We start from the raw sequence: 57,148 nt of genomic DNA, 5'->3' as shown, positions 1-57,148 counted from the left end.
CCTGCATGCTGCCGCCGATACCGCGGAGGTGCACGCCGCCGGTCACCGCCCGGTCCAGTTCGAACACGCCGAGGCCGTACGTGGCGTGGGGCATCCAGTTGCCGCCCTCGGTGGACAGCATGGTCCACATCTCGCGGTGCTGGGCCGGCGGGAGCAGGCTGCCGGAGGCGAAGGCGTTGAACACCCGGAGCATCTCGCCCGTCGTGGAGATGACGTTGCCGGCCGCGTAGGCCCAGGAGCTGTTGTACTCGGTGACGTCGAGGGGCGGGAGGCCGGGCTCCTCGAACATCGACTCCCAGTTGTCGGCGGTGACGGCCGCGGGGTCGGCGCCGTCCTTCAGGAACAGGCTCGAATACCCCTTCGGGTGCGGTTCCGGGTAGCCGGTCTCGTCGGCGGGGCGCACGTAGGTGTGGGTCAGGCCGAGGGGCTGGACGATGGTGCGCGCCACCTCCTCGGCGTAGGTGTTGCCGGTGACCTTCTCGATGATCATGCCGGCCAGGTAGAAGCCGCCGTTGGAGTAGGCGAAGGCCGTGCCCGGCTCGTGGATCGGCGGCTGGGACACCGTGAGCTCCAGCAGTTCGTCCAGGGTCCAGGTGTCGAAGCGGTGCTCGGCGAACGTGGAGCGGGTGGCGTAGCGGCTCGACAGTTCCGGCGCCAGTCCGGTGACGAACAGGCCGCTGGTGTTGCTGAGCAGGTGCCGGATGGTGATCTTGTTGCCGTCGTAGCCGTTGACGTTCAGCGCGCCGGGCAGCCACCGCTCGACCGTGTCCTCGATGCTCAGCCGTCCCTCGGCCTCCAGTTGCAGCACCGTGGCCGCCGTGAACGCCTTGCCGGCGCTGCCGACGTGCACGTGTTCGCCCTCCTGGCGCGGGAGGCCGGACACCAGGTCGGCGGCGCCCGCGGAGCCGAACCACGTCCCGTCCGCGTCCCGGACCTCGGCGACGATGCCGGGCACGGCCACCTCGGCCACCGCCCAGTCGAGCGCCTGCTGGATCTGCTCGCGGTTGCTGCTCGCGGAGTTCGTCATGTCGGTCTCCTCCCGGCGGGCGCCGCGGGCCCCCTGGTGGGACCCGGCTGTCCGCCCGCTGCTGCGGTACGGACACGACAGTGCCGACCGGCGATGACAGCGCTCTGATCGTGCGCTGACAGGCCGGGTGCGCTGCTGTCAGCGGCCGTCGGCCGACCGGCGCAGGTGGTCGATCGCCTCCTGCCGTGGCATGGCGGCGCCCCGCCCGTACGCCGTGCCGTACGCCGCCCGGCCGAGCCGTCGCGCGAGTTCGGCGGCGAGTTCGCGCACCTCCGGGTCGCCGTCGTCGAAGGCGCCGCGGACGGCCCGGCTCGTACCGAGCGCGGTGGCCGCGCCCGCCGGGTCGCCCTCCGCCAGCAGCAGCCCGGCCAGCTGCTGGGCGGCGGGCGCGATGTTCCGGTGGGCGAAGGCCGCCCGGACGGCCCTGGGCAGCAGCTCGCGCGCCCGTACGGCGTCACCGGCCGCCAGGAGGTTCGCCATCCTCGCCGGCGCGGTCCAGTCCTCCACCGCCTCGCCGGGCAGGGACGCCTCACGCCCGAGCTGCTCCATCCGGTTCAGCAGCTGGTCGGCCCTGTCCAGCTCACCGGCACGGCGGTGCAGTTCGGACCGGCAGGCCAGGGCAGCGATCCGCTGGAGGTCGTCGCCGCGCTCCCGGGCCGCCTGCTCGGCCCTTTCGATGTCGTGCCGCGCGCCCTCCAGGTCCCCGCCGCGCATCCGTTCGGCGGCCAGCCCGAGCCGGTACTGGACCTCGTCCTGGGGTACGAGGGCGAGCCCGCGCCGGTAAGCGGCGACCGCCTCCCCGTGTTCTCCGCGGACGGAGTGCACCCGCGCCACGCCTGCCAGCGCCATCGCCGTACACAGGTCGTCGCCCGTGGCCTCGAACTCGCGCAGGGCGCCGGCCGTCGCGCTCGCGAGGCCCTCCCAGTCGCCGCGGTCGTGATGGGTGATCGCGTCCACGAGGTGCGTACAGGCGACGGCCCACCGGTCCCGGCGTCCGCGCACCTCCCGCGTCAGGCGTCCGACCAGCTCGTCCAGGCCGAGCAGACGGCCCGTCGGAAGGGTCACCAGGAGCAGCATCGGATAGCGCTCCAGCGCGCCGGTGCGTGTGCAGTCCTCGATCACGGCGCGCACCCGCCCGGCGTCGGGGGCCGGGTCGGCGGTGCCGGTCAGGAGGCGGATCGCGGTGAAGGCGGCGCGGGCGTCCGCGGGCAGCGCGTCGCCCAGCTCGCACACTCCGGCCACCAGGGCCTCGGCCCGGACGTCGTGACGCAGCGAGTTCCAGTACCAGTAGAGCGGGCCGAGGAGCCGGGCGGCGGCGTCCGCGTCCCGTCCGTCGACGGCCGTCCGCAGCGCGAACACTAGGTTGTCGTACTCGGCCGCGAAGAGCGCGAACGAGCGGTGCTGCCGGGCGGAGCGCAGCAGCGGCTCGTGCTCCTCGGCCAGGTCGGCGAAGTGCCGCACGAGGCGGTCCCGGACCGCGTCCCGCTCGCCCGCCCCGAGCAGTTGCTCCGCCGCGTAGGCCCGTACGGTCTCCAGCATCCGGTAGCCGTCCCCGGCCCGTTCCACGAGGGACTTGTCGACCAGCGAACCGAGTACGTAGGGGATGTCCCCGGCCGGGAGTGTCCCGTCCGAACAGACCGCCTCGACCGCTTCGGGCCCGGTCGGCGCGAGGAACACCGCCAGACGCCGTGCCAGCGTCCGCTCCTGGCCGGTCAGCAGCTCCCAGCTCCACCCGATCACCGCGTGCAGGGTGCGCTGGCGCGGCTGCGCCGCCCTGTTGCCCGTGGACAGCAGGCGGAACCGGTCGTCGAGCCGCCGCGCGATCTGCTCGGCGCTCATCGACCGCAGCCGTGCCGCGGCCAGCTCCAGGGCGAGCGGCAGCCCGTCGAGCCTGCGCACCACCTCCCCCACCGCGCCCAGGGTGGCGGCGTCCGGCGTGAAGCCGGGCCGGACGGCCGTCGCCCGGTCGGTGAAGAGCCGTACGGCGGCCGACGCGGCGGCCTCGGCGGGCTCCGCGTCCGGGCGGGGAAGGGGCAGCGGGCCGAGGCGGCAGAGCGTCTCGCCCATGACCTCCAGCGGTTCTCTGCTGGTGGCCAGGACGGTCAGCCGCGGCCGCCGTTCGAGCACGCCCTGCGCGAACTCCGCGACGGCGTCGACGAGGTGCTCGCAGTTGTCGAGGACGAGCACCGCCTCGCCGCCGCCGAGCAGGTCGGCCACCCGGTCCAGCGGGTCCGTACGGCTGTCGCCGGGCGGGCGCGGCGCGTTCGGTGTGCCGAGCGTGCCGAGTGCCGCGTCGAACACCCCGTCAGGGCCGCTCGCCCCGGCCAGCGGGACGAACCACAGCCGGCCCTGCCGGTGGGCCCGGTGCCTGGACGCCGCCTCCACGGCCAGCCGTGTCTTGCCCACACCGCCGGGGCCGACGACGGTGACCAGCCGGGAAGCCGTCATCAGCCGGTCCAGCAGCGCCATTTCGCTGCCCCGGCCGACGAACGAGGTCAGCCGCGCGGGCAGGCGGCCGGGCGCCGGCCCGACCCGTGCGGCGGGCGGCTTCTCGTCGCCGCGCAGCACGGCGAGGTGGGCCTCGCGGAGCCCGGCCGAGGGGTCGACACCCAGCTCGTCGGCGAGCCTGCGGCGTACGTCCTCGAACACGGCCAGCGCGTCGGACTGCCGGCCTGCCGCGTGCAGGGCGCGCATGCGCAGCGCGGCCAGCCGTTCCCGTAGCGGGTGGTCCGCGGAGGCCGCCTCCAGGTCGGCCAGGACGCCCGCGTGGTGGCCGAGCCGCAGCTCCGCCTCGCAGCGGTTCTCCAGCGCCGCGGTACGCAGTTCCTCCAGCCTGGCACCGGCCGGACCGGCGTACGGAGCCTCCCGCACATCGGCCAGCGCGGGTCCCTGCCACAGTGCGAGAGCCTCGCCGAGCAGGGCAGCCGCCTCCTGGGGCGTCCCCGCGGCGAGCTCGCGTTCGCCCCGCGCCGCCAGCGCTTCGAAACGCGCGACGTCCACGTGCTCCTTGGGCACCGCGAGCCGGTAGCCCGCCCCGGTCGACTCCAGGAGTTGGCCGTCGGGCAGGGCTTTGCGCAGCCGGTACACCAGCGCGTGCAGCGAGTTGAGCGCGTCCGCGGGAGGGCGCGTGCCCCACAGGCCGTCGATGAGCGCGTCGGGCGACACCATGTCGCCCGCCGCCAGCGCCAGTCGGCCCAGCAGCATGCGCGGTCTCGCGCCCCCGATACCGACCGGCGTCCCCTCTCCGTCGAAGACCCGCACCGGCCCGAGCACCGCTATCCGCATTCCCACCGGCCCATCATCCCGGACCCGTGGAACGCGGCACACGGCGGCCGGGGAGCGATCGGCGGCCGGGAGGCGATCGGCGGCGGCGCGGCCGAGATCACCCGGCGGTGGTGGCCGCCACCGAGCGGGCGACGTCCTGATGGGCCTCGTGCTCGGCGAGCCGGCCGACGAGGGCGGCGCGGACGTCCTCGTAGGTATCGGGGCCGAGCGGGAGACGGAGCGGAGCCCCGCCGGAGTCCACGAGGTCGATCATCGCCTCGGCGATCTTCTCCGCGCTGTTGGGCACCGGGAAGGACCCGCCCAGGAACGCCTGCCGGGTCTCGGCCGCGGGGGTGTTCTCGTACGCGGGCAGGGGCGGTGCGGTGTCGAGCGAGCTGCCGAACCTGGTGGGCGTCGCGCCAGGCTCGACGATGGTCAGGGCCAGGCCGAACGGCGCGATCTCCCGCGCGACGGTCTCGCAGAACCCCTCGATGCCCCACTTGGAGGCGTGGTAGTAGCCCAGTCCCGGATAGGTCGTCTGGCCGCCCGCGGTGGACACCTGCAGGATGTGGCCGCTGCCCTGGGCGCGCAGGTGCGGGAGGGCGGCACGGATGACATGGATCGAGCCGAACAGGTTGGTGTCGACGACGCGCCGGATCTGCTCGTCGGACGCCTCCTCGGCGGAGGCGAGGAGGCCGTGGCCGGCGTTGTTCACGACGACGTCGATCGTGCCGAGGGCCTCGAACGCGTCGTCCACGACGCGGCGCACCCGCTCGGTGTCGGTGACATCGAGCCGGGCGGTCCAGAGCCGGTCGCCGTGCTCCGCGCGGAGGCCGTCGAGGGCCTCGGGCCTGCGGAGGGTCGCGGCGACACGGTCGCCACGGGCCAGGAGGCGTTCGGTGAGCAACCGCCCGAAGCCTGCGGACGTGCCGGTGATGAACCAGGTGGTGGTCATGGTGCTTCCTTCACGGTGTCGAGCGAGTGCCGTCAGGGAGCATGCAACAGGAGCCGGCCGGGGCGGGGGAGTCTCTGCCGTGAGGGGTACTGACAGGGTCCCCCACCCGTCGCGCGGGCCGCCTACCCTGTCCCCATGGACAACCGGGAAGCAGCCGGCGCGTTCCTCCGCTCCCGGCGCGACAGGATCACTCCCGCGCAGGCGGGTCTGCCGACGTACGGTCAGCGGCGGGTGCCCGGACTGCGCAGGGGCGAGGTAGCCGCGCTCGCCGGAGTGAGCGTCGAGTACTACACGCGCCTGGAACGCGGCAGCCTCGGAGGTGTCTCCGACAGCGTGCTGGACGCCCTGGCCCATGCCCTGCGGCTCGACGACACCGAGCGCATGTACCTGTACGACCTCGCCCGCGCCGCCGGACCGGCGCCCGCGACGCGGACCCGGCAGCGGGCGGACCGGCCGACGGTGCGGCCGGGCGTGGCCCGGATCATCGAGGGGATGCCGGAGCTGCCGGCGTACGTGGTGAACAACCGCCTCGACCTCCTGGCCGCAAACCCGCTGGGCCGGGCCCTGTACGCGGACCTGTACGCCGCTCCGGCCTACGGAGCGAACATCCCCCGGTTCGGGTTCCTGCACCCGGCGGCCCGGCGGTTCTACACCGAATGGGAGCGCATGGGCCGCTTCACCGTGGGCGCGCTGCGCGTCGAGGCGGGGAAGAACCCGCACGACCGGGAACTGTCGGACCTGATCGGTGAACTCTCCGCCCGGAGCGACTTCTTCCGCATGCTGTGGGACTCCCACGAGGTGCACGTCTTCCGTGAGCGGACGAAACGTTTCCACCACCCGCTCGTCGGTCCCCTGGAACTCGATCAGGAATTCCTGGACCTGCCGCACGAGAGCGGCCTGAGCATGCTCGTCTACAGCGCGCCCCCCGGAACCGCCGCCGAGGACGGCCTGAAGCTGCTCGCCAACTGGTCCGCCGCGGCCGGGCAGGAGCGGGACACGCAGTCCACGAGCGAGGCGTCGGCCCGGCAGGCCTGAGGCCCTGGCGGCCTGGGCGCTGCGGGCCGGTGACGGGCCGGTGGCAGACCGATGACAGGCCGGGGCCACCTCGCGGACCGGCTCGCGCTCGGCCGCGCGCCGGTGGCCTCCGGCTCGTCACCTCACCGTCGTCACGCAAGTGCCCGGTGCTCCCTCAACCACCACACACGCCGTTGCAGTTCTGCTGCCACAGCACCCCGCAGCCGGACGGCTGCTCCTTACAGGGGAGAGAGTTGCCGCAGGAGCTGCAGCCGCTGGCCCCCTTGTGGCAATCGCAGTTCATCAGCAGGCGGGCGTCCGGGGAGGAGGCAGCGGAGCCGGGCGACTCGGCCGGGCCGAGCACGCCGAGCGCGGCGAAGGAGACGTCGGGGCCCAGCACCGCCGCCGACTCCTCCCGCAGCCGGTCGATGTCCGCCGCCGCCCAGGCACCGGTCCCGGCGAAGAGGGCCGGTATCGCCGCGGCGACCTTCTCCAGCATCGCCGACCGCTCAGCGGACAGCTCGGGGTGCGCCGCCCGGTAGCGCTGTACGTGCTCCAGCCACAGGCCGGCCTTCGCGCGGTCCGGAATCCTGGCGTACACGGCGCGGCGCCGCGGCATCGGCAGCGCGGTCAATTCCCGGTAGCTGCTGGGCAGCCGTTCGAGCCCGGCGGCCCATTCCTCCGCGCCGGCGGCCGTCATCCGGCGCCCGGATGCGGCCATCGCCGGAGCGGCGAGCCCTCCGGAGACGAGGAACGCGCCCAGCGCCAGGCCCGGCACGGCTTTGAGGAGCCTGCGCCGGTCGCCGTGCACGAGTACATCGGTCCGGTTCAGTGCCCGGACCACCCGCAGCGAGCCGACCGGCCCCAGAAGGCGGCACAGCCGTACCGACAGCGCCGGGCCCGTCCACGCCCGCACCCGGTCGCCGTCCACGGCCAGCAGCGTGGGAACGAACGGCGGGTTGCCGCCCAGCGCCTTCCGGCGCAGGGCGCGTACCGGCTCCTCCCCGAGCCCCGCCATCGTCAGCCGGTCCCCCACCAGACCGCCGATCCGCCCGGCCACATCGCTGCACGCTCCGCAGCCCGCGTCGAACGCCAATAACCACTTCGTCATGGCCACTCCCCTGCTCGCACCGGCATTCTCGCCGCATGCATACCCGTACTCCCGTCACACCAGGCCCAGTTGGCGCACCGGGAGTTCATGGGCGGGCGGCCGCGCGCCCGGAGTTCACGCCTGCGGCCGCGCGCCGCGCGGGCTGACGAGCATGCGGATGTCGTCGCCCGCCCACAGCACGAACCGTTCGACCGGTGTCACCTCGTGTCCCGGCGCGGGCCGGAACCGGAAGCGTTTGAGCAGGACGGCCAGCACCAGTTCGGTCTCGACCATGGCCAGGGCGGCGCCCTCGCAGCTGCGCGGCCCGATGCCGAACGGGACGTACGCGAGCCTCGGCCGCCCGGCCACCTGCTGCGGGGTGAAGCGTTCGGGGACGAACTCCTGCGGCGCGGGCCAGTAATCGGGGTTCATGTGCACGGCCCAGAACGGATAGAAGATCGTCGTGCCGGCCGGAATCTCGTGGCCGCCCAGGACGAGGGGCTCGGTCGTCTCCCGCGCGCCGTACGGGCCGGGCGGGAAGAGCCGCATCGACTCCTTCACGACCATGTCCAGGTAGGTCAGGCGCCGCAGGTCGGCGTAGTCCGGCACGGTGCGGTCGCCGAGGACCCCGTCCAGTTCGTCGGCGACGCGTCCGGCCGCCTCGGGGTGGAGTCCCAGCAGGTGCAGGGTCCAGGAGACCGCCACTCCGGTGGTGTGGTGGGCGGCCAGCATCGTCATCAGGACGGTGTCGCGGATCCGCGCGGGGCGCTCTCCGGCCTCGACGAGCGCCCCGATCAGGTCGCTCCGGTCCGTGCGGCTGCCGGAGTGGTGCGCCGCGATCACCCGGTCGGCCGTCGCGCGGAGGTAGGCGAGGGCCTGCGCCGCCCGCTCCTCGCGCGCCTCCTGCGTACCCGGGACCGGTACCTGGTAGAGCCGCCCCAGGTACTCGGTGAGCACCTCCTCGAAGGCCGCGACGACGCGCTCCGGGTCCGTGGCGTCCCCTCCGAGCGCGTACGCGCCGATCATCCGCAGCGACAGCGCGGTGAGATCCTTCTGCAGCGCGACGGGTCCGCTGCCCGCCTGCTCGCCCCAACGGTCCGCGAGGTCCGTCGCCAGCGCGGTGAACTGCGCGAAGTGCCGCTCGTGGGACGGGCGCCCGGCCAGCACCGACAGCAGCACCCGCCGCCAGGGGGCGTGCTCGTCGGCCGGCAGCACCTGGAGGTTGCCCGCTTCGCACAGCGGGGCCAGGAACGCGAACAGCCGCTCCGGCCGTTTGTCGATGTGGGCCGTGGCCTCCAGCAGCACGGGGTCGGCGACCGACACGGCCGTGTCCGCGCCCGGAAGCTGGAACTGCACGACGGGTCCGTACTCCTCGTGCAGCCGCAGCTGGTAGGTGTGCAGTCCGCCTGCCGCCGCGACCGCCCCCACCCCGCCGTCCGGCCTGGGCTCGGGACCAGGGATACGCATGGCCAACGCCTCCTCGGGATACGCCGATCAACTGCCTCGAAGCTCATGATGTCTTTGCCGGACGCCGTCTTCGACCCGTTCCTCTTGTCGGCCGGAAGAATCGGCGGGCGGGGAAGGCGCCCGGTACCGGCCACCTCACCCGTCACAGGGCCCCCGTGCGGCCCTCGGGCCGGGGTCCGGAGGCCCGAACCGGTTTACGGACACGGCGAGCGGATCTGTATCAGGACCGCGACCAGCCACCTCAACGTGACATGTTTGAGCGGGGCCACGGGCGGAACGCCCACGTGGGAGAGCCGTCGGCGACCGGCTCCCCCGACGGTGATCCGGTAGGGCACACATCCCGCGCACTGTCAGCGGCGCCGATCGAGACAACCCCGCAGGTCTCCCTGTTGCGGTGGCGGGAACGCCTCTACGCTGATGTGCGCAGTCGGTTCGCGCCACCCCCGTGGCGCGTCGTAAGAGGGAACCCGGTGGGAGTCCGGGACTGTCCCGCAACGGTGAGTGGGAGCGAACGCCGCCAACGGCACCGGACCCCGTCCAGGGGTACGGCCGACGGCGGCCGAGGTGTCGCCGGAAGGCCCGGCCGACGTGCCCACGAGTCCGAATACCTGCCACTGCGCGCGTGCAAGGGCGCACGCGCTGTCCACGGTGACCTCGAGGGCTGGGTCGGCGGTGCAGGCGGAGCAGCGCGCGTTCGGGCGCTGCCGCCCTCTCACTCACCGGTCATTCCTCGGACCGGGTGCGGTGAGAGAGGGCGTGTTCGTGACCGAGGCATACCTTGCATACCTCCGGGACGGCCGATGGCCGGTCCAGGCACCGCCGTTGTCCGGTGTCCGATGCTGACCGCGCCCGACAGCACCTCGACGCGGCCGGCTTCCGGCGTCTGCCACGGGACGCTGGGCGAACTCTTCCAGGGGCCGCTGCGTCCGGGCACCGGCCGGGACATCGCGATCGTGTCGTTCCCCGTGGACCGCCACTCCTGGGTGTACTTCACGCCCGGCGCCCCTGCCGGTGACGAGCCGTCCCTCGGCGGGAAGGCGGCGACGGCCGCGCGGCTCTTCCTGGAGCACTTCGGCCTGACGCTGCCGTCCGGCCGCTGGAGCACCCACTCGGACCTGCGCGTCGGGGTGGGCATGGCCAGCTCGACGGCGGACATCGTGGCGACGCTGCGCTGTCTGTTCCGGGTCTTCTCCCTGCCGTACGACGCCGGGGCCGTCATCCGCATCCTGTCGGAGATCGAGCGGGCCGACAGCGTGTTCCTCGACGAGTTCGCGCTCTACCTGAGCGGCCGGCACCGTGTCGTACAGCGGCTCGGCACCGGTATCGGCTTCCACACCGCCTTCGTCATGGAGCCGGGCACGGTGGACACCGCCACGGTCACCCCGCTGCTCCAGCGGCACTACCGGCGCTGTGCGGCGGAGTACGAGAAATGTCTGACGGACCTCCTCAAGGGCTTCGCCTCGGGTGACCCGGCGGCCGTCGCCAGGGCGGCGACCTTCAGCGGCGCGCTGTCCCAGGAGGTGCTGCCCAAGCACACCTTCGAGGCCGTACTGGCCCACCGTGAGGAGTTCGGGGCGGACGGTCTGTTCGTCGCGCACACCGGGTCCCTCGTCGGCTACCTCTTCAGCTGCCGGCCCGCGCCGGCCCTGAAGGGCGAACTGTCCGCCTTCTTCCGATCGCTCGGCCACCAGTGCTCTTTCGCCCAAGGAGGTTTCGCGTGACGCACCCCCACATAGCCGACGCCCTCAAAGCCCCCGACCTCGTCCGGCTGACGGACGGCATGGTCCTGCTGCGGTTCGAGTCGATGAAGATCTACTCGGCGCTGGCGGCCGTCCGGCACCTGCTCGACCGCGGCACCATCCGCGCCGGGCAGACCCTGATCGACAGTTCCAGCGGTATCTACGCCTACGCCCTGGCGCTGGCCTGCCACCGCTACGGCCTGCGCTGCCACATCGTGGCCTCGACCACCGTCGACGCCACGACACTCGCCCAGCTGGAGATCCTCGGCGCGACGGTCGAGCAGGTCAGACCGTCGCGCAACCTCAAACTCGACCAGGAACTGCGGGTACGGCGGGTGCGGGAGATCCTCGCCGAGCGGCCCGGCGTCCACTGGATGCGCCAGTACCACGACGCCATCCACTACCTCGGCTACCAAGAGGTCGCGGACCTGGTGACCGCGGCCCTGCCGGACCGCACGCCGACCGTGGTCGGCGGCGTCGGGTCCGGCGCCTCGACCGGCGGTCTCGCCGAGCACCTGCGCCGCCGGGACCCCGGCGTGCGACTGGTCGGGGTGCAGCCGTTCGGCAGCGTCACCTTCGGGAGCCAGGACCACCAGGACCCGGAGGCGATCATCGCCGGTATCGGTTCCTCGATCGCGTTCGACAACGTCCGCCACCACCTGTACGACGCCGTCCACTGGATGGACTTCACCCACGCCATGTCCGGCGCCGTCGCCCTGCTGCGCGAGCACGCCGTGTTCGCCGGGCTGTCCACCGGCGCCGCGTACCTGACCGCCGCGTACGAGTCCCGCCGCCACCCCGACCGGCTCCACCTGGTGATCGGGGCCGACACCGGCCACCGCTATGTGGAGCGGGTGTACGCCCGCCACCGGGAGGCCGCCGACCTCACCACGCTGAAGCCGACGGAGGTCGGCAGCCCCGCGGAGATGACCATGCCCTGGTCGACGATGGCGTGGAACCGCGCCCCCTGGCCGACGCGCCGGAAGGAGACCTGCGCATGACCGTGGTCTGCCTGGAATCGCTCACCTTCGGACTGGGACACCTGACGCGCGCCGCGGCCCGGCTGGGCGAGCCGCTGCGGCTGCTGACCCGCGACCCTTCGTACTACGCGCACGAGCTGGCGAAGCTGCCCGCGGGCGCCCTCGACGTCGTGGAGACCGACACCTTCGACACGGAGCGGGTGGCGGAGCTGCTCGGCCGCACCCCTGACCTGCGGGGGCTGATCAGTTCCACCGACACCTGGATGCTGGTCGGCGCCGAACTCACCGCCCGCTTCGGACTGCCCGGCCTCGACCCCGCGGTGCTCCGGCTGACGCGGGACAAGGCCGCCGTACGGGACCGGCTGTTCGAGGCCGGGCTGACCCGGTCCCGCGCGGCCGAGGCGGACAGCGGCGACCCGGAGGCGGCCGCGCTGGTGGCGAAGGCCGTGGGGCTGCCCGCGATCCTCAAGGACAGCGCGGGTACCGGGAGCCAGAACGTCTGGCTGGTGCGGGACGAGCGGGAGCTGGACACGGCGCTGGCCGAGGCCGCCGGGCGGCAGCTGAAGGGCCGCCTGTTCGCCGAGCCGTACTTCTCCGGACCGGTGTACAGCGCGGAGACGCTCACCTGGGCGGGACGGACACGGCTGCTGGGTGTCTCCAGCCGGCTGATGTCGCCCGAACCGCACTTCCGGGAGGAGATCACCGCGTTCCCCGTGGCCTTCCCCGAACCGCGCCGGGCCGCCCTGGAGCAGTGGCTCGACAGCGTGCTCGCCGCCATCGGCTACACCGGCCGGTTCGCCCACGTCGAGTTCGCCCTGACCACCGCCGGTCCGGAGGTGGTGGAGATCAACCCGCGAATCGGCGGCGCGCTCGTCGGTGAGGGACTGTGCCGGGCGCTCGGCGTCAACGTGTACGAGGCGATGGTGGAGGCGGCGCTCGGCGTCCGGCCCGGACTGATGGACGCGGAGCTGCCCGGCGGCCCGGCCTCCGCCTTCGTCCTCGGATACCCCGCGCGGCCAGGGGTGTTCACCGGGGTCGACGGACTCGAACGGCTGCCGGACATGCCGGGCTCCCCCGTCTGGTACCCGGTCAAGCAGGTCGGCGACCCCGTCGAGCACCTGGGCGACAGCCGCGGTTACGCGGGCATCGTCTACGCGGAGGGCGAGACGGCCGAACTGGCCACCCACTGCGCTGTCGCGGCCGCCAACGCCGTACGCGTCCTGACGGACCCCTTCCCCCCGACGGACACGGCAGTGCGCCGGGCCAGCGGTGACTGAACGTACCGGCGGCGGCCCGGGGCTGCGTACCGCGCTGTCCACGCTGACCGGGCCGCTGCGCTTCCTGCTGCTGAGTTCCTTCCTGATCCCGCTCGGCAGTTTCATGGTCCTGCCGTTCATGTCGGTCTTCCTGCACGAGCGGCTGGGGATGGGCCTCGGCGCGGTCGGGGTGGTGCTGGCCGCGGCGTCCCTGGTGCAGTTCTCGGGCGGCATCCTCGGCGGGGCGCTCGCCGACCGGGTGGGGCTGCGCCGCACGATGGTCTGGGCGCTGGTGGTGCGCACGGCGGGCTTCGCGGCGTTCCTGGCGGCGCTGCGGTGGCCTCCGATGGCGGTGGGGGCACTGATCCTCACCTGCTGCGGCGCCGCGCTGTACCTGCCCGCCAACAAGGCGTACCTGGTGCACGGGGTGGCCGAGGAGCGCAGGCCGGCGTTCCTGTCCGCGGGCAACGCGGCGCTCAACGCGGGCATGGCCGTGGGGCCGCTCGTCGCGGGCCCGTTCGTGCTGTCGTCCCCCGGCCCGCTGTTCCTCGGCGTGACGGCGCTGTTCGCCGTGGTCGCCGTGGGACATGTGCGGCTGCCTGCGGTGGGGGCGGAAGGGGGGCGGTCCGGACCGGTGCGTTCCCGTTCCGCTTCGCCTGCCCCTTCCGCTTCCGCTTCTGCTTCCGAGCGAGCGGGTGGCCAGGGGCTGCTGGCCGGGGTCGCCGTCCTCCCTTTCGTCGCCAACGGTCTGGCCTTCTACCTCTACTTCCACTTCCAGCACTACCTCGCCGTGTACGCCGTGCAGCGCACCTCCAGCGAGTTCTACAGCCTCGTACTCCTGACCTGCTTCGTCCTGGTCATCGTCGTGCAGCCGCTGGCGTCGGGCGCCATCCGGCGGATGCGCTACCCCGTCGCCCTGGCGATCGGGTTCGCGGGGCTGGCGGCCGGGATGGCGGTACTGGCGTACGGCACGAAGACCGCCCTGCTGACCGGCGGTGTCCTGATCACTCTGGGCGACATCGTGCTCTTCCTCAAGAACGATCTGGAGGCCCTGCGCCGCAGTTCACGCTCGGATGCCGTGGTCTTCGGGCAGCAGCGGCTCGCCGCGGGGCTGGGCGCCTGCGCCAGCGGTGTCCTGGGCGGGCAGCTGTACGGCCTCGGCGAACGCGCCGGGCACACGGGCTGGTTCTGGCTCCTCGCCGCGGTCCAGTGCGTGCTGCTTCCGCCGCTCCTGCTCGCCCTGCGGCGCGGGCGTGGCACCGCTCCCCTTGCCCACGACCTTGTCCACGACGGCCACACGGAAGGAACACCGGTTCCCGATGACGCACACGGGCGGATTCCAGGACGATGATTTCTGGACCGAGTTCCACGACTTCCTCTTCTCCGACCAGCGCTACGCGCAGGCCGAGGAGTTGCTCGACACCTCTCCCCTGCTGTCCTTCCCGCCCGGGTCCCGGGTGCTGGACCTGGGCTGCGGCCCGGGGGTGTTCACCGTCCCGCTCGCCCGCCGGGGTTTCGGCGTGACGGGTGTGGACCGCAGCCCGGCCATGCTGGACCGTGCCCGCAAACGGTCCGCCGACGCCGGGGTCACGGCCCGGTACGCGCAGGCCGACATGCGGGAGTTCACCGAGCCCGGGGCCTTCGACGTCGTCCTCAGCATGTTCACCTCCTTCGGTTACTTCGAAGACCCCGCCGACAACGCCCGCGTGCTGCGCACCATGCACACCTGCCTGGTGCCCGGCGGAACGCTGCTCCTGGACGTGGCCGGAAAGGAACTGCTGGCCCGCAAGGTCACACCCCCGAAGGTCGTCCAGCGGGGTGCCGACCTGCTGGTGCAGACCGACACGGTGCTGGACGACTGGGCGCGCCTGCGCAGCGACTGGGTGCTCGTGCGGGGCGACCGGGTGACGCGTGCCGGTCTGGTCTGGTTCGTCTACAGCGCCGTGGAGTTGCGGCGGATGGCCGAGGAGGCCGGTTTTGGGAGCGTCGAGGTCTTCGGCGGCTTCGACGGCCGCCCGTACGACCAGGACGCCGAGCGGCTGGTGCTCCGGGCGGTCCGCGGGCAGTGAACGGAGGGCGCGGGCAGTGCCCCGGGGCGCGGGGCGCGCGGGGACCCGCCGCGCGCCCTTTGCCCTCGGCCCGACCAACCGTAATATCACCTGGTCATCACCGCGACGGGAGACAGGAAGCCGGTGCGATTCCGGCACGGTCCCGCCACTGTGACCGGGGAGTGCACCCCTGCGGAAGGCCACTGCGCGCGGCGCGGGAAGGCCGGGGGAACGTCGATCCGGGAGTCAGGACACTGGCCTGTCGCGGGCCCGTTCCGAGGAGCGCGGACTCCGCAGGAGGCTTTACGTGTACGACGGCACGCCCCGTCCCTCTTTCTCTCCCCCCGCTGCCCGGCGGCGCCGGACCCGGCGCGCCGCGGCACTGGCCGCGGCCCTGTCCGCCGTGCTGCTGGCCGGCTGCGGCGCGGCAAAGGACTCCGCGAGCGGCGCGAAGCCCGCGGCCTCCGCGGACTCCGACTCCGCAGACTCCGCGGCGAAGGGTTTCCCGGTCACCATCGACAACTGCGGTATCCGTACCACCTACAAGAAGCCGCCCGCCCGCGTGGTCACCATCCATCAGCACCCCGCCGAGTTGATGCTGGCGCTGGGGCTCAAGGACCGGATGATCGGCACCGCGTTCCCCGACTCGGCCGTTCTGCCGGAGCTGCGCGAGGACTACGCGGCCGTTCCGCAACTGGCGAAGAAGGAGCCGTCCTTCGAGGCCGTCCTGGAAGCCGGTGCGGATTTCGTCTACGGCGGTTACGCCAGCGCGTTCGCCGAGAACGAGGGCCGTTCGCGCAAGGCGTTCGCCGACGCCGGCATCGACACCTACCTCAACCGCGAGTACTGCGGGAAGAAGCAGGTGTCCATGCAGGACACGTACGACGAGATCCGTACCGTCGGCACCGTCTTCGGCGTGCGGGAGCGGGCCGAGAAGCTGGCCGCCGGTCTCCGGGCGCGGGTGAACCGGACCACGAAGGCCGTCGAGGGCGCCCCCGCCGTGCCGGTCTTCGTGTACGACAGCGGCGACAAGGCGGCGTTCACCGCCGGCGGCAAGAGCCTCGGCACCGAGATCATCGGTCTCGCCGGAGGCCGGAACGTGTTCGCCGACCTGGACAAGGTCTTCGGCGACGCGTCCTGGGAGCAGGTCGTCGACCGCAGGCCCGAGGTCATCGCGATCTATGACTACGCGGGAGCCGGGAGCGTCGAGCAGAAGAAGAAGTTCCTGCTGTCGCAGCCCGCGCTCGCCGATGTGCCCGCGGTGAAGAACAAACGGTTCGTCGTGCTGCCGCTGACCGCGACGCTCGTGGGAGTGCGGCCGCCGTACGCGGTGGAGGAGCTGGCCCGCGCACTGCACCCCGCGCGGTTCCGGTGACGGCCTCCGCCGAAGCGGCGGTCGTCACCGCCGGCCGCCGCGGGGAGAAGCCGCGCAACCGTTCCTTCGCCGTCACCCTCGTCGTCCTCGGCGCGTTGCTGCTGGTCTCCGCCACGGCGGGGATGGCGATCGGATCGGTGCACGTGCCGCCCGGCGAGGTGTGGGGCATCGTGACCCACGCGCTCGGCGCCGACTGGACGGAGCCGGGGTGGTCCCGGGCGCGGGAGACCATCGTGCTGAACGTGCGGGCCCCGCGGGTGGTCCTGGGCGCGGTGACGGGGGCGGGGCTCGCGGTGATCGGTACGGCCATGCAGGCCCTGGTCCGCAACCCGCTGGCGGAACCGTATCTGCTGGGCGTCTCCTCGGGCGCGTCCCTGGGAGCCGTGACGGTGATCGTCTTCGGGGTGAGCCTGCTCGGCCCGGTGTCGCTGTCCGCCGCCGCCTTCGCCGGCGCGCTGCTGACCCTGCTGCTCGTCTACACCACGGCCCGTACCGGCGGACGCATCACCTCGGTGCGGCTGGTGCTGTCGGGCGTGGCCATGGCGGCGGTGCTCACCGCGGTCATGGACATCCTGCTGCTGACCTCCGACCGCGGCAACGAGGCCCGCGCCGTCCTGGCCTGGACCCTGGGAGGTCTCGGCGGCGTGCAGTGGGGCACGCTGTGGCTGCCGGGCACGGCGCTGCTGCTGGGCATCGTCGTCCTGCTGGTCCAGGCCCGGTCGCTGAACCTGCTCCTGGCGGGTGAGGAGTCCGCCACGACGATGGGACTGGACGTGGCCCGGTTCCGGGCCCGGATGTTCGTCCTGCTCTCGCTCGTCACGGGCGTCCTGGTGGCCGCGGCCGGACCGATCGGTTTCGTGGGCCTGATGCTGCCGCACGTCGTGCGCCTGTTCGTGGGCGGTGACCACCGCCGGGTGCTGCCCGCGGCCGCGCTGGCCGGGGCGGTGTTCCTGATCTGGGCCGACATCGCGGCGCGTACGGTCGCCGCGCCCATGGAGATCCCCGTCGGCGTGCTGACCGCGCTGTGCGGCGGGCCGTTCTTCCTGTGGCTGATGCGCCGGGACGCCCGCCGCACGACGGACCGAGGAGTGGCATGAGCGGGACCGAACTGGCCGTCGAGAGCGTCACGCTCACCGCCGGAGCGCACCATCTGGTGCGCGACGTCTCACTGACCGCCCGGCTCGGTGAGGTGGTCGGCCTGGTCGGGCCCAACGGCAGCGGCAAGTCCAGCCTGCTGCGTGCCGTCTACCGCGTCCTGCGGCCCAGCGCGGGACACGTCCGCGTGGACGGTACGGACGCCTGGTCGCTGCCCGTGCGGCGGCTCGCCCGTACGGTGGCCGCCGTGGTGCAGGAGCCGGGCGCCGACTTCGACCTGACCGTACGGGACGTCGTGGCGATGGGCCGCACCCCGCACAAACGGCTGCTCGACGGTGACAGCGCCGAGGACGCCGCACTCGTGGCGTGGGCCCTCGGCTCGGTGGACGCGGCGGCCATGGCGGACCGGCCCTTCGACCGCCTCTCCGGGGGCGAGCGCCAGCGTGTCCTCATCGCCCGCGCCCTGGCCCAGCAGCCCTCCCTGCTGGTCCTTGACGAGCCGACCAACCACCTCGACATACGGCACCAGTTGGCGGTGCTCGGCATCCTGCGCCGACTGCCCGCCACGGTCCTGGTGGCCCTGCACGACCTGAACCTCGCCGCGTACTACTGCGACCGCCTCCACGTGCTGTGCGAGGGAACGGTGACGGCTTCGGGACCGCCCGCCGAGGTGCTGACCGAGGAGTTGCTGGCCGAGGTGTACGGCGTGACGGCCGAGGTCGCCGTCAACCCCCGTACGGGAGCGCCGCAGGTGTCGTTCCTGCCCGGCGAGCACGACCGGCCGGCCGTCGCGCTACCGGATCACTCCGGCTCCTGAGCGGGCGGGGCGGTCGCGGGCGGCGCGTCGGGACGGGGCCGCCCGCCGTCGTGACCGGAAAGGACCACGGCCAGCAGCCCGACGACCACGGCGACGACGGCGGCCCGGCCCGCGGCCCGAGCCGTCCAGCGCAGCGGGAAGACTCCCGTCTGCCGTCCGGGCGCCCCCAGGCGCTCGGCCCGCCGGGCAGGTCGCACGAGCCGCAGCAGGAGCAGCACCGCAATGGGCACCTGCAACAGCCACAGGGCCGTACGCGGCCACCCGTCGTACCAGACGTTGGTGCCGTACAGCAGCGTGTGCCAGACGCTCAGCACGTACACGACGATGACGAAGCGGTGCAGGCGGCGCCAGGTGGACGCGCCGATGCGGTGCCGGACGTAGAAGAGCAGGCCCAGCGGGACGGCGAGGTACAGGGCGCCCTGGCCGATGGGGATGGCCAGCTTGCCGGTCCCCGAGTCGTACCAGCCCGGTACGAACGTGTCCGCGAACGCCGACCACAGGCGGGCCGCCCACGCCAGCCCACCCGCGTCGCGCACCAGTTCGGCAGCGAACATCAGCGCGTGCGCGAACATCAGCGCCATCGTCGTCAGGCTCGTGGTGCGGTGCCAGCGCTCCAGCACGGCCCGGGACACCGGCAGCCGGCCCGGCCCGGGGCCCGACAGCAGCAGCCCGAACATGACCGTCCCCCACGCCCACAGCAGCCCGGACCAGCCGAACGCCTGGCTGAGCAGATACATCCAGTAGGTGCCGGGGTCGTCCATGAAGGGCATGACCGCGACCGTCGCGGACGCGCCGGACCGCATCCGCAGGTACAGGAAGACGAACACGGCGACGGTGACCACGACCGCCGCACCGGCGTCGGGAAGAGCCGCCCTGAGGTCGGCACGCAGCGGAACGCGCCCGGTGGTGCGCTTGTCCCGCACCGGCGCCGGAGGTGTACTGCCACGGCCTGTCGTTTCCGGGTGCATGCGTGGCCCTTTGAGTAGGTGTCACCAGGCGTCATGAGTGCGGTACGAGTTCGGTGCACGTGCGGTACGTGCGATACGTGCGGTACGAGTGCGACACAAGTGTGACTGGTGATGCGGATGTTGCGCGAGAAGCTATCCAGCCAGAGCAGCCGTCCGCCCCTCCCTCGTGTCCTTCGTGCGCACACGGGGCGGAGCGGACCGCTGTTTTCACGTGTCGTCCGGCGCGTTCATTCCTTGCGGGCCGGGGTGTTCACTGTTTACGGACCTGGGCGCTCACCGTTCAGGGACCGGGGCGCTCACGGTTTGGGGGCCGGGGTGCTCACGGTTTGCGGGCCTGAGTGAAGCGGAGCATGTTGCCGGACGGGTCGCGGAAGGCGCAGTCGCGGACACCATACGGCTGGTCCACCGGCTCCTGCAGCACCTCGCCACCCGCGGCCCGGATGCGCTCGAAGACGCCGTCGCAGTCGTCGGTCGAGAAGATGACGGCGCGCAGCAGCCCCTTCGCCAGGAGTTCCGCCATGGCCTCACGGTCGGCGGGCGAGGCGTTCGGATCCGCGAGGGGCGGCTCCAGAACGATGTTCACCTCGGGCTGCGACGGCGCGCCGACGGTCACCCAGCGCATTCCCTCGAACCCGACGTCGTTGCGCACCTCCAGGCCGAGCACGTCCCGGTAGAAGGCGAGCGCCTTGTCGTGGTCGTCGACGGCGATGAAACACGTCGAAAGGTTGATGTCCATACCGACCACGCTACGGGCGGGGTCCTGGCTTGGCTTCTCCGTTCCTGACCGGTCGCGTGTAGATCTTGGCGAAGCAGGCCGGGATGGCGGCACCGTCGTCATGGCAGCGGGCCCGGTACGCGCTCGGGCTCTCGCCGACCAGCTCGGTGAACCGCGAGCTGAACGACCCCAGGGAGGTACAGCCGACCGCGAAGCAGACCTCCGTCACCGACAGGTCGCCCCGCCGCAGCAGCGCCTTGGCCCGCTCGATCCGGCGCGTCATGAGGTAGCTGTACGGCGTCTCCCCGAAGGCGGCGCGGAAGCTGCGGGAGAAATGCCCCGCCGACATGAGGGCGGTACGGGCCAGCGCCGGAACGTCGAGCGGCTTCGCGTACTCGCGGTCCATCAGGTCACGGGCCCGGCGGAGCCGGACGAGATCCTCCAGCGTCACGGTCCCATCATCCCACGTCACCGGTATCGGCGCCGGAGCGTGCGCGGGCCTCGCGGATCAGGTGGATCGGGTGGATCGGGCGGTACGCAGGGCACAACACTTGAACACATGTACACTTGTCGAACGAAGCCCCGCGGTTCCCCCGTCCGCGGGGCTTCTTCATGCCGCCGGGCGATTTCCTGCGCGCCGCGCCCGACCACTCGGCCACTCGGCCACTCAATCGCCCGATCTCTCGGCGGCTCGGCGGCTCGGCAAGAGCTGAACGCCCGCGCCCGCCCGCCCGTATGGAACTTCCACAACGCCCAGGAGCCGCACGCACCACGTGGCACGCACCACTCACGGCGCACGGCGCCCCGGGGCGGGCAAGGCACCGACAGCCGGAGGCACACCATGACCCAGCAGGCATCAGCAGGACGGGCGGACGCGGGAACAGCACGCCGTACGGTCGTCGCGGCGGCCGGCGCGGCGGGACTGGCCGCCGCACTCGCGGCATGCGGGAACGGCTCGGACGGGTACGGCGACAGCGCGTCGTCCGCGTCACCCTCGGCGTCGGGGGTGTCCGGGGGCGGCGGGGCGAAGGACGGGGGCGCGGGCTCCGGGAGCGCGGGCAGCGGCGCGGCCGGTGGCGGGGCCGTGCTGGCGAAGACCGCGGACATCCCCGAAGGCGGCGGCATGGTCTTCAAGGACCGCAAGGTCGTGGTGACGCAGCCCGCCAAAGGCGAGTTCAAGGCGTTCTCGGCGGTGTGCCGGCATCAGGGGTGCCTGGTGAACGAAGTGGCGGACGGCACGATCAACTGCCCCTGCCACGGCAGCAAGTACGCCATCAGCGACGGCAGCGTACGCAACGGCCCCGCCACGCAGGGGCTCACCGCGGCCGAGGTGCGTGTGGAAGGCGGCTCGATCAAGCTGGGCTGACAGCAGGCCGCTCCGGACGGTCCCGGCGACCGCGCCCGCCCGGCGGGTCACCCGGCGGCGGTCCCGGCCCGGCGCGGCCGTCTCCAGCAGGAGAGCAGGTCGCCGGTGGTCGTGACGGTGGCGACGAGGGCGAGGGTGTGCCGGACCATCGCCGCGGTGTAGTCGGCAGGCACGCCGGCGATGGCGTCGGCCGGCACCACCGCCGTGTATCCGAGGTTGACCGCGTCGAAGACGGCGTTGGGGATCGCCACGTTCGCCGACACCCCGGCGATGACGAGCGTCCGGCAGCCGAGGTTGCGCAGCAGCGGGTCCACGTCCGTACCGGCGAGCGGTGACAGGCCGTGCAGCCTGCGCACGATCAGGTCGGCCTCGGAGACGGGCACCGGGTCGGCGATCCGTACCGCGGTCGTACCGGTGAGCTGCTGTACGGGCAGGCGCTCGGCGGCGGCGAACAGGCGCGCGTTGCGGTTGGCGCCCCGGCCGTCCGGGCGGCGCTCGGCGACGGCGTGCAGGACCTGTACGCCCGCGTCGTGCGCGGCAGCGACCAGCCGCGCGACCCGGCCGAGGGCGCCGGACGTGCGGGCCGCGTCGGCCAGTTCCGGCAGCGCGCTGTCCGGCCCCACGACGCCGCGCTGGCACTCGACGGTGAGCAGCGCCGTCGTCGCCGGATCGGTCTGTTCCAAGAGGCGGGCGCCCGATGCCATCGTCTCGTCCCTTCCCGGGGTCGGTCGTCGCGTGCCGTTCCGACGCGTGTTGTTCCGACGTGTGCCGTTCCGACGTGTGTTGTTCCGACGCGTGCCGGCGCGCGTGCCCGCGGTGGCGTCGCGAGCCGCGCGAGCGTAGCCGCCATTGCGCCGGCACGGAAGAGACCGCATGATTCCTGACACCCAGTCAGGCCGTACGGCGGAGGTGGACGACGGATGACCGGCACACAGCGGCGCGGGCGCCGCATCATGATGACGCCACGCGAACGGGACGCCTTCCTGGCCGAGCAGCGCACGTGCCGGGTGGCCACCGTGAGCGCGGACGGCGCGCCGCACGTCGGCGCCCTGTGGTTCGCCTGGGACGGCACGGCGCTCTGGCTGTACTCGATCACCCGCAGCAAGCGGTGGGCCCAGCTGCGCAAGGACCCGCGGATCGCGGTGGTCGTCGACGACGGGCACGGCTACGGGGAGCTGCGCGGCGTGGAGCTGAGCGGCAGCGTGGCCGTCGTCGGCGAGGTACCGCGAGCGGGTGGCACCTGTCCGGAACTCGACGCTCCGGAGGAGCTGTTCGCCACCAAGTACTTCGGCCTGGACCGGATGCCGCACGACGGCCGGCACGCCTGGCTGCGGCTGGTCCCGGAATCGGTCGTCTCCTGGGACTTCCGCAAGATGACGGGGTGACCGGACCGCGCCGGGCGCCCCTCCCCGCCCGGTGCCGCGGCCCTGCCGCACCCGTACGCGGCGCCGCGTGATCGCGTTGTCGGTGGTCTCTGCCAAAGTGGTGGGGGTCGGCCCGTTCCCGGCAGGTCCGGGGCGGTGGCACCGACATGGGACGACGAGGACGAGGGAGACCTGGTGAACGTGCTCTTTCCGGCACTGAGCGACGCATCGCCGCAGCCCGCACTGCGTTTCGGCGAGCGTGCGCTCAGCTACCGCCAACTGGCCGCGGTCGCGTGCCGGCTCGCCGAGCGGCTCGGCGGCGAGACCCGGGTGGCCGTCTGGGCCACCCCCACCCTGGAGACCGCGGTCGCCGTGGTGGCCTCGCTGCTCGCCGGGGTGCCCGCCGTGCCCGTCAACCCGAAGATCGGCGAGAGCGAGCTGGCGCACATCGTGTCGGACAGCGGGCCGACGCTCGTGCTGGCCGAGCCGGGCGCCGAGCTGCCCGGCGCGCTGGCGGCCCTCCCCCGTCTCGACGTCGAGCCCGCCGCCGACAGCGAGGAGGTGCCCCCGCTTCCGTACGAGCCGGGCGCCGAGTCCGCCGCCCTGATCGTCTACACGTCCGGCACGACCGGCCCGCCCAAGGGAGTCGTCATCCCCCGCCGGGCCATCGCGCACACCCTGGACGCGCTGGCGGAGGCGTGGCAGTGGACCGCCGACGACGTCCTCGTGCACGGCCTGCCGCTGTTCCACGTGCACGGCCTGGTGCTGGGCATCCTCGGGCCGCTGCGGCGCGGCGGCAGTGTGCACCACCTGGGGCGGTTCAGCACCGAGGGCGTCGTCCGCGAGCTGAGCGCGGACGGCACGATGCTGTTCGGCGTACCGACGATGTACCACCGCCTGGCCGCCGAGGCGGGCGAGAACGAGGCGCTGGCCAAGGCGCTGGGCCGGGCCCGCCTCCTGGTGTCCGGCTCCGCGGCGCTGCCGCGCACCGACCACGAGCGGCTCGCCGCCGCCGCGGGCTGCCGCGTCGTCGAGCGCTACGGCATGACCGAGACGCTGATGAACACGAGCGTACGGGCCGACGGCGAGCCCGCGCCCGGCACCGTCGGCGTCCCGCTGCCCGGGGTGTACGTCCGGCTCGTCGACGAATCCGGCCAGGCCATCGAGGAGAGCGACGGCGAGACGGTCGGCGAGATCCAGGTCCGCGGCCCCAACCTGTTCGTCGAGTACCTCAACCGCCCGGACGCCACCACGGCGGCCTTCGACGGCGGCTGGTTCCGTACGGGCGACATGGCGACCCGCGACGCGGCCGGCAACTACCGCATCGTGGGGCGCAAGGCCACCGACCTCATCAAGAGCGGTGGCTACAAGATCGGCGCGGGCGAGATCGAGAACGCCCTGCTGGAGCACCCGGGCGTCGCCGAGGCCGCCGTCACGGGCGAACCGGACGAGGACCTGGGCGAGCGGATCGTCGCCTGGATCGTGCCGGAACCGCAGGCCGACGGCGCCGGTGCCACGGCGGACACGCCGTCCGCGTCCGAACTCGTCGACCACGTGGCCCGGCAGCTCGCACCGCACAAGCGCCCCCGCGTCGTCCACTTCCTCGACGCCCTGCCGCGCAACGACATGGGCAAGATCCTGAAACGGGAACTCCGTGCGTAGCGACGCGGTGCAGGGGGGATCGGATGGGGGCGGCTTGGGCGGTTTCGGCTTGGATGGTTCCTGCTTGGGCGGCTCCTGCTTGGGCGGCTCCGGCTTGGGCGGCTCCGGCTTGGGCGGCTCCGGCTTGGGCGGCTCCGGCTTGGGCGGCTCCGGCTTGGATGGTTCCCGCTCGGGCGGGTCCGGGTCCGGGTCCGGGTCCGGGTCCGGTTCGGATGGTTCCTGCTCGGGCGGCTCCGGCTCCGGCTCCGGGCGTTCCGGATCGGAGGGCGGCGGAGCTGTTCCGTCGCCGCGCTGGTCGGCGCGGGAGGCGGTGGCCGTGGTGACGGACGCCTTCAGCGAGTTCCCGGCGTCGGAGTCAGAGCCGGAAGCGGATCCGCTTGGGCCGGCATCGGATCCGGCATCAAGTCCGGTATCGGAGCCGGCATCCGAGTCGGCATCCGGCACGGGCGCGGACGCGGGCGGCTCCGCCGGGACGGTGGCCGCTCCGTACGACGACGGGCCGCTCGGCTGGGACGGCTACGGCTCCGCCCGGCAGCGGGCGCGGGAGCGGACCGGTGAGGACGAGTCCGTGATCAGCGGAACCGCCCGTATCGCCGGTGTGCCGACCGTCCTGATCTCCTTCGAGTTCGGCTTCCTCGGCGGTTCCCTCGGCGAGCGCACCGGCGACCGGCTGGTGGCCGCCTACACCCGCGCGCGACAACTGCGCCTGCCGGTCGTGACCCTGATCGCCACGGGCGGCAGCCGGATGCAGGAGGGCATGCGGGCCCTGACCCAGCTCCAGCGGGTGGCCGCCCAGTCCGCGCTGACCCGGGCCGCGGGGCTGCCGCAGATCGCCGTGGTCCGCGATCCGACGACCGGCGGCGGCTGGGCGACGCTCGGCGCGGGCGCCGATGTCATCCTCGCGCTTCCGGGCGCGCAGATCGGCTTCGCGGGCTCACGCGTACGGCCGATGGACGCCGACCCGTACGCGTACAGCGCCGAAGGCCAGCTGGCAGCCGGACAGATCGACGCCGTCGTCCCGCGGGACCGCTTGCGCACGGCGCTCGGCCGCTGGCTGCGCCTGCTGTCTTCCGGAGACGGAACGGGAACGACGGCGGAAGGGACGGCGGAAGCTGCAGCTACGCCATCGGCCGCCCCGGCCCCGGCCGCCGATGGAGCGGGCCCCGCCCTCGAAGCCGCGCCGCCCCCGCACGCGCTCGGGGCGCCCCGGCTCCCGGCATCCGGGTGGGAAGCGGTGCGCTCGGCCCGCGCCGAGCAGCGCCCGCGCGCAGCGGCGTATCTGGACGCGTACTTCGACTGGCGTGAGGAGGTCAACGGCGACCGCTGCGGCGGCACAGACCCCGGCATACGCTGCGGATTCGGCCGGCGCGACGGGCGCACGATCGCGTTCGCGGCCCAATGCGGCACGGCGGTGCGCCCCGCGGGATTCCGCACGGCCGCCCGGCTGGTCCGGATGGCGGACCGGCTCGGCATACCCGTGCTCACCCTCATCGACACCCCGGGCGCGGCCAACGACGCGGCAGCCGAACAGGCCGGCGCGGGCGCCGCCATCGCGGACGTCTTCGCCACGCTGGCGTCGGCCCGTACGCCGGTCACCTCACTCCTGATCGGCGAGGGCGGGTCCGGCGGGGCGCTGGCCCTGGCCGCGCCGGGCCGCCTGTGGGCAACACCGGACAGCTATTTCTCCGTCATCGCCCCCGAAGCAGCCGCCGCCATCCTCAAACGCGACACGGACGCCGTACGCGACACAGCCGACCAACTCCGCATACGCCCCCAGGACTTGCTGGACCTCGGACTGATCCGGGGCGTCGTTCCGGTGCCCGGTGCCCGGTGACGGTGACGGTGAACGGACAGCGGCGACCAATGACCAGTGACCGCTCGCTGACCAGTGACCAGTGACCGCTGACCAGTGACCAATCACCAACGAAGGACGGCCCCGGGCACCCCCATCGCCCCATGGACCCCATCGCCCCCATCCTCCGCCGACCGCAAGCTCCTCGAAGCGCGCAGCCCCTCCGCCGTCGCGGACCGGATCAAGGTCCCGGCGCTCCTCATGCAGGGCAGAACCGATTCGCTGTTCCCGCTCGGCCAGGCCGACGCGACGTACCGGGCGCTCCGCAAGAACGGCGCACCGGTCTCCGTCGACTGGGTCGCCGGGGGGCACGACGGCGGCGACCGCGAGACCGGCCGCCTCGCCGACCGTACGAAGGCGTGGTTCGACCGCTACCTCAAGGACTCATCCGCCCTGCCCCCACATCCGTCCGCCCACCGATCCGTCCGTCCGCCCACCAATCCGCCCGCCCGGAGGAACTCGACTCCATAGCCGCTCAACGGTGGCAGCGGGTGCAAAACCGACGGGACAGCCGTCACCACGCACGAGAGGTTTGTGCGCCGTTTCGCGGCGCGGGCGCGAGGCAAAACGTTTCTTCGCGCCTACTCCCGGCCGGAGACCCCCGGTAGACCCCACTCGACGCGGGCGCAGTCTCCCCGGACAGCGCTTCGCGTACGTCAGTGATCGCGGCGGCTCCTGCCGCAGGCCAGCCAGCCGGCCGTACGCGACCACCTCGATGCTTCACTCCCCCCTACGCGTCACCATGCCAGTCGCGGGCGCCGGTTCGCAGGATTGTCAGCGGCCCTCGACCTCCTTGCCCGCCGCGCGCAACGCCGCGACCGCGGCACGGATGGACGGCCGCCGGTCGGCGTCGGCCCGCCAGATCGCGTAGACGTGCCGCCGCATCGTGTGCCGTACGGGCACCACACGCACCCCCTCCGGCACCGGCCCGCGACCCAGCCGGGGCGCCACCGCGACACCCAGTCCGGCTCCGATCAGCGCCAATTGGGTGTGGTGTTCCTCCACCATGTGCGAGATGCGCGGCTCGATCCCCTGGCTCCGCAGGGTGAACATCAGCCAGTCGTGGCAGAACTCGCCCTGCGGCCAGGAGACCCACTCGTCGTCGGCGAGGTCCTTCAACTCGACCGATTCGCGGTGCGCCAGGGGGTGGTCGGCCGGCATGGCCACGTCGGCGGGGTCGTTCAGGATCGGCGCCTTGGCCAGGCCGTCAGGCAGCGAGAGCGGCCGGTTGTGCCAGTCCAGAACGACGCCCAAGTCGATGTCACCGCGCACCACGCACCGCACGGACGCGTCCGGCTCCATCTCACGCAGCAGCGGCCGGAGTTGGGGGTGCCCGGTACGGAGCCCGGCCAGCGCCGCGGGGAACAGGCCGCGCGCCGCCGTGGGGAAGGCGCCGAGCCGCAGCTCACCGACGGCCTGGCCACGGTGGGCCTCCAGCTCGGCCTGGGCCAGCTCGACCTGCGAGAGGATCCGTACGGCGTGGTCGGCCAGCAGCCTGCCGGCGTCAGTCAGCCGTACACCACGGCCGTTCTTGGCCAGCAGCTGCTGCCCCGTCTCCCGCTCCAGCTTGGCGAGCTGCTGAGAGACGGCGGAGGTGGTCACATGCAGCCCGTCCGCCGCCGCGCTCACCGAGCCGTGCCGTGCCACCGCACTCAGCGTCCGCAGACGATCAAGGTTCAACATGTAAGCAATGCTAATCCGTGGGTCAACAAAAAATATCTTGTGCTAAGAAATGCTGCCCAGCATCGTAGTTCCCATGAGCACCGCCGCGCCTTCCGGAGCCGAGACGGCTCCCGCCCCTCCGTCCCCGTCCGACACCGGTTCCCCCTCCGTTCCCGCCGCCGCGGCCACCACCCCCGTGCCATCGCGGACGCGGCGCCGCGCGCTCGACTGGCGCCTTCGGTTCGGAATCCTGTGCCTGGTCTGGGGCTTCAGCTTTCTCTTCATCAAGGTCGGCACGCAGGCGTACGCGCCCTTGCAGGTCACCTTCGGCCGATTGGCATTCGGCACGGCGGTGCTCGTCGCCGTGCTGGTGGCCAAGCGTGCGCGATTGCCCCGCTCCGCACGGACCTGGGGTCATCTGACGGTCGCTGCGTTCTTCCTCAACGCCCTCCCCTTCTCCCTCTTCGCCTACGCCGAGCTGACCATCCCCTCCACCCTGGCCGGCATCTGCAACGCCAGCTCCCCGCTGTGGGGCATGGCCCTCTCCCTCGTCGCCCTCTCCGAGGACCGGCCCACCCGCCGCCGCGTCGCGGGACTCGGGCTCGGCTTCCTGGGCGTACTGACCGTGCTCGGCGCCTGGCAGGGCTTCTCCGGTACGGATCCCACGGGCACGGCCATGGCCCTCGGCGCCTCCCTGAGCTACCCCATCGGCTGGATCTACGTCCGGCGCACCCTCGCCGGCGCCAAGGAATCCAACGTCGCCCTCTCCGGCACGCAGATGCTCCTCGCCACCGCCCAGGTCGGCGTGGTGACCGCGCTCTTCACCTCCGCTCCGGCCTCCTACCCCGTCGTCCCCCTTCTCGCGGTCCTCGCGCTCGGCGTCCTGGGCACCGGCTTCGCCTTCCTGCTGCAGTACGGACTGGTGGCGGAGGTCGGCCCCACCACCGCCCAGATGGTCACCTACTTCGTCCCCGTGATCGCGACCACGGCCGGTGTCGCGCTGCTCGGCGAGCAGCTCAGCTGGAACACCCCCGTCGGCGCACTGATCGTCCTGGCAGGCGCCGCTCTCACCCAGAGCCGCCCCCGCCACACCACCCCACGACGCCCCGCCTAGCCCGGATGCAGACCCGAATGCAGGTCCGGACGCAGGTCTCGACGCAGGTCCCGACGCAGGTCCCGACGCAGGTCCGGATGCGGTGTCATGCCCCGGTCAGCGTCCTTCCAGGGAGCGTCCACCGGCGGCGTGCCCGGTCATCTCGGCCGTGACCGCCCACCGCTCATGGTCCCGCCATGCACCGTCCACGTACTGGAAGCGCGGGGAGTAGCCCTCAAGCCGGAAGCCCAGCCGTTCGACGAGCCGGACGGAGGGGTCGTTGCCAGGCTGGATGTTGGCCTCCAGTCGGTGCAGCCCCAGCTCGGTGAAGGCGTACTCGACGACGAGCCGCATCCCTTCGGTCATATAGCCGTGCCCGGCGGTGGACGCGTAGGCGACGTAACCGAGGGCTCCGCTCTGGATACCGCCCCGCACGATGTTGTTGATATTGATTCCGCCGACGATCGCGCCACTGTCCCGCAGGCACACCACGAACCCCTCGTGGTCGGGCCGGTCGAACTTGGCGACGTACGCGCGAAACGCCTCCGGACCGGTCTCCCGCGCGGGAACCCACGGGTGGTGCAGTGCGGCGCTCTCACGGTCCAGGCCCGCGATCTCCTCCCGGTCCTGAAAGGAGATCCGCCGGACGGCCACCCGCGCACCACGGACAAGAAAGCTCTGATCAGGCATCGTGCGACGGTAACGAGCATCGTTCCCCCTCCCTGTACGGCCTGTTGGGCCCGCTCAGCCTGTTCGATCCACACGGTCCACACGGCCCGCCCGGTCTGCCCGGTCCGCTCAGTCCGCTCGGTCCACCCGGCCCGCTCAACTTGCCCCGCCTGCCCGCCCACCGCCCTACGGACGTGCGGTGGGCGGGCCTGCGGCCTCCGCGACCGTGCCGCGCGTCCCTGCCCCCGGCCCGCGGGGCGGGCGTGCCGCTGTCGCCGGTGTGCGGTCCCTCCGCTTGCGTTCACTTCAGTCGTAGCGGCGCGCCTCCTTCGGCTCGACGGCGGAAGCGATGGCGTCCGCCAGCCTCAGCAGCTCGTCCTCCGCGAGACCCGCGATCGTGACGCGTATGCCGGGTGGCGAATGCATACGGAATCGGGCCCCGGGCGCGACGGCCCAGCCGGCGTGCAACAGCCGGGCGGTGGCGCCGGTTTCGTCGGGGACCGGAATCCACACGTTCATCCCGCTGCGCCCCCGCGCTCGGATACCGCGGGCCGCCAGAGCGTCGATCAGGGCGTCCCGGCGCCTGCCGTACGCGCCCGCGACGACCTTCGGGTCCACCGCTCCCGTACGCCACAGGTGCACCACCGCGTCCTGCAGGAGATGGCTCACCCAGCCGGGCCCGAGCCGCTGGCGCCCCCGCACCCGGTCCACCGTCACGGCGTCGCCGGTCAGCACGGCGAGCCGCAGGTCGGGACCGTACGCCTTGGCGGTGGACCGGACGAGCGCCCAGTGGTCCGTGGCACCCGCGAGCGGGTGCAGCGGGAGGTCGACGATGTCATGGCCGTGGTCGTCCTCTATCAGGAGCACGTCCCGATGGTCCGCCAGCACCTCGCGCAGCTCGCGGGACCGCCCGGGGCTGAGCACCGCACCTGTCGGGTTCTGCGCCCGGTCCGTGACGACCAGGGCGCGGGCGCCGTCGCGCACCGCCAGGTCGACCTGCGCGGGCAGCGGCCCGTCGTCGTCCACCGCGACCGACACGGCCCGCAGCCCGAGGCCCGGGATGAGATCCAGCAGGCTCCCCCAGCCCGGGTCCTCGACAGCGACCGCATCACCGGGACGCAGATGCGCGCCGAGCACACGCTCTATCGCATCCAGCGCACCGGAGGTGACGGCGACGGCCCCGCTCGGCACCCCGTCCGCTTCGAAGGCGGCGCGGGCCATCCGCTCAAGCTCCGTACCGACGGCGGGGGCGCCGTACAGCGTCGGCTGCTCCGCGCTGCGGGCGGCAGCCGCGGCCAGCGCCTGCCCGAGGGCGGGCAGCAGCGCGGGGTCGGGATTCCCGGCGGCCACGTCGCGCACGCCGGGCGGCACAGGGCCCTGCGCGGCCTCGCGGGGCGTACTCGCCGGCCGCGGGCGCACCCGACTGCCCCGGCGGCCCGCTGTCTCGATCACCCCCCGGTCCCGCAGTGTCCGGTACGCGGACGCCACCGTATTGGGATTGACCTCCAGATAGACGGCCAACTCCCGCATCGGGGGCAGGACTTCGCCTGGTTGGAGCTCGCCCGCACCGACGGCTCGCTCGACACTGGCGGCAATCTCCGATGCGCGCCGCCCTTCGATCCGATACTCTCCTAGCACAAAACCAATTATGCACTAGTGCAATGGAGTCCGCAATGCCCCAGGCGCCCCAGGACCTGTCCTTCACCCGGACGGAGCGCACCGTACCGACCCGCGCCCGCGAGCGCGCCGCATACGACCACGAGACCGTGCACGCCATCCTCGACGCCGGACACCTGTGCCACCTCGGATTCGTCCGCGACGGCGCCCCGATCGTCCTGCCCACGCTCTACGGCCGGGTCGGCAACAGCCTCTACCTGCACGGCTCGACCGGCTCGCGCCCGCTGCGCATGGCCGGTGAGGCGCCCGACCCCGGGCTGCCCGTGTGTGTCACGGTCACCCACGTCGACGGCCTGGTGCTGGCCAAGTCCGCCTTCCACCACTCGATCAACTACCGCAGCGTCGTCGTCCACGGCACCGCCCACCAGGTCACCGACCCCGACGAGAAGACGGCGGCGCTCGACGCCCTGGTCGACCACGTACTGCCGGGCCGCGCCGCCGACTCGCGTCCGGCGAACGCCAAGGAACTGGCCGCCACCGCCGTCATCCGCCTCGATCTGACCGAGGTCTCCGCCAAGACCCGCACCGGCGGCCCGAGCGACGACCCCGAGGACCTCCCCCTCCCCCACTGGAGCGGCGTCCTGCCGGTCTCCTCCGTATACGGGGCCCCGATCCCGGCCGACGACCTCGCCCCGGAGATCACCGAACCCGCCTATCTCTCCGCGCGCTGAGGAGGACCGCATGCTGATCCACCCGTGGGACGCGCCCACCGACGACACCGAGTGGCAGGACTGGCTGAGCCGCCACGACTTCGGCCAGCTCGCCGTCAACGGGCCTCCCGGCGCGCCGCCCCTCGTCCAGCCCCTGCATTTCGCCTACGACCCGGCCCGCCGCGAGGCCGTCACCCATCTCGCCCGCCCCAACCCGATATGGCGGGCACTGGAAGCCTCCCCGGCCGTACTGCTGAGCGTCGTGGACGACTACGCGTTCATACCCGGGCCGTGGCAGGCCGCCGAGGAGGACCCGCCTGAGCACGGCGTGCCGACCAGCTTCTACGCCGCCGTACAGCTCACGTGCACGGCCCACGTCGTGGACGACCCGCAGGAGAAGGCCGCACTGCTGACACGTCAGACCGGGCACTTCCAGCCCGAAGGCGGCTCGGCACCGATCACCGCCGACGGCCCGCCGTACGGACGCCAGCTGCCCGGCATCCGAGGACTGCGACTGGAAGTCACAGACGTACGGGCCAAGTTCAAGTACGCGGGCAAGCGCAGCGAGACCGTACAACGGCGGATCGCGGAACGCCTGGCCGAACGGGCGGCGCCCCACGACGCCCAAGCCCGCGCCCATCAGCTGCGGCGGCTGGCGGCCGAACAGGGATAGGACCTGTGTGAAGCAGCCGTGATCGGGCCCGATGAAGACGGACGGACCAGCCCGCCCACCGGAGGAGAAGGCTTCACGGGCGGGCGGCCCGTTCGCCACGACACCGTTCGCCACGGCGCCATTCGCCACGACGCCGGTCTCCACAACACCGGTCTACACGGCGGAGGCCGCCTGCCACGTTGCCGACGGAGGACCGGCCTGCGCGGATCGCCAGCGCGGATCGCCCGCTCGCCGCGTTGCGCGCTGCGCGTTCCCGGCGAATGGGGCGAAATGAGGGGCCTCGACCGAGTCCGACGGCTACCGGCTCACGAAGTGCGCCGCCCCGCCGACACGCCCCGGTCGTCGTGGCACGGCGTGCTACTGGCCTCGGCGGCCTCACCCGTGGCGGGCCCACCTGACCGTACAGATGCCGCGCCTCCTCCGGGTCCCTCGTCCGACCGGTCCCCCTTCGGTGTCGCCGACTGCGCGATGAACGCACCGGCGAGCACGACCACCCCGCCCGCGATCTGCGGCGCGGTGAGGCGTTCGCCGAGCAGCACCCACGCGAGTACGGTCGCGATCACCGCCTCCAGACACGCCACCACCCCCGCCACCTGCGGAGACAGCCGGCGCACCGACAAAACGCCGGTGAGGTACGCCAGTACGGTCGCGACCAGCACGATCCACACGAGCAGCAGTACGGCGGGCACCCGGGTCCCGGCCATGTCGGCGCTGCCGCCGAGCACGGTCCAGTCCATCTGCCACGGCCGTGCGACCGCCGTCAGCACGGCCGCGCCGGTCAGCAGTCCGTACGCGATCACGCCCAGCGGGTCCGCCGCGTCCTCGCCGTCGCTGCCGTGGTCGGAGAGCACGAAGTAGCCGACCTGGCAGCAGGCGGCGCCGAGGGCCAGGGCGATTCCGACCGGGTCGAGACGGAGACCGGACCAGACCTCGACCACGCAGGCCAGTCCGCCGACGGCCAGGACGACGCCGACCGCCGCGGCCCGCGTGACCGGCTTGCGCTGGACGAACCGCACCCAGCCGAGCACCAGCGCGGGCGCGAGGTATTCGATGAGCAGCGCGACGCCCACGGGGATGCGCGAGAGCGCCGCGAAGTAGCACGCCTGGACGCCGGCGACGGCGAGGAGGCCGAAGCCCAGGAGGAGGGCGGGTCGGCGCAGCGGCAGCCGCCGGTGGCGCCAGGCAACGGGCAGCATGACGAGGGCGGCGCCCGCGACCCGCAGCCAGGTGACGTGCAGGGGGTCGAGACCGGCCGTGATCAGGGGCTTGGCGGCGACGCCCGAACCGCCGAAGGCGAAGGCGGAGATCAGCGCCAGGGTGAGTCCGACGTGGCGGGAGCGGCCACTCCCGCCACCGCTCCCCGGTCGCCGCGAGCCTCCGCAACCACTCGAAGCATGCGAATTCCCCACAGTCCCCACAGTCATCACATCCCCCGTAGCCCCCGTAGCCCCCGTAGCCCCCAAAATCTCTGGAGCCCTTTGAGCCCCCTGAAGCCCCGAAGACCCCAAAGCCCCCGACTTCCCTGTACGCCCTGAGGCCCCTTCCCCCACCAGGGCCCCCCGCTTCCCCGTAGACGCGTGTCGCATCGGCACATCATGGCAGGGGCCGTCAGCAGCGTCACCCTCGATGCGCCTGTCATTCCTGACCGGAACGGTCCCCGTCCAGCCGGGCCGCCAGCTGTTCCGTATCGACCGAAGCCCGGCGCAGCACCTCGATCGCGCGTGACTCGGGATCGTCCACAAGGGCCGCGAGCAGGTCGAGGCAGGCGGCATGGGTCGCATACCGGGCGTGCGCGCGGTCGAGTGCGCCGTCCAGCGCGGCGGCCGCGGCGGGTGACCAGCCCGGCACCGCCCCCTCGGTCACCACCGGCACCGCACCGGAGTCCTCGACGGTGCCGTGCCACTGGAGGCCGTACCCGATGCTGCGCTGGACCAGGTAGCCGAGCAGCCGGGCGACCTGCGCCCCGCCGTCGAACGCCGCCCGCACCGAGGGGTCCGCCTCCAGGAGCCCGTGCAGCAGGTGGGCCGTGTCCACCTGGCGGTCACCGTCCCGCGTGGCGCGCCTGCGGGCAGCGGAGACCACCGACGCGAGCTCCACGGTGAGCCGCGTTTCGAGATCCTCGCGAGGAGGGCCTTCTCCGCTGTTGTACGCAGTACGGTTTTGCACAATCCCCACCCCACCAGCAGCTGACGCCCGGAACATCCCCGGCGGGAAGCATTTGCGCATCCGCCCGTGGTTGGGCGCGCCTTTCGGAAATCTCATCCCTGCGGAGGAGAGGTGGCGCGACGCCCCTGAGAGCCGCGGGGAGCGCGCATGCGCCCATACGAGAGGGGCCGCGACCAGGTTTCCCCGGTCACGGCCCCGGCCGAGCTCACTCTCCGTCGTCATGACCGCGTCCCGACATCACACGGCCGACTGCGAGTGGATCACTCGTCCTCGGCGAGGATCAGGTACAGCTCCTTGCGGGCCTTGTTGACCACCGTGATGGCCTTCTCCCGCTGCTCGGGCGTGCCGGTGGCCCACACCTGCCGGAACGCCTCGACCAGGCCGCCACCCGCCTTGCGGATCTCGTTCATGGCCTCCCAGTCGACGCCTCGGCCGGCTTCCTCCCAGGGGGCGTCGGCGATGCTCTCCCCCTCCGTGCGCCCGGCTTCGGTCAGCGAGAAGAGCTTCTTGCCGCCCTCGCTGGCGCTGCTGATCAGCCCCTCGTCCTCCAGGAGCTGGAGGGTGGGGTACACCGAGCCGGGGCTCGGCTTCCAGGCGCCGCCACTGCGCTCGGCGATCTCCTGGATCATCTCGTAACCGTGCATCGGCCGGTCCTTCAACAGGGCCAGGATCGAGGCGCGTACGTCACCGCGCCGCGCCCGGCCACGCGGCCCGCCGCCGCGGCCCCGACCGCCGAAAGGCGGCCCGCCGAAGGGCGGCCCGAACGGTCCGAACGCGGCTCGCCGCCCCTCGAACCGCCCTTCGTAGTCTCCTCGGCCGCCGTGCCGGCCCTGTCCGTGGTGTTCGTGTCCATGGGAACGCATGAGGGCGCTCCTTTCGTCTCGCGATTGCTTCTTTTGATCACTCGCGACATCACTTTGATCGTTCGCGATGCTTCAACGATATATCGGAACTGTTCGGATGGCAATGCCAGGCACTGCCTCTGTCGGGCAGCACCGGGGCAGCACGAGGCAGCGCAAGGCAGCACAAGACAGCAGCTCGGCTGCACGTGGCTTCACGTGGTCATGTTCGATACCTGAAGGCGGCCTCGCCGCCTCGTCAGGTGGGGCCGCGCGGTACTCGCGGCGAGGAGCCCCAGGGCATCCGGTGCCGATGCGGCCCTGGGCTCACTGTCGTCCGGCGACCGGACGGCTTCCGGCAGAGGTCAGGACTTGTCGCCCAGATAACCGGCGAGGACGCTGCGGCTGCGCCGGAGGTCGTCGATGCGTTCGTCGGTGTCCGCCAGCACGCGGTTCAGGACGGCCTGCACGTCCACACACATCTCGAACACCGGCTGCTCGCCCCGGGCGCACGGCAGCACCGAGCGGATCATCTCGGTGTTCAGGCCGGCGTCCAGCAGGGCGCGGACCTGTCGCACGGTGAGCACGGTGCCGTCGTCGTAGCAGCGGTAGCCGTTCGGGCCGCGCTCGGCCTCCAGCAGGCCCTGCTCCTCGTAGTACCGCAGCAACCGCGCACTGACTCCGGTACGCCGGGAAAGCTCCCCGATCAGCATCCGCCCGTCCCCTTCCCCCGCCTCGTACATCTCGTACGAGGTTGACCTTGCCACCGATGTGAAGCCTTAACGTCACTCCCGGAGCGAACATTCCGCAACCGCCGCTCACCGAGCGTGCGCCGGACCGCTGCCGTCTGCCCCCTCGATTCCGTACCGCTGGAGTGATGTCATGACCTCTTTCGTCGTCCAACGTAACGGCCGGGCGGCGAGTGCCCAGGAGTTGGCGCCGCTCGCTTTCGCGGGCTACGCCCACTTCACCGCCATGCAGGTGCGCGGAGGCCGGATCCGGGGGCTCGACCTCCACCTGGAGCGGCTGCGGTCCGCGTCCAAGGAGATGTTCGGCCGGACGGTGGCCGACGATCAGGTGCGGGCTCATCTGCGGACGGCGCTGGAGGCGGGCCCGGACGACCTCTCGCTGACGGCCACCCTGTACTCGCCCGCGGGCGAATTCACCGTGGCGGGCGCCGACGTGGAGCCCGACGTACTCGTCCGTACGGGCCCGGCCGCGTCCGGACCGCAGGGGCCGCTGACGCTGGCGGCCGTCGAGTACGAGCGGCCCCTGCCGACCGTGAAGCACGTCGGCGAGGTGGGCAAGACGTACTTCCTCCGCGAGGCCGCGGGCCGGGGCTTCGACGATGCCGCCTTCGTCGACCGTCGCGGCCGGCTCAGCGAAGGGTCCATCTGGAACCTGGCCTTCTGGGACGGCACCTCGGTGGTGTGGCCCGCGGCCGAGATGCTGGGCGGCACCACGATGGGCATCGTCCGGCGGCAGCTGGAGGGACTCGGCGTGTCCCAGCGCGTCCAGGAGGTCACGCTCGCCGACCTGCCCGCCATGACGGGCGGCGTGGTCATGAACTCGTGGACTCCGGGTGTCGCCGTACACCGGATCGGCTCGGTGCCCGTACCGGACGCACCGGACTTCCTGGAGCTGCTGCACCGCGCGTACGAGGCCGAGCCGCTCGTCGCGCCCTGAGGCGGAGCTTTCGGCAGCCACGCCACTTCGCCTCACACAAGGCAGCCACTTCCCCCCCCTCGGACCAAAACCAGTCCAGTCGCTCGCGATTGGCCTTGGTCTGGGGAAGAGGTGGCCTCTTAAGCTCCAGGCCATGAGGATTCGTATCGTTGACGCCTTCACCGACCGCCCCTTCGGCGGCAACCCCGCCGGAGTGGTCCTGTTCGACGCCGACGGCTTCCCCGAGGACGCCTGGCTCCAGCGCGTCGCCGCCGAGGTCAACCTCTCCGAGACCGCCTTCGCCCACCCGCTGCCCGCGGGCGGTGACGCCGACTGGGCCCTGCGCTGGCTCACCCCGGCCGCCGAGGTCAACATGTGCGGCCACGCCACACTGGCCACCGCGCACGTCCTGCACACCACCGGGACCGCCACCGGCACGGTCCGCTTCGCCACCCGCAGCGGCGTACTCACCACGACGGCCGACGGCAGCGGCGCGGTCACCATGGACTTCCCGACGGCCCCGCTGACGCCGGTCGAGGTGCCCCCGGCCGTGGCCGAGGCGCTGGGCGCGGAGATCCGCGGCGCGTACGACACCGGTGAGAACCTCGGCGACCTCCTCGTCGAACTGGCCGACGAGAAGGTCGTACGGGCACTGGAGCCGGACCTGAAGGCCCTCACCTCGCCCGGCGGCCGCGGCGTGATCGCCACCGCCGCGGCCGAAGCCCCGGACGGCGGTTACCACTTCGTCAGCCGCTGCTTCTTCCCTGCCGTGGGCATCGACGAGGACCCGGTGACGGGCAGCGCGCACACCGCGCTCGCGCCGTTCTGGTCGGCCCGGCTGAGCCGCGACGAACTCATCGGCCTCCAGGGCCCCGCCCGCCGCACCGGTTTCGTACGGACCGCGCTGCGCGGCGACCGTACGCTCCTCACCGGCTCGGCCGTCACCGTCATCGACGGTGAACTGCTCGCCACGCCCTGCCCCCCCGCCGGAAGCCCGAACGTGACCCGGGCACGGACCCGGGCACGGCACCCAACACCCTGCGCCCGGCACCCGACACCCGGCACCCGGCACCCGGCCGAGCCCGGCCCCGTCACACCGTGGAGTTCCGGGCATCGGCAGCCGTCCGTCACACCGTGGGCAGCCACCCCACCTTCCCCGCCAGCAACGCGTACCCCAGGAACGCCACGATGTCGATCAGCGCGTGCGCGGCGACCAGCGGACCGACGCGCCCCCAGCGCCGGTACAGCAGTACGAAGATCACGCCCATCACCATGTTCCCGATGAACCCGCCGATGCCCTGGTAAAGGTGGTACGAACCGCGCAGTACCGCACTCGCCGCCAGTACGGCCATCGGGGCCCACCCCAGCTGCCCCAGCCGCCGCAGCAGATACCCGACGACGATGACCTCCTCGACGACGGCGTTCTGCACCGCCGAGGCGATCAGTACCGGAAACTTCCACCACACACCGGGCAGCGCCTCCGGCACCACCGTCAGGTTGAAGCCCGCCGCCCGCGCGCCGAGGTACAGCAGCAGTCCGCTGCCCCCGATGACCGCCGCCACGCAGACGCCGCGGCTCAGGTCGAAGCCGGGCCGCCGCCGGTCGAAACCGACCGCCCGGAGACCGCCGGCCCGCTCCCGGATCAGCAGGTGCGCCACCAGCGCCACGGGGACGAGCGCGGTGGCGATGCCGAACACCTGCCAGGCGAGGTCGAGCCACGGGCGTCCCGGCGCGTGTGAGGAGTTCAGCATCGCGGCCTGGTCCTTGAGGCCGCCCGGCCTGGTCAGCGACCCGATGAAGCTGATGAGCGCGGACACGCCGCTCGCGCCGAGCGAGAGCGCCAGGACCAGCACCGTCTCGCCGCGCAGGAGCCGCCGCGAAAGCCCGCCGTCCGCGCCGCCGTCCCGCCCTTCGTCCGGGCCCTGCCGCTTCCGGCCGGGGTTTTCCGCACCGGTCACGGGACTCGCGTCCGACTGCACACTGCCTCCAGTTCCGCTCTGCCGCCGCACCGCTCATGGGGTGTCATGAATGGGACGTCATAGCTTGCCCGATGCGGGCCCCCGCGAGCCTCACCGGGGCGCTGCACAGCCCCCCGCGGCGCCCGAAGCCCTCAGACGGCGCATGGGTACGGGCCCCGGATACGGAGATGCAAGGGATGTAAGGGAAGCAGGAGTCACGGGGGAAGCAGGGGACACGGGGGGACGGGGATACAGGAGGGGACGGGGACACGGGGGATACGGGGGCACGGTGACACAGCCACGGCACGTAGCGCTGCCCCCGCCCCCACTCACCCCCGCCCCGCCACCACCGGTGCCGCGGTCCACTCGACGGGCCAGGCGTGCACCGGCTCACCCGTGTGCATCAGCTCGCTGTACCGCTGGGTCATCGCCGCCAGCGCCCCGCCCCGGTCCAGGCCGCGGCTGAGCGCGTGGTGGTACGCGGCGGCCTGCCAGGAAGCTCCGTTGACCCGGCGGCGGCAGCGCGCGTCGATCACGCCGAGGTAGTGGTCCCGGTCGGCCGGTTCGACGCCCCAGGCGTTTAGGCCGGCCGCGGCCATCGGCAGCAGTTCCTGGCGCACCAGGCGCACGGCGGAGATCTCGCCGAGGCCGCCGGAGCGGCCGGGGCGCGGCCACTTCAGTACGGCGTCGATGCCGCGACGGCACGCGGTGTCGAAGTTCTCGGCCGCGGCGGCGAACGGCATACGGGTCCACACCGGCCGCTGCTCCTCGGCCAGCGTCCGCACCAGCCCGTAGTAGAAGGCCGTGTTGGCGATGACGTCGGTGACGGTCGGGCCGGCGGGCAGGACCCGGTTCTCGACCCTGAGGTGCGGGACGCCGTCGGCGACGCCGTACACCGGGCGGTTCCAGCGGTAGACGGTGCCGTTGTGCAGCACCAGCTCCGCCAGGCTCGGGACGCCGCCCTCTTCCAGGACGGTCAGCGGGTCCTCGTCGGAGTGGATGGGCAGCAGCGGCGAGAAGAACCGCAGGTTCTCCTCGAAGAGGTCGTACGGCGCGTCGATCCAGCGTTCCCCGAACCAGGTGCGCGGACGGACCCCCTGGGCGCGCAGTTCCGGCGGCCGGACGTCGGTGGCCTGCTGGAACACCGGCGGGCGCGACTCGCGCCACAGTTCGCGGCCGAAGACGAACGGCGAGTTGGCGCCGACCGCGATCTGTACGGCGGCGATGGCCTGGGCCGCGTTCCAGACGGCGGGGAACCGGGCGGGGGTGACCTGCAGGTGCAGTTGCACCGAGGTGCACGCGGCCTCGGGTGCGATGGAGGCCGAGGAGGAGACCAGCCGCTCGACGCCCTCCAGGTCGATCTGGAAGTCCTCGCCGCGCGCGGCCCTCATCTGGTCGTTGAGCAGGACGTAACGGTCGATCTCCGAGAGGTTGGAGGCGACCAGGTCCTCGGCGGCCAGCGTCGGCAGAATGCCGATCATCACGATGCGGGCGGCCACTTCGGCGGCCTTGCGGTCGGCGTAGGCCAGTCCCGTGCGCAGTTCCTCGGCGAGCTGGTCGAGGACGCGCCCGGACAGCCGGTGTGGAAGGATATTGACTTCCAGGTTGCACTGGGCCAGTTCCGTCTGGAAATCGCGGCTCGCGATGCGCTCCAGGACCTGCGAGTTCATCATCCGCGGCATACCGTCCGGCCCGGCGAGATTCAATTCTATCTCCAGCCCCATCAGGTTCTTGGGGCGGTCGAATCGCTTGTCCTCCAGGAGCCTCCGTAATCCCGTGAGGCACGCGTGCAGCTTTCTTCGATAGCGTTGCCGGTCGGTGAGGCCGATACCGCCCGCCGCAACCTTCTCCCCCATCGAAGCGTCCTCCCTCGTGACGACGGGCCCGGCGCGGCGGGCCGCCCGGGGCCTTCCGGCGGCGTCGGACCGCCGGGCTCCCCGGCGGCTCCGGCGGTCGCGCTACGGTCGATGATGCCCGGCAATCCGATCGACAACGCCTCGGACATGCGCCGGAACCGGTAGGCTCCGGGAGACGGGCGGGCTGGCACATTCCGAGGGCATACCGTCGGCTCCGGAGGCTGGCTCATTCCGTCGCGGTAAACTCCGTCGAGATCGGTGAAAAGACCGTCCGGATCCGGCCTACCGTGTCCGGAAAGAAATACGAGGCCGCCGTGCCGGGCACCGCGCAAAGGTGCCGAAAACACCGCGCGGGCGAGTCCGGATTCCGCCTTGTCGGCAATCCGCGGAACGGCTAGCCGAAACACTTGGTGAACACGCGTCGTATAAACTTCGCTGACGAGGCAGAGAGTTGGCGCCCAGCGTCGCGGTGTTCCACCGGGGCTGTGGCAAAGCGGTGACCCCGCCGGGCCGACATCCCCGGTCGGCCAAGTACTGGCGCTCTGACCCCGCACGCTGACGACGTCGTCCGCACCTTGCCCCGCACCACCGTGTCTCCCAAGTGAGAGGCGACCCACCATGCCGCTGCACGTTCCCCCTGCCCCCGCGCCCGCCCTCCGCAGCGTCCTCGCCGCCCTCGGTTCCCCCACCGCCGTGCGCGAGGCCCGTACCCCCGCCCTCCGTGTCCACCAGGGCCCGCTCAGCCCCGAACTCCCCCTTCCCGTCTACGTGTTGGATGATGTCAGCCACCCCGCCGGCCCCCCTCGCACCCGGCTGACCGGCTGGCGCTTTCTGATCCGCGACGGTGATCGGGCGGTGGCGACGGCGGAAGCCATGCTCACGGCCGACGGCTGGACGTTCTCGCATTTCTGCGAGGGCCCCTACGTCACGTCGACCGAACGCGCACTGCGTCAGGCGGAGTCCGTACCGACCCCGTACCAGCCGCGCCTGCTGTCCGTGCCGGAGCTGTACATGCTCACTCTGTGGCTGCACCACGACGTCACCGCCGACGCCGCGGAGGGCGTGCCCGCTCCGGGTGACGTCCTCGTACCCCTGGCGCCGGCCCCGCCGGGCATCGCCGCCCACCGGCCGCACCGGGTGGCGGACCTGCTGCCCCGGCTGACCCTGCGCCTCGCGCCGGTGCCCCTGCTGGGGTCGCCGGCCTGAGACCCGGCAGGGGGTTCCGCACGGCGATCGTCCGATGTCGTACGACACAACCGCGCACAGGAGCACACCGCCTCACAGGAACGCGCCCCGCGCCCTTCTGGGCCGCGGGGCGCTCCGCTGCCCTCACCCGCGCGGAGTACACGTGCGCCGAGCTCCCAACGCCCCCGAGGTGCCGCGTACTTGAAATGAACCGACCGCACGGGTGATGCGTCATTATCTAGTGAGTGCCGCTGCAGCCAAATCCCTGCGGAATCCGGCCCGTGGGGCAACACTGGTATCGACCTACTGAAACGGGGGAGCGGCCATGAGCATCTCGTCGAGCCGCAGGACGAATCAGACCACATCGCAGCGAAAGACTTCATCCATGTGCCAGCATCAACCGCCGTGCCCGACCGCAGACTCCGCCGACCGGGAGGCCGCCCATCTGGTGGCGCACCACCCGGAGCAGGGCTGGAGCCTGCTGTGCAACGGTGTCCTCCTGTTCGAGGACACCGGTGAGCTGCTGCCGGACGGCCAGGTCATCGCGCCGCACCGGGTTCTGGGCATGCCGCACGTGGCCACCGCCGCCTGATCACCTCAGCGCACGGAACCACGCACGACCGCACAGCACGGCACAGCATGACCGGCAACACAGCACAACGGACAACAGGGCCCCCGGCGTCGACGCCGAGGGCCCTTCGCATGGTGCGCCCCGCGAGCGGGAGCGCGGACGGCGGATCAGCCGTCGTACTCCTCCAGCGGCGGGCAGGAGCAGACAAGGTTGCGGTCCCCGAACGCACCGTCGATTCGGCGCACCGTCGGCCAGTACTTCTCCGCCGCCTCGACGCCGGCCGGGAAGACCGCCTCCTCACGGGTGTACGGGTGCGACCACTCGCCGCCGAGCGCCGCCGCGGTGTGCGGGGCGTTGCGCAGCGGGTTGTCGTCCTTGTCCCACTCCCCCGTGCCGACCTTGTCGATCTCCGCACGTATCGCGATCATCGCCTCGCAGAAGCGGTCGAGCTCGTGCAGGTCCTCGCTCTCGGTCGGCTCGATCATCAGCGTGCCGGCCACCGGGAAGGACATCGTCGGCGCGTGGAAGCCGTAGTCGATCAGCCGCTTGGCGACGTCGTCGATGCTCACGCCGGTCGCCTTGGTCAGCGGCCGTACGTCGATGATGCACTCGTGCGCGACCAGGCCGCCGGGGCCGGTGTAGAGCACGGGGTAGTGCGGCTCCAGCCGCTTGGCGATGTAGTTGGCGCCGAGCACCGCGACCTGGGTGGCGCGCTTGAGTCCCTCGCCGCCCATCAGCCGGACGTACGCCCAGGAGATGGGCAGGATGCCCGCGGAGCCCCACGGTGCCGCCGAGATGGGCCCGACGCCCGTCTCCGGGCCCGCGGTGGGCTGCAGCGGGTGGTTGGGAAGGTGCGGCGCCAGGTGGGCGCGGACGCCGACCGGGCCCACGCCGGGGCCGCCGCCGCCGTGCGGGATGCAGAAGGTCTTGTGCAGGTTCAGGTGCGAGACGTCGCCGCCGAACTTTCCGGGCTCGGCGACACCGACCAGCGCATTGAGGTTGGCGCCGTCCACGTACACCTGACCGCCCGCGTCGTGCACCGCCGCGCAGATCTCGGTGATGTGCTCCTCGAACACGCCGTGCGTGGACGGGTAGGTCACCATCAGCACCGCGAGCTGGTCCCGGTGCTGTTCGATCTTGGCGCGCAGGTCGTCGGCGTCGACCTCGCCGTCCTCGCCGGTCTTGACGACGACGACCTTCATACCGGCCATCACGGCGCTGGCCGCGTTCGTGCCGTGCGCCGAGGACGGGATCAGACAGATGGTGCGCTGCTCGTCGCCGTTGGCGCGGTGGTACGCCCGTACGGCCAGCAGACCGGCCAGTTCGCCCTGCGACCCGGCGTTCGGCTGGATGGAGACCTTGTCGTACCCGGTGACCGTGGCCAGCCGCTCCTCCAGCTCCGTGATGAGCGTGAGGTAGCCCTGGGCCTGCTCGACCGGGGCGAAGGGGTGCAGCTGCCCGAACTCCGGCCAGGTGACCGGCTCCATCTCGGTCGTCGCGTTCAGCTTCATGGTGCACGAGCCGAGCGGGATCATGCCGCGGTCCAGCGCGTAGTCCTTGTCCGACAGGCGGCGCAGGTAGCGCAGCATGGCCGTTTCGGAACGGTGCTGGTGGAAGACCGGGTGCGTCAGGTAGGAGTCGCCGCGCAGCAGCCCCTGCGGCAGCGCGTCGGCCACGGCCGCGTCGAGCTGCCCGATGTCGGCCCGGACGCCGAAGGCGCTCCACACCGCGTGCACCTGGGCGCGTCCGGTGGTCTCGTCGCAGGCGACGCCCACCAGGTCGGCGTCGACCAGCCGCAGGTTGACCCCGGCCTCGCGGGCCGCGGCGACGGCCTCGGCGGCCCGGCCCGGCACCCGCACGGTCAGCGTGTCGAAGTACCCGCCGTGCACGACCTCGACACCGCCGGCCCGCAGGCCCTCCGCCAGCACGGAGGCGTAGCGGTGGGTGCGGCGCGCGATGGCCGCGAGGCCGTCCGGGCCGTGGTAGACGGCGTACATGCCCGCCATCACCGCGAGCAGCACCTGCGCGGTGCAGATGTTGCTGGTGGCCTTCTCCCGGCGGATGTGCTGCTCCCGCGTCTGGAGAGCGAGCCGGTACGCCTTGTTGCCGTCGGCGTCCACCGAGACGCCCACCAGGCGGCCGGGCAGGCTGCGGGCGAACTTCTCCTGTACGGCCATGAATCCGGCGTGCGGGCCGCCGAAGCCCATCGGGACGCCGAACCGCTGCGTGGTGCCGACGGCGATGTCGGCGCCCAGCTCGCCCGGCGAGGTCAGCAGCGTCAGCGCCAGCAGGTCGGCGGCGACGGTCACGATCGCGCCCAGCTCGTGCGCCTGCTCGATGAGCGCACGCGGGTCCCGTACGGCACCGGAAGCGCCGGGGTACTGGAGCAGCACGCCGAAGACGCCGCGCTCGGCCGCCTCCGCCGGGATGCCCTCGGACAGGTCGGCCACCACGACCTCGACGCCGGTCGGCTCCGCACGGGTTCGGATCACGGCGACGGTCTGCGGCAGGCAGTCGGCGTCGACCAGGAAGACGCCCTGCTTGACCTTGCCCACACGCCGCGAGAGGGCCATCGCCTCGGCGGCGGCCGTGCCCTCGTCCAGCAGTGAGGCACCGGAGGTCGGCAGGCCGGTCAGGTCGGCGACCATGGTCTGGAAATTGAGCAGCGCTTCGAGGCGGCCCTGGGAGATCTCCGGCTGGTACGGGGTGTAGGCCGTGTACCAGGCGGGGTTCTCCATCACGTTGCGCAGGATCACCGGCGGGGTGAACGTGCCGTGGTATCCGAGGCCGATCATCGGAGCGAGCACCTGGTTACGGTCCGCGAGCGCCCGCAGCTCGGCCAGTACCTCGGCCTCGGTACGGCCCTGCGGCAGGTTCAGCGCCTCGGCGCTCTTGATCACGTCCGGTACGGCGGCCGCGGTGAGTTCGTCCAGCGATCCGAACCCGACCTGCGCGAGCATCTTGGCCTGGGCCTCCGGGCCGGGGCCGATATGACGCTGCTCGAACGGGGTGCCTCGTTCCAGCTCGGTCAGGGAGATGCGGTTGGTGGTCATCTGCGGGGGCCTCCTGGTCGTTTCGACCTACGCGGGGCACCACGGCGCTGGTGCCCGGACGGCCTCCCCCTCTGTCATCTCAACCTGAGAGCTTCACCGGTCCCGCACGCGGTACCGGCTTTCACCGTCGGTGAGGAAGGGTTCCGGCGCTGTGCCCGTCCGTGGCCCGCCCTGCTTTCCAGAGTGACCTCGTCCATGCGGTACGTGAGCCTGAGAGATTCCGGGGAGGAGTTGCTCCTTCGGCGCCTCCGCCAAGATCGACGAAGGACTCTCCCGCATGGGGTCTACAGCCGTTCGTCAGCCTACCAGCGCGCCGAACGGGCGTTCCTTCGAGTGGCCGGGGCATGAATTGTGCCGTTTGGTAGTTGTCACAAGGCAGTTGCGACCACTTGGAGGGACCGTGCAGACCGATATCGATCCCCGCAGCTTGATCGGCCGCAAGGCGTTCGACAAGAACGGAACCAAGATCGGCACCGTCGACGAGGTGTACCTGGACGACGCGACCGGCGAACCGGAATGGGCGGCCGTACGCACCGGGATCTTCAGCCGGGACGCGTTCGTGCCCCTGGAGCCCAGCGATCTGGTCGACGAGGCGCTGCATGTTCCCTACGACCGCAAGCTGATCAGGGATGCACCGGACTTCGGGGTGGGCCGCCACCTCTCGCCGGAGCAGGAGCTACAGCTTTACCACCACTACCGTCTGGACATCCCGGCCCCCGATCCCGTCCCCGGGTCGGACGCCGCGCCGGCCGACACGGAGTTCGGGCGGGTGGCCGGCGTCGAGGACTGACCACCGGGCTCGCCGGGCCCGCGCCCATCCGGACCGCCGGCTCCGTCCGGCTCCCCGGACGCGCGGTCACCCGGGCCGCTGGGCTCGCCGGGCGGACCAGGCGGACCAGGCGGACGGAGCGGACCAGGCGGACCGGGCAGACCGTCGCGCCACCCGTCCGGCGGCCCGCCCACCAGCGGCAGCGGCTCACCGGGCCGCAGCGCCGGGTCCTCGACCGGGAACGTGCGCACCCGTCCGGGCCCGGTCCACGGCTGCTCGAACCGTACGGTCACCCGGCCCACGCCGCTGCCCTGCACCCACCCGGCCCCGTGGTCGTCATGGACGACGTCGAGCCCGGGGAGCCACCGCCGGGGCCGCTCGGGCTCCGGTTCGTCCACGGCCGTCCGCGAGGCCTCGTCGGCCGCCCGGCGCTCCCGCTCGGCCTCCTCCTCGGCGGCGGCCTTATCCGTCGCCAGCTGGGCGAACAGGTCCTCCTGCGTGAAGTCGGCGAGCCCGGTCACGCCCACCCCCAGCAGCCGTACGCCGCCCGTCGTGTCCACCAGGTCCAGCAGCCGGGCCGCGGCCTCCCGCACCACCCCCGGGTCGTCCGTGGGCCCGCGCAGCGTCTCCGACCTGGTCAGCGTCGAGAAGTCGTAGTTGCGCACCTTGATGACGACGGTCCTGCCGGACCGGCCGGCCGCCCGCAGCCGCTGCACGCACCGGTCCGCCAGCCGCGTCAGCTCGGACCGCACCCGCGTCCGGTCGGTCAGGTCCACCTCGAAGGTGTCCTCGACCGATATGGACTTCGCGTCCCGCTCGGCCACCACGGGCCGCTCGTCGCGCCCCAGCGCCATCGCGTACAGCCCGGCGCCGTGCGCCCTGCCCAGCAGCCGTACGAGCTCCGCCTCACCCGCCTCCGCCGTCTCGGCGACGGTGTGGATACCCGCCCGGCGCAGCGCCTCCGCGGTGGCGGGACCGACGCCGGGCAGCGTCCGCACCGTCATCGGACCGAGCAGCTCCCGCTCGGTGCCCGGCTCGATGACCACGAGGCCGTCCGGCTTGGCCTGCTCCGAGCCGATCTTGGCGAGCATCTTGGCCCCGGCCAGGCCCACCGACCCGGTCAGGCCCGTCCTGCGTCTGATGTCCCGCCGCAGCCGCTCCCCCACCGCCCGCACCGCCGCGGTGTCCGCTTCGGTGCCGCCCGCTTCCAGGTCCACGAACGCCTCGTCCAGGCTGAGCGGCTCCACCAGCGGCGACAGCTCGTGGAGGAGCTCCATCACCGCGTCGCTCACCTGGCGGTACAGGCTGAAGCGGGGCGTCAGATAGGCCGCGTTCGGGCAGAGGCGGCGGGCCTGGGCGGTGGGCATGGCGGAGCGCACCCCGAAGACCCGGGCCTCGTACGACGCCGTGGAGACGACTCCGCGCGGCCCGATCCCGCCGACCACCACGGGCTTTCCGCGCAGGCTCGGCTTGGCCGCCTGCTCGGCGGCCGCGAAGAACGCATCCATGTCCAGATGCAGGATCGTCGGCGCACGTCTCACACGACTGATGCTCCCCCACACCACTGACAATCGCGCCGACCGGCCCCGGCGAGCGACACGCGAAGGGCTCCGAGACGCCGTCGGAGGCGCTGGAGAAGGCTTCCAGGGGCCCTGGGGGCGGGTGTGCGCTTCTGATGCGGAGCGGCGCGGTTCTGGTGCGGCAGTGGCGCGGCAGGCCGCCATGACGGGCGTACGCAGCGGCCCGGCGCCCGGACCCGATGCCCGGACCCGGCATGTCGGCCGCCGCGCCGCGTACCCGCTCAGCCCGCCCGGTTGCTCAGCCCGCCCGGTGGCGCCGCCGCGCCAGTTCGTCGTGCGGGTTGTGCCGGACCAGCGTCTCGCCGGTGTCCACGCGCTCCCCGTGCAGCTGCGACAGCGCGCCCTCCACGTCACGCCACACCACGCCCACCGCGATGCCGAAGACTCCCTGCCCACCTTGGAGGAGGTCGACGACCTCGTCGGGCGAGGTGCACTCGTAGACCGTCGCACCGTCGCTCATCAGAGTCATTCTCGCCAGGTCGGACAGCCCGCGGGAGCGCAGGTGCCGCACCGCGGTGCGGATGTTCTGGAGAGAGACCCCGGTGTCCAGCAGCCGCTTGACGATCTTCAGGACGACGACGTCCCGGAAGTTGTAGAGCCGCTGGGTGCCCGACCCGTAGGCGGGCCGTACGCTCGGCTCGACGAGCCCCGTACGGGCCCAGTAGTCGAGCTGGCGGTAGGTGATCCCCGCGGCCGCGCACGCCGTGGGGCCGCGGTAGCCGATGGTTTCCGCCCCGCGGTCACCCGGCACCTCGGCAGCCTGTGCCGGGGTGCGGTCAACAGCTCCGGGGTGGAGCGGCAACGCCCCTTCCGCCGCCGTACCGTCGCCGGTGATTGCCACGCCGACCTCCGTCCTCCACGTCCCGGACGGGACCTGCCTTATCGACGGTATGCAGTCACTCGGGGTGCGTCAACGATCGCCGCGCTCGCCACGCCGAGTGATAATCACCCTGCGAGTGGTTTCTCGTGCCCCCGGACGGGGAAAGGCTAGTCGAATGCGCGGAAGACAACCCTCCGCGCACCCGGCTCACTGGCTGTTGGTGCCGAAGTCCTCGGGCGAGATCTGGTCGAGGAACTCGCGGAACTTCTCCACCTCGTCCTCCTGCTCGTCCGGGATGGCGATCCCCGCGTCGTCGAGGACCCCGTCGGTCCCGTAGATCGGCGTACCGGTGCGCAGCGCCAGCGCTATGGCGTCGGACGGACGGGCGCTGACCTCGACACCGCTGGCGAAGACCAGTTCGGCATAGAAGACCCCCTCGCGCAGGTCCGTGATGCGGACCTGCGTCAGTTCCTGGCCCACCGCTTCCAGCACGTCCTTGAAGAGGTCATGCGTCAGCGGCCTGGCAGGGGCCATCCCCTGCTGGGCGAAGGCGATGGCGGTGGCCTCCCCCGGCCCGATCCAAATGGGCAGGTAACGATCGCCTCCTACCTCCCGTAGGAGCACGATCGGTTGGTTGGAAGGCATTTCCACCCGGACACCCACGACATCGAGCTCGTTCACACAGCAACCCTAGGACGTGCCCGGCCGGTTTGGGTAGTCGGGCCACCTATTGCTCACGTCGGCCGGACCCGCAGGGCGGACTGGACCAGTGCGGCATGCAGCCGTACGGACAGCGTGGCCAGCTCTCTGGCCGTGGCCTCGGCATGGTGCCTGGTCTGCGGATTGCGGTGCCGGCGCAGCGGCGCCACGATCTGCTCGACGAGGTTGGCCTCCCGTTCGGCCGCCGCCTTCACGGCCCGCAGATGGCGGGGCTCCAGACCGAATCGCCCCAGTTCGGCGACCAGCTTGGCGACCGTGACGGCCTCGATGTCGTACCCGCCCTCGGCGTCCGGGACGATGAGCCCGTACGCCTCCCAGTCGGCGAGTTCGGCCTCCTCGACCTCCGCGGCGGCCAGCAGCTCCGCCCGGCCGATACGGGCGGCCGTGGGCCGGTCGCCGGCCGGCTCGCCCAGGCCCTCGAACAGCTCCCCCGCGGGCGCGGCGGGAGCGGGCAGCTGCACCTGTTCGCCACGCGCGAGCGCGTCGAGATGCTCGCGGATCACTTTCAGCGGAAGATAGTGGTCACGCTGCATCCGCAGGACGGCCGCCAGCCGGGCCACGTCGTCCGTGCTGAACTTGCGGTACCCGGACGGGGTGCGCCGCGGCTCGACGAGCCCCTCGGCCTCCAAGAAACGGATCTTGGAGATGGTCACCTCGGGGAACTCGTCGCGCAGCGTGTTGAGCACCGTACCGATGCTCATCAGCTTGCCGTCCGAGGTGGTGCCGGCGGACCCGGCACCACCCGGCGCAGTGCGGTGCATATGCCTTCCCTGGCCGGTCAGAAGCCGACGCCCCGCTGGCTGGCGTAGAAGACCAGCCGGAACTTGCCGATCTGGACCTCGTCACCGTTGGCGAGCGGAACCGAGTCGATCCGCTCACGGTTGACGTACGTGCCGTTCAGGCTGCCGACGTCGGCGACCGTGAAGCCGCCGTCCTGGCCGCGGCGGAACTCCACGTGGCGGCGCGAGACCGTCACGTCGTCCAGGAAGATGTCGCTCTGCGGATGCCGCCCGGCCGTCGTCAGGTCGCCGTCCAGGAGGAAGCGGCTGCCCGAATTCGGTCCGCGGCGCACGACCAGCAGGGCCGAGCCCATGGGCAGTGCCTCGACGGCCGCCTGGGCCTCCGGGGACAGCGACGGGACCTGCGTCTGCCCCGTCGTCTCCGCGTCGTACGCCTCAAGCCCCGAGATGGAGATGGTCGAGGTCGTCTCGGAAGCACGCTCGGCCTGCGCCCCGGGGCGCAGCGGTGCTCCGCAGTTGGAGCAGAACCGGCTCGCCTCGGCGTTGCGGTGACCGCACCTCGTACATACCGGCAAGGCAACCCCTCCACCCGTGTTCGCGGCCGACGGTCCCTGGGAACCTATGCGGCCGGGCACGGAGGGGTCAACAGAATGAGCACCCGGCGCACCGGGGCCGTCGACCTGGTCACGGAAGAGCGGACGCTCTGCGCCGGAGCCGCTCTCCTCGGGCTGGCGCGAGGCACGGTGCTTCGCCGAACCGCTGCCGCCCTCCTGGCGTGCGCTCTTGCCGAACAGCTTTGCAAACAACTTCACGGGCGATTCCCCTTGAACGAAACAGACCCGCCCGTGGGGCAGGACGAACCCTCGATGCACACACCGGCCGATCCGGACATCCGGTGAACGTCCGTGGCCTTCTCACAGTTTCCACCACGCACCACCCGTACGGTGCGCCGACCCCCCGCTACCTCATGCCCGACCCGGGGCGCCCCCATACGTCGCCGGCTCACCGCGATGACGACCGAGCGTAGTCAGGCCGCTTCGCCGCCCGCAAGGCGTCCACGATGATCTTCTCGTCACGGCTCACAGACACAGTGGCCTGCTCCTTTTCCAAAGTCTGCACCACACCGCCAGGGATGTTCAGCGCCGGTTCCAGGTCCTCGGGCTTGCCGATCACCTTGAAACGGTACGGCTGGGTGACCCGTTTCCCGTCGACCTGCACGCCGCCGCGGACATCCGAGAGGTACGAATCGGCCACGATCCGTACGTCGTTGATCTGAATGGCCTCGGCGCCGGCCGCCCGCAACTCCTGGACGGTGTCCAGGAGTTTGTCCGCCTCCACGGAGTGCGTCGGGTCCTTGATGGTGAGGTTGATGCCCGGCCCCTGGGCCGCCACCGTCCCCGCCAGCACGCCGAGCTGCTGCTCCTTCTCCACGGTCTGCTTCCGGGCCTCCTCGGCCTGGTCCGAGCTGTTCTCCAGCTCGGTCTTCTGGCCCTCCAGCCTGCGCTGTTCATCCGTCAGGCGTTGCGAACGGTTGTCCAATTCATCCAGGATGCGCACCAGATCCTCCTGCCGCGCACCCCGTAGTGCACTGCTGTCACTCGTGGAACGTACCTGAATTGCCAGGCCGAGACCGAGAATGAACAGCAGCAGAGCAACGATCAGTTGAGCGCGGGTCAGCCGCGGCGGCCACAGACCGGCGGCCAGCCGCTGCCGGCCGGTCATCCGCGGCTCCGCCGGACCGGGTTTCCCGGCCTGCCCGCCACCCGCCGCCGACGTCTCGTCCGCGGCGTGTCCCTCATCCGTGGCGGCTGCCCCGTCCGTGGCGGATGCCCCGTCGTCCTGCCGGGCCGCCTGCGACCGGCTCTCCGGGGGCATCGGCCGACGGTCAGCCGGCCGCTCCGCTCCGCCGGGCTCGTCGGGCCGCGCCTTCCGCGGCTCCTGCGACGACCGGTCCTCTCGGGGGTCCGACCCGTCCCGCTCGGGGTTCTCGTCCGTAGCCATCGGCATCAGGCCCTGAAGACGTGCCGGCGGATGGCCGCGGCGTTGGAGAAGATGCGGATGCCCAGTACGACGACCACACCGGTGGACAGCTGGGCGCCGACGCCGAGCTTGTCGCCGAGGAAGACGATGAGCGCGGCGACCACCACGTTGGACAGGAACGAGACGACGAAGACCTTGTCGTCGAAGATGCCGTCCAGCATCGCGCGCAGACCGCCGAAGACGGCGTCCAGCGCCGCGACGACAGCGATCGGCAGGTAGGGCTCGACCACCGTCGGCACCACGGGTCGGACCACAAGCCCGACCACGACTCCCACGATGAGGCCCAGTACGGCGATCACGATGTGCCCTTCCCTGTGTCGGCGCCGCCCGCGGCACCGGCCTTCGGCTGTGCTGTACGTACGATCAAACTGGGCGCGGGCGGCAGCGTGACCTCGTTCTCGGCGGAAATCTTCGTACGGATCCCGTAGTTCTTGCGCAGGACGTCCAAGTACTGACCGTCCGCACTGTCCTGGAACGCGGTCGCGAGCTTGTGCCCGTCCCCCACCGCCAGCACCGTGTACGGCGGCACCAGCGGTTTGTTGTCGACCAGTATGGCGTCTCCCGCGGCTCTGATCGCCGAGAGGGAGGTGAGCCGCTGCCCGTTGACGGCGACCGCTTCGGCGCCGGACGCCCAGAGGCCGTTGACGACCCGCTGCAGATCCCGGTCGCGCAGCCGCCCGGTGTCCGAGAATCCACTGCTCTCGCGCGGACCGCCGCCACTCGACTGGGCCGACTTCGCGTCGTCGACGACGAGTTTCGCCCCGGGCCCGGTCACCTGCGTCGAGCCGGCCAGCAGCGCCAGCAGCTCGGCCCGGTCGCCGCCGTGCTTCTTCAACGCCTCGCGCTGCATCGACCCCACGTCGTCGCGGAGCGCGTCGACACGCTTCTGTACCGCGTCGGCGTCGGCCGTGCCGTGCTCGATGCGGTTGATCAGCTCCTCGCGTTCCTTCGCCAGGGTGGGTGCCGATATCCGCGCCTGGGCGGCGCCGACCGTCACCACCACCGCGGCGAGCACCAGGCCCGCCGCCAGCCCCAACTTCGCCCGCAAGGTACGGGGCAGGCCCCGCACCCCCGCCTCCGCCTTGCGCGCCGTCGCTTCCGCGTACCCGTCGTCCAGGGCGTGGTCCATGACGTTGGTCAGCAGCGACATCGAGGCATCGGGGCGCGAGGCCTGGTGGGGGGTGCTCCGATCGGGGCGCTGCTGCGGCATGCCGCACATCGTCGCACGTCGGCGCCGAAGTCTCCCAATGGCCCCACCGGCGTGCCGAATCGCGGCACACCGGTGGGGTCACGGGGTCGTGCGGACGCGCTCACGCCCGCGGGGGATCAGCGGCCCGCGCTGTCCACCACCGCCGACCACTCGTCCAGCAGCTGCTGGGCCGAGGCGTCGTCAGGGCCCTCCGCCCACAGATGGGTGACGGCCTCCGCCGGGTCCGGCAGCACCAGCACCCAGCGCCCGTCGGTCTCCACCACCCGTACGCCGTCGGTCGTGTCCACCGACCGGTCCCCGGCGGCTTCCACCACATGGCGCATGACCAGGCCCTTGACCGCCCACGGCGTCGCCAGGTCCCGCTTGAGCACATGCGCCCGCGGAATCCGTGCGTCGATCTGGCTGAGGGTGAGCTGCGTACGGGCCACCAGCCCGATCAGCCGTACGAACGCCGCCGCGCCGTCGAAGACGGAGCTGAACTCCGGAATGATGAAGCCGCCACGGCCGTCACCGCCGAAGATGGTGTCGTCCGCGCGCCCCACCCGGGTCAGGTCGTCGGGCGAGGTCGTCGTCCACTCCACCTGTGTGCCGTGGTACGCGGCCACCTGCTCGGCGATACGGGTCGTGGTGACCGGCAGCGCCACCCGGCCGCTGCGCCGTTCGGCGGCCACCAGGTCCAGCATGACCAGCAGCGCCCGGTCGTCCTCGATGATCCGGCCCCGCTCGTCCACCAGCGACAGCCGTTCACCGACGGGGTCGAACCGCACCCCGAAGGCCGCCCGCGCGGAGGCCACGATCTCCCCGAGCCGCACCAGCCCGGAACGCCTGGCGTCGGCGGTCTCCGTCGGCCGCGACTCGTCCAGGCCCGGGTTGATCGTCAGCGAGTCGACGCCGAGGCGCCCCAGGAGGCTGGGCAGCACCAGGCCGGCGCTGCCGTTGGAGGCGTCGACGACCACCTTCAGGCCCGCTTCGCCGATGCCCTCGGTGTCCAGCGACCTGAGCAGCGACCCGGTGTAGGAGTCGTAGACGCTGGAGGGGAAGTGCAGGTCGCCGATCTCGCCGGGGAAGGCCCTGCGGTACTCCTGGCGCGCGTAGACCCGGTCCAGCTTGCGCTGGCCCCCGAGGGAGAGGTCGGCCCCCCGCTCGTCGAGGAACATGATGTCGACGGAGTCCGGTACGCCCGGTGTCGTACGGACCATGATGCCGCCGGCGCTGCCCCGGGCCGTCTGCTGCCGGGCGACCGGCAGCGGCACGTTCTCCACGTCCCGTACGTCGATGGCGCTGGCCTGGAGCGCGGAGATCATCGCGCGCTTCAGGGCCCGCGCGCCCCGGGAGTGGTCCCGGGCGATGGTGACCGTGGAGCCCTTCTTCAGGGTCGTGGCGTACGCGCCGGCGAGCCGTACGGCCACCTCGGGGGTGATCTCGACGTTCAGGATGCCGGAGACGCCCCGCGCGCCGAAGAGATGGGCCTGGCCGCGGGACTCCCAGATGACCGAGGTGTTGACGAAGGCGCCGGCCTCGATGGTCTTGAACGGATAGACCCGTACGTTGCCCTGAACAATCGATTCCTCACCGACGAGGCACTCGTCGCCGATGACCGCGCCGTCCTCGATCCGGGCCGCCCGCATGACGTCGGTGTTCTTCCCGATCACACAGCCGCGCAGGTTGCTCTGCTGCCCTATGTACACGTTGTCGTGCACCACGGCCTTGTGCAGGAAGGCACCGCTCTTGACGACGACGTTGGAGCCGACGACGGTGTGCTCGCGGATCTCGGCGCCGGCCTCGACCTTGGCGTAGTCGCCGATGTACAGCGGGCCGCGCAGCACCGCGTCCGAGCTCACCTCGGCGCCCTCGGCGACCCAGACGCCCGGCGAGATCTCGAAGCCGTCGATGTCCACCTCGACCTTGCCTTCGAGGACGTCGGCCTGGGCCTTCACATAGCTCTCGTGGGTGCCCACGTCTTCCCAGTAGCCCTCGGCGATGTAGCCGTAGACCGGCTTGCCCTCCTTCATCAGCTGCGGGAAGACATCCCCCGACCAGTCCACCGGGACGTCGGGTTCCACATAGTCGAAGACCTCGGGCTCCATGACGTAGATGCCCGTGTTCACCGTGTCGGAGAAGACCTGGCCCCAGGTGGGCTTCTCCAGGAAACGCTCGACCTTGCCTTCCTCGTCGACGATCGTGATACCGAATTCCAGAGGATTGGGGACCCTCGTGAGGCAGACGGTGACGAGCGCGCCCTTCTCCTTGTGGAAACGGATCAGGTCGGTGAGATCGAAGTCGGTGAGCGCATCTCCGGAGATCACAAGGAAAGCGTCGTCGCGCAGCGCTTCCTCGGCGTTCTTCACGCTGCCGGCCGTCCCCAGCGGCTTTTCCTCGTTGGCGTAGGTGAGCTCCATGTCGAGCTCTTCTCCGTCACCGAAGTAGTTCCGGACGAGCGACGCCAGGAATTGCACGGTCACTACGGTCTCGCTGAGCCCATGCCGCTTCAGCAGCCGCAGCACATGCTCCATGATCGGCCTGTTGGCCACGGGCAGCAGCGGCTTGGGCATACTCGACGTCATGGGGCGAAGCCGCGTGCCTTCGCCACCGGCCATCACAACGGCCTTCATGTCGGAAGCGTCCTCCTCGAAACAGACGACGGTCCTGCCGACATCACCCGTCCGGGAGAGTTACCGTTCTCCGTCTTCGGCACCCGGTCGCGCCGGGTCCGAATACGTACGGCGAGTTCAGTCGGCCTTGGTGTCCGCCTTGATGAGCCGGCGGACCTGGACCACATAGAGGATCCCTGCCCACCAGTACAGTGCTGTACCCCATCCGGCGAACGCCCATCCGAAAATTTCAGCGAGCGTGTGGAGCCAGCCTTCTCCGTCGCTGAGCAGCAGCAACGGGAACGCGTACATCAAGTTGAATGTAGCCGCCTTCCCCAGGAAGTTCACCTGGGGAGGCCCGTACTTGTGGCGGGCGAGCGCCGCGACCGCGATCAGCAGCATCACCTCGCGCGCCAGGAGGGCCGCGGTGACCCACAGCGGAAGGATTCCGCGCCAGGTCAGGCCCACGAGGGTGGAGAGGATGTACAGCCGGTCGGCGGCGGGGTCGAGGATCCGGCCCAGGCTGCTGATCTGGTTCCAGCGGCGGGCCAGCTTGCCGTCGAGGTAGTCGCTGACGCCGCTCAGCGCCAGGACGAGCAGCGCCCAGTACTTGGTGTCCGGGCCGCCGAACTCCTTCCACAGGATCAACCACAGGAACACCGGCACGCCGACGAGACGAGCCATGCTCAGAATGTTCGGGATGGTGAGGACGCGATCCGTCTGGACCCGCGTCTCCTGGACCTCCACCCGGGGGCCTCCTGTGGGGAACGTACCAACGATGCCCCCTGACCTTACCTGGCCGCTACCGGCGGGCACACCGCGGGGCCCTGTCCGGATACCACCCGACAACCACCCACATAGAGGGCACGGCGGCCCGCCGGCGCTCCCGGGAACTGCCGTGAAACGC

General features: G+C 72.0%; 49 protein-coding genes, 2 pseudogenes and 3 riboswitches (1 of these 54 cut by a window edge). Of the genes and pseudogenes, 22 read left to right on the top strand and 29 right to left on the bottom strand.

The annotated features are described in order from the left end of the window. The 3 genes from A6A06_RS11125 to A6A06_RS11115 all read right to left on the bottom strand — a co-directional run. Positions 1-1,027, bottom strand: partial view of a serine hydrolase domain-containing protein gene (locus tag A6A06_RS11125; protein ID WP_073761058.1) — the 5' portion only. The gene continues 140 nt to the left of window position 1, outside the view; the window shows 1,027 of its 1,167 coding nt (coding positions 1-1,027); its start codon is at positions 1,025-1,027; its stop codon lies off the left edge, out of view. Positions 1,028-1,165: 138 nt separating this feature from the next. Then, positions 1,166-4,312, bottom strand: coding sequence for a BTAD domain-containing putative transcriptional regulator (locus A6A06_RS11120; protein WP_073761057.1), 3,147 nt, complete (start codon positions 4,310-4,312; stop codon positions 1,166-1,168). 97 nt (positions 4,313-4,409) lie between these two features. Beyond that, on the bottom strand, positions 4,410-5,246 hold the full coding sequence (locus tag A6A06_RS11115; RefSeq protein WP_073761056.1) for an SDR family oxidoreductase: 837 nt from the start codon (positions 5,244-5,246) through the stop codon (positions 4,410-4,412). Positions 5,247-5,381: 135 nt separating this feature from the next. On the opposite strand from A6A06_RS11115, the gene A6A06_RS11110 reads away from it, so the two are divergent. Beyond that, positions 5,382-6,281, top strand: a complete 900-nt coding sequence (locus A6A06_RS11110) for a helix-turn-helix transcriptional regulator (RefSeq protein ID WP_073761055.1) — start codon at positions 5,382-5,384, stop codon at positions 6,279-6,281. A gap of 154 nt (positions 6,282-6,435) precedes the next feature. On the opposite strand, the gene A6A06_RS11105 is transcribed toward A6A06_RS11110, so the two are convergent. Both A6A06_RS11105 and A6A06_RS11100 read right to left on the bottom strand, forming a co-directional pair. Then, on the bottom strand, positions 6,436-7,371 hold the full coding sequence (locus A6A06_RS11105) for a bacteriocin fulvocin C-related protein (RefSeq protein WP_199930814.1): 936 nt from the start codon (positions 7,369-7,371) through the stop codon (positions 6,436-6,438). Positions 7,372-7,485: 114 nt separating this feature from the next. After that, entirely contained in the window at positions 7,486-8,817 is a 1,332-nt protein-coding gene (locus A6A06_RS11100; RefSeq protein WP_073761053.1) for a cytochrome P450, read from the bottom strand. Positions 8,818-9,227: 410 nt separating this feature from the next. After that, a riboswitch (cobalamin riboswitch) is annotated at positions 9,228-9,447 on the top strand. A gap of 206 nt (positions 9,448-9,653) precedes the next feature. Between A6A06_RS11100 and A6A06_RS11095 the strand changes: the two genes are divergently transcribed. The 8 genes from A6A06_RS11095 to A6A06_RS11060 all read left to right on the top strand — a co-directional run bounded on the left by A6A06_RS11095 (position 9,654) and on the right by A6A06_RS11060 (position 18,127). Continuing rightward, on the top strand, positions 9,654-10,538 hold the full coding sequence (locus A6A06_RS11095; RefSeq protein WP_073761052.1) for a GHMP family kinase ATP-binding protein: 885 nt from the start codon (positions 9,654-9,656) through the stop codon (positions 10,536-10,538). Next, the gene (locus tag A6A06_RS11090; protein ID WP_073761051.1) at positions 10,535-11,557 is read left to right on the top strand and encodes a cysteine synthase family protein; all 1,023 of its coding nucleotides are present in this window, start codon (positions 10,535-10,537) and stop codon (positions 11,555-11,557) included. The genes A6A06_RS11095 and A6A06_RS11090 overlap by 4 nt, the downstream gene beginning before the upstream one ends. Continuing rightward, positions 11,554-12,813, top strand: a complete 1,260-nt coding sequence (locus A6A06_RS11085) for an ATP-grasp domain-containing protein (protein WP_073761075.1) — start codon at positions 11,554-11,556, stop codon at positions 12,811-12,813. Before A6A06_RS11090 ends, A6A06_RS11085 begins: the two co-directional genes overlap by 4 nt. Next, positions 12,806-14,143: an MFS transporter gene (locus A6A06_RS11080; RefSeq protein ID WP_073761050.1), complete on the top strand. Its 1,338-nt coding sequence runs from the start codon at positions 12,806-12,808 to the stop codon at positions 14,141-14,143. Before A6A06_RS11085 ends, A6A06_RS11080 begins: the two co-directional genes overlap by 8 nt. Continuing rightward, complete coding sequence (locus A6A06_RS11075) at positions 14,112-14,861, top strand: class I SAM-dependent methyltransferase (RefSeq protein WP_073761049.1); 750 nt, start codon at positions 14,112-14,114, stop codon at positions 14,859-14,861. The genes A6A06_RS11080 and A6A06_RS11075 overlap by 32 nt, the downstream gene beginning before the upstream one ends. Before the next feature lie 74 nt (positions 14,862-14,935). Beyond that, positions 14,936-15,117: riboswitch (cobalamin riboswitch) on the top strand. A 30-nt stretch (positions 15,118-15,147) separates the two neighbouring features. Then, a complete protein-coding gene (locus tag A6A06_RS11070; protein WP_073761048.1) occupies positions 15,148-16,215 on the top strand; it encodes an ABC transporter substrate-binding protein in 1,068 nt (355 codons plus the stop codon). Next, a complete protein-coding gene (locus A6A06_RS11065) occupies positions 16,212-17,312 on the top strand; it encodes a FecCD family ABC transporter permease (RefSeq protein ID WP_073761047.1) in 1,101 nt (366 codons plus the stop codon). The genes A6A06_RS11070 and A6A06_RS11065 overlap by 4 nt, the downstream gene beginning before the upstream one ends. After that, a complete protein-coding gene (locus A6A06_RS11060; RefSeq protein WP_073761046.1) occupies positions 17,309-18,127 on the top strand; it encodes an ABC transporter ATP-binding protein in 819 nt (272 codons plus the stop codon). The genes A6A06_RS11065 and A6A06_RS11060 overlap by 4 nt, the downstream gene beginning before the upstream one ends. Here A6A06_RS11060 and A6A06_RS11055 read toward each other — a convergent pair. From A6A06_RS11055 to A6A06_RS11045, 3 genes are all read right to left on the bottom strand, one after another. After that, on the bottom strand, positions 18,112-19,095 hold the full coding sequence (locus A6A06_RS11055; protein WP_073761045.1) for a ferric reductase-like transmembrane domain-containing protein: 984 nt from the start codon (positions 19,093-19,095) through the stop codon (positions 18,112-18,114). The two genes, A6A06_RS11060 and A6A06_RS11055, sit on opposite strands and share 16 nt — an antisense overlap. 319 nt (positions 19,096-19,414) lie before the next feature. Beyond that, on the bottom strand, positions 19,415-19,831 hold the full coding sequence (locus A6A06_RS11050; RefSeq protein WP_073761074.1) for a VOC family protein: 417 nt from the start codon (positions 19,829-19,831) through the stop codon (positions 19,415-19,417). Positions 19,832-19,841: 10 nt separating this feature from the next. Continuing rightward, the gene (locus tag A6A06_RS11045; RefSeq protein WP_073761044.1) at positions 19,842-20,261 is read right to left on the bottom strand and encodes a helix-turn-helix domain-containing protein; all 420 of its coding nucleotides are present in this window, start codon (positions 20,259-20,261) and stop codon (positions 19,842-19,844) included. A gap of 390 nt (positions 20,262-20,651) precedes the next feature. On the opposite strand from A6A06_RS11045, the gene A6A06_RS11040 reads away from it, so the two are divergent. Next, entirely contained in the window at positions 20,652-21,176 is a 525-nt protein-coding gene (locus A6A06_RS11040; RefSeq protein ID WP_073761043.1) for a Rieske (2Fe-2S) protein, read from the top strand. Between the two features lie 47 nt (positions 21,177-21,223). On the opposite strand, the gene A6A06_RS11035 is transcribed toward A6A06_RS11040, so the two are convergent. Continuing rightward, a complete protein-coding gene (locus tag A6A06_RS11035; RefSeq protein WP_073761042.1) occupies positions 21,224-21,880 on the bottom strand; it encodes a cysteine hydrolase in 657 nt (218 codons plus the stop codon). A 216-nt stretch (positions 21,881-22,096) separates the two neighbouring features. On the opposite strand from A6A06_RS11035, the gene A6A06_RS11030 reads away from it, so the two are divergent. From A6A06_RS11030 to A6A06_RS11015, 4 genes and pseudogenes are all read left to right on the top strand, one after another. Beyond that, positions 22,097-22,561, top strand: a complete 465-nt coding sequence (locus A6A06_RS11030; protein WP_073761041.1) for a pyridoxamine 5'-phosphate oxidase family protein — start codon at positions 22,097-22,099, stop codon at positions 22,559-22,561. A gap of 174 nt (positions 22,562-22,735) precedes the next feature. Then, positions 22,736-24,202, top strand: a complete 1,467-nt coding sequence (locus A6A06_RS11025) for an acyl-CoA synthetase (protein WP_199930818.1) — start codon at positions 22,736-22,738, stop codon at positions 24,200-24,202. A 310-nt stretch (positions 24,203-24,512) separates the two neighbouring features. Next, entirely contained in the window at positions 24,513-26,036 is a 1,524-nt protein-coding gene (locus A6A06_RS11020; RefSeq protein WP_073761040.1) for a carboxyl transferase domain-containing protein, read from the top strand. 75 nt (positions 26,037-26,111) lie between these two features. Further along, positions 26,112-26,465, top strand: a pseudogene (locus A6A06_RS11015) (alpha/beta hydrolase family protein); the annotation flags it as partial. 363 nt (positions 26,466-26,828) lie between these two features. On the opposite strand, the gene A6A06_RS11010 reads toward A6A06_RS11015, so the two are convergent. Further along, positions 26,829-27,737 carry a LysR family transcriptional regulator gene (locus A6A06_RS11010; protein ID WP_073761039.1) on the bottom strand — a complete coding sequence of 303 codons (909 nt, stop codon included), beginning with the start codon at positions 27,735-27,737 and terminating at the stop codon, positions 26,829-26,831. A 73-nt stretch (positions 27,738-27,810) separates the two neighbouring features. Between A6A06_RS11010 and A6A06_RS11005 the strand changes: the two genes are divergently transcribed. Next, the gene (locus tag A6A06_RS11005; RefSeq protein ID WP_079193945.1) at positions 27,811-28,830 is read left to right on the top strand and encodes a DMT family transporter; all 1,020 of its coding nucleotides are present in this window, start codon (positions 27,811-27,813) and stop codon (positions 28,828-28,830) included. A 96-nt stretch (positions 28,831-28,926) separates the two neighbouring features. On the opposite strand, the gene A6A06_RS11000 is transcribed toward A6A06_RS11005, so the two are convergent. Both A6A06_RS11000 and A6A06_RS10995 read right to left on the bottom strand, forming a co-directional pair. Then, positions 28,927-29,499 (bottom strand): GNAT family N-acetyltransferase, encoded by a 573-nt coding sequence (locus A6A06_RS11000; protein ID WP_073761037.1) that lies wholly within the window; start codon positions 29,497-29,499, stop codon positions 28,927-28,929. A 285-nt stretch (positions 29,500-29,784) separates the two neighbouring features. Next, a complete protein-coding gene (locus A6A06_RS10995) occupies positions 29,785-31,116 on the bottom strand; it encodes an aminotransferase class I/II-fold pyridoxal phosphate-dependent enzyme (RefSeq protein ID WP_073761036.1) in 1,332 nt (443 codons plus the stop codon). 35 nt (positions 31,117-31,151) lie between these two features. Here A6A06_RS10995 and A6A06_RS10990 point away from each other — a divergent pair, with 35 nt between their 5' ends. Continuing rightward, on the top strand, positions 31,152-31,826 hold the full coding sequence (locus A6A06_RS10990; RefSeq protein WP_073761035.1) for a pyridoxamine 5'-phosphate oxidase family protein: 675 nt from the start codon (positions 31,152-31,154) through the stop codon (positions 31,824-31,826). 10 nt (positions 31,827-31,836) lie between these two features. Then, positions 31,837-32,478, top strand: a complete 642-nt coding sequence (locus tag A6A06_RS10985; RefSeq protein WP_073761034.1) for an FMN-binding negative transcriptional regulator — start codon at positions 31,837-31,839, stop codon at positions 32,476-32,478. A 305-nt stretch (positions 32,479-32,783) separates the two neighbouring features. On the opposite strand, the gene A6A06_RS10980 is transcribed toward A6A06_RS10985, so the two are convergent. From A6A06_RS10980 to A6A06_RS10965, 4 genes are all read right to left on the bottom strand, one after another. Further along, the gene (locus A6A06_RS10980) at positions 32,784-33,902 is read right to left on the bottom strand and encodes a DMT family transporter (RefSeq protein WP_079193944.1); all 1,119 of its coding nucleotides are present in this window, start codon (positions 33,900-33,902) and stop codon (positions 32,784-32,786) included. A 211-nt stretch (positions 33,903-34,113) separates the two neighbouring features. After that, the gene (locus A6A06_RS10975; protein WP_073761033.1) at positions 34,114-34,644 is read right to left on the bottom strand and encodes a Clp protease N-terminal domain-containing protein; all 531 of its coding nucleotides are present in this window, start codon (positions 34,642-34,644) and stop codon (positions 34,114-34,116) included. A gap of 260 nt (positions 34,645-34,904) precedes the next feature. After that, positions 34,905-35,507: a PadR family transcriptional regulator gene (locus A6A06_RS10970; RefSeq protein ID WP_073761032.1), complete on the bottom strand. Its 603-nt coding sequence runs from the start codon at positions 35,505-35,507 to the stop codon at positions 34,905-34,907. A gap of 341 nt (positions 35,508-35,848) precedes the next feature. Further along, positions 35,849-36,196 carry a MerR family transcriptional regulator gene (locus A6A06_RS10965; RefSeq protein WP_073761071.1) on the bottom strand — a complete coding sequence of 116 codons (348 nt, stop codon included), beginning with the start codon at positions 36,194-36,196 and terminating at the stop codon, positions 35,849-35,851. 169 nt (positions 36,197-36,365) lie between these two features. Between A6A06_RS10965 and A6A06_RS10960 the strand changes: the two genes are divergently transcribed. Continuing rightward, the gene (locus A6A06_RS10960) at positions 36,366-37,169 is read left to right on the top strand and encodes an aminotransferase class IV family protein (RefSeq protein ID WP_073761031.1); all 804 of its coding nucleotides are present in this window, start codon (positions 36,366-36,368) and stop codon (positions 37,167-37,169) included. Between the two features lie 133 nt (positions 37,170-37,302). Further along, positions 37,303-38,121 (top strand): annotated as a pseudogene (locus A6A06_RS10955) (PhzF family phenazine biosynthesis protein); the annotation flags it as partial. A gap of 154 nt (positions 38,122-38,275) precedes the next feature. On the opposite strand, the gene A6A06_RS10950 reads toward A6A06_RS10955, so the two are convergent. Together A6A06_RS10950 and A6A06_RS10945 are read right to left on the bottom strand one after the other, a co-directional pair. Beyond that, positions 38,276-39,016, bottom strand: coding sequence for a CPBP family intramembrane glutamic endopeptidase (locus A6A06_RS10950; RefSeq protein WP_242440685.1), 741 nt, complete (start codon positions 39,014-39,016; stop codon positions 38,276-38,278). 419 nt (positions 39,017-39,435) lie between these two features. Further along, positions 39,436-40,962, bottom strand: coding sequence for a glutamate-cysteine ligase family protein (locus A6A06_RS10945; RefSeq protein WP_073761029.1), 1,527 nt, complete (start codon positions 40,960-40,962; stop codon positions 39,436-39,438). A gap of 618 nt (positions 40,963-41,580) precedes the next feature. Here A6A06_RS10945 and A6A06_RS10940 point away from each other — a divergent pair. Together A6A06_RS10940 and A6A06_RS10935 are read left to right on the top strand one after the other, a co-directional pair. Further along, on the top strand, positions 41,581-42,168 hold the full coding sequence (locus A6A06_RS10940; RefSeq protein WP_073761028.1) for a hypothetical protein: 588 nt from the start codon (positions 41,581-41,583) through the stop codon (positions 42,166-42,168). Between the two features lie 364 nt (positions 42,169-42,532). Beyond that, entirely contained in the window at positions 42,533-42,739 is a 207-nt protein-coding gene (locus A6A06_RS10935) for a DUF5999 family protein (RefSeq protein ID WP_338015885.1), read from the top strand. A gap of 146 nt (positions 42,740-42,885) precedes the next feature. Here A6A06_RS10935 and gcvP read toward each other — a convergent pair whose 3' ends face one another. Continuing rightward, a complete protein-coding gene (gene gcvP / locus A6A06_RS10930; protein ID WP_073761026.1) occupies positions 42,886-45,771 on the bottom strand; it encodes an aminomethyl-transferring glycine dehydrogenase in 2,886 nt (961 codons plus the stop codon). Between the two features lie 188 nt (positions 45,772-45,959). Next, a riboswitch (glycine riboswitch) is annotated at positions 45,960-46,057 on the bottom strand. 114 nt (positions 46,058-46,171) lie between these two features. Between gcvP and A6A06_RS10925 the strand changes: the two genes are divergently transcribed. Then, positions 46,172-46,561, top strand: coding sequence for a PRC-barrel domain-containing protein (locus tag A6A06_RS10925; protein WP_079193943.1), 390 nt, complete (start codon positions 46,172-46,174; stop codon positions 46,559-46,561). Here A6A06_RS10925 and A6A06_RS10920 read toward each other — a convergent pair. From A6A06_RS10920 to A6A06_RS10875, 10 genes are all read right to left on the bottom strand, one after another. Further along, the gene (locus A6A06_RS10920; protein ID WP_073761024.1) at positions 46,465-48,081 is read right to left on the bottom strand and encodes a DNA polymerase IV; all 1,617 of its coding nucleotides are present in this window, start codon (positions 48,079-48,081) and stop codon (positions 46,465-46,467) included. The genes A6A06_RS10925 and A6A06_RS10920 overlap by 97 nt on opposite strands. 277 nt (positions 48,082-48,358) lie before the next feature. After that, positions 48,359-48,961, bottom strand: coding sequence for a MerR family transcriptional regulator (locus A6A06_RS10915; protein WP_073761023.1), 603 nt, complete (start codon positions 48,959-48,961; stop codon positions 48,359-48,361). A 186-nt stretch (positions 48,962-49,147) separates the two neighbouring features. Next, a complete protein-coding gene (locus A6A06_RS10910; RefSeq protein ID WP_003984965.1) occupies positions 49,148-49,621 on the bottom strand; it encodes a bifunctional nuclease family protein in 474 nt (157 codons plus the stop codon). A gap of 53 nt (positions 49,622-49,674) precedes the next feature. Beyond that, on the bottom strand, positions 49,675-50,421 hold the full coding sequence (ftsR, locus tag A6A06_RS10905; RefSeq protein ID WP_073761022.1) for a transcriptional regulator FtsR: 747 nt from the start codon (positions 50,419-50,421) through the stop codon (positions 49,675-49,677). Positions 50,422-50,438: 17 nt separating this feature from the next. Beyond that, positions 50,439-51,254, bottom strand: a complete 816-nt coding sequence (locus tag A6A06_RS43500) for an FHA domain-containing protein (protein WP_199930817.1) — start codon at positions 51,252-51,254, stop codon at positions 50,439-50,441. Between the two features lie 148 nt (positions 51,255-51,402). Next, positions 51,403-52,407: a DUF881 domain-containing protein gene (locus tag A6A06_RS10895; protein ID WP_073761020.1), complete on the bottom strand. Its 1,005-nt coding sequence runs from the start codon at positions 52,405-52,407 to the stop codon at positions 51,403-51,405. After that, entirely contained in the window at positions 52,407-52,739 is a 333-nt protein-coding gene (locus tag A6A06_RS10890; protein WP_003984969.1) for a small basic family protein, read from the bottom strand. The genes A6A06_RS10895 and A6A06_RS10890 overlap by 1 nt, the downstream gene beginning before the upstream one ends. Beyond that, positions 52,736-53,650 (bottom strand): DUF881 domain-containing protein, encoded by a 915-nt coding sequence (locus tag A6A06_RS10885; RefSeq protein WP_073761019.1) that lies wholly within the window; start codon positions 53,648-53,650, stop codon positions 52,736-52,738. Before A6A06_RS10885 ends, A6A06_RS10890 begins: the two co-directional genes overlap by 4 nt. 116 nt (positions 53,651-53,766) lie before the next feature. Continuing rightward, entirely contained in the window at positions 53,767-56,262 is a 2,496-nt protein-coding gene (locus A6A06_RS10880; RefSeq protein ID WP_073761018.1) for a mannose-1-phosphate guanyltransferase, read from the bottom strand. A 117-nt stretch (positions 56,263-56,379) separates the two neighbouring features. Then, positions 56,380-56,988 (bottom strand): CDP-alcohol phosphatidyltransferase family protein, encoded by a 609-nt coding sequence (locus tag A6A06_RS10875; protein ID WP_073761017.1) that lies wholly within the window; start codon positions 56,986-56,988, stop codon positions 56,380-56,382. Between the last annotated feature and the right edge of the window lie 160 nt (positions 56,989-57,148).

The sequence above is a fragment of the Streptomyces sp. CB02923 genome (assembly GCF_001905005.1).
Lineage (GTDB): Bacteria > Actinomycetota > Actinomycetes > Streptomycetales > Streptomycetaceae > Streptomyces.
Note: the sequence above shows the minus strand (reverse complement) of the source record. Positions and strands in the feature narration are given on the sequence as shown.

Excerpts from the sequence above, each read along its gene's own strand:
- gcvP (WP_073761026.1), bottom strand. The coding sequence starts at position 45,771 with ATGACCACCAACCGCATCTCCCTGACCGAGCTGGAACGAGGCACCCCG.
- ftsR (WP_073761022.1), bottom strand. The coding sequence starts at position 50,421 with ATGCACCGCACTGCGCCGGGTGGTGCCGGGTCCGCCGGCACCACCTCG.
- A6A06_RS10980 (WP_079193944.1), bottom strand. The coding sequence starts at position 33,902 with ATGACTGTGGGGACTGTGGGGAATTCGCATGCTTCGAGTGGTTGCGGA.
- A6A06_RS11055 (WP_073761045.1), bottom strand. The coding sequence starts at position 19,095 with ATGCACCCGGAAACGACAGGCCGTGGCAGTACACCTCCGGCGCCGGTG.
- A6A06_RS10990 (WP_073761035.1), top strand. The coding sequence starts at position 31,152 with ATGCCCCAGGCGCCCCAGGACCTGTCCTTCACCCGGACGGAGCGCACC.
- A6A06_RS11095 (WP_073761052.1), top strand. The coding sequence starts at position 9,654 with ATGCTGACCGCGCCCGACAGCACCTCGACGCGGCCGGCTTCCGGCGTC.
- A6A06_RS11120 (WP_073761057.1), bottom strand. The coding sequence starts at position 4,312 with ATGCGGATAGCGGTGCTCGGGCCGGTGCGGGTCTTCGACGGAGAGGGG.
- A6A06_RS11005 (WP_079193945.1), top strand. The coding sequence starts at position 27,811 with ATGAGCACCGCCGCGCCTTCCGGAGCCGAGACGGCTCCCGCCCCTCCG.
- A6A06_RS10895 (WP_073761020.1), bottom strand. The coding sequence starts at position 52,407 with ATGCCGATGGCTACGGACGAGAACCCCGAGCGGGACGGGTCGGACCCC.
- A6A06_RS11075 (WP_073761049.1), top strand. The coding sequence starts at position 14,112 with ATGACGCACACGGGCGGATTCCAGGACGATGATTTCTGGACCGAGTTC.
- A6A06_RS11000 (WP_073761037.1), bottom strand. The coding sequence starts at position 29,499 with ATGCCTGATCAGAGCTTTCTTGTCCGTGGTGCGCGGGTGGCCGTCCGG.
- A6A06_RS11110 (WP_073761055.1), top strand. The coding sequence starts at position 5,382 with ATGGACAACCGGGAAGCAGCCGGCGCGTTCCTCCGCTCCCGGCGCGAC.
- A6A06_RS11050 (WP_073761074.1), bottom strand. The coding sequence starts at position 19,831 with ATGGACATCAACCTTTCGACGTGTTTCATCGCCGTCGACGACCACGAC.
- A6A06_RS11010 (WP_073761039.1), bottom strand. The coding sequence starts at position 27,737 with ATGTTGAACCTTGATCGTCTGCGGACGCTGAGTGCGGTGGCACGGCAC.
- A6A06_RS10885 (WP_073761019.1), bottom strand. The coding sequence starts at position 53,650 with ATGCCGCAGCAGCGCCCCGATCGGAGCACCCCCCACCAGGCCTCGCGC.
- A6A06_RS10985 (WP_073761034.1), top strand. The coding sequence starts at position 31,837 with ATGCTGATCCACCCGTGGGACGCGCCCACCGACGACACCGAGTGGCAG.
- A6A06_RS10960 (WP_073761031.1), top strand. The coding sequence starts at position 36,366 with ATGACCTCTTTCGTCGTCCAACGTAACGGCCGGGCGGCGAGTGCCCAG.
- A6A06_RS11115 (WP_073761056.1), bottom strand. The coding sequence starts at position 5,246 with ATGACCACCACCTGGTTCATCACCGGCACGTCCGCAGGCTTCGGGCGG.
- A6A06_RS11040 (WP_073761043.1), top strand. The coding sequence starts at position 20,652 with ATGACCCAGCAGGCATCAGCAGGACGGGCGGACGCGGGAACAGCACGC.
- A6A06_RS10940 (WP_073761028.1), top strand. The coding sequence starts at position 41,581 with ATGCCGCTGCACGTTCCCCCTGCCCCCGCGCCCGCCCTCCGCAGCGTC.
- A6A06_RS10945 (WP_073761029.1), bottom strand. The coding sequence starts at position 40,962 with ATGGGGGAGAAGGTTGCGGCGGGCGGTATCGGCCTCACCGACCGGCAA.
- A6A06_RS11060 (WP_073761046.1), top strand. The coding sequence starts at position 17,309 with ATGAGCGGGACCGAACTGGCCGTCGAGAGCGTCACGCTCACCGCCGGA.
- A6A06_RS10965 (WP_073761071.1), bottom strand. The coding sequence starts at position 36,196 with ATGCTGATCGGGGAGCTTTCCCGGCGTACCGGAGTCAGTGCGCGGTTG.
- A6A06_RS11030 (WP_073761041.1), top strand. The coding sequence starts at position 22,097 with ATGACCGGCACACAGCGGCGCGGGCGCCGCATCATGATGACGCCACGC.
- A6A06_RS11035 (WP_073761042.1), bottom strand. The coding sequence starts at position 21,880 with ATGGCATCGGGCGCCCGCCTCTTGGAACAGACCGATCCGGCGACGACG.
- A6A06_RS11085 (WP_073761075.1), top strand. The coding sequence starts at position 11,554 with ATGACCGTGGTCTGCCTGGAATCGCTCACCTTCGGACTGGGACACCTG.
- A6A06_RS10935 (WP_338015885.1), top strand. The coding sequence starts at position 42,533 with ATGTGCCAGCATCAACCGCCGTGCCCGACCGCAGACTCCGCCGACCGG.
- A6A06_RS10970 (WP_073761032.1), bottom strand. The coding sequence starts at position 35,507 with ATGCGTTCCCATGGACACGAACACCACGGACAGGGCCGGCACGGCGGC.
- A6A06_RS11100 (WP_073761053.1), bottom strand. The coding sequence starts at position 8,817 with ATGCGTATCCCTGGTCCCGAGCCCAGGCCGGACGGCGGGGTGGGGGCG.
- A6A06_RS11105 (WP_199930814.1), bottom strand. The coding sequence starts at position 7,371 with ATGACGAAGTGGTTATTGGCGTTCGACGCGGGCTGCGGAGCGTGCAGC.
- A6A06_RS10880 (WP_073761018.1), bottom strand. The coding sequence starts at position 56,262 with ATGAAGGCCGTTGTGATGGCCGGTGGCGAAGGCACGCGGCTTCGCCCC.